The organism is uncultured Merdimmobilis sp. (genome assembly GCF_902471145.1).
Lineage (GTDB): Bacteria > Bacillota > Clostridia > Oscillospirales > Ruminococcaceae > Merdimmobilis > Merdimmobilis hominis.
Genome location: NZ_CABRJC010000018.1, coordinates 1 through 44,392 on the forward strand (window position 1 = coordinate 1; position 44,392 = coordinate 44,392).

Genomic DNA, 44,392 nt, shown 5'->3' on the forward strand with positions numbered 1-44,392 from the left:
GTGACATCCACAATGGAACTGGCCGGTTTGCCGGTGAGCTCGCTGGAGCTGGGCTGGCCGAACAGCTGGCAGAAGGCGTCGTTGACCTGTAGGATGGCCAGGTTGGTATCCATGGCCAAGATGGCGTGGGGGGTGCAGCGGATGATGATCTCCGCGATGGATTCCATATCAGTTCAGCGCCTCCAGCACGTGCTTGTCAAAGATGCCCTGGAAGTTGGCGGCGGTGACGCCGGTGAGCACCTGGTCGCCGACCTTCATCGAGACGCCGTCGGCGCTGCAGCAGCCCAGGCAGAAGGAGGCGCTCAGGACCACTTTGTCCTCCAGATGGTGCTTGGCGATCTGTTCTTTGAGCAGGTTGATGATGTCGTAAGAGCCTTTGAGATGGCAGGAGCTGCCGATGCAAACAGAAATTTCCATGGTGTACTTCCTTCCTCTGCATAAAATGCTTTTATTGTTATAAATTTAACATGAAATCCTTCTTCTAGTATACCGGGAATCCTCTTTGGTTGCAAGATTATTTGTGCAACTTTTTGAGAGAAAGGGCCGTTTTTTCGCAGATAACCGGTATTGGCAGGGACAGCAAAGGCGGCCCCGCCACAAAAGCGAAAGCCGCCTGGAGTTTTTCCCCGTTTCCCGCGCAGAAGCCCACAGGAGAAAAGGGGCTATTCCTTGTCTTTTGCGAGGGCGGCTAAAAACTGCTGAACCTCTTCCATCCGGCGGGGGTCCATCCGGTAGTAGACCCAGGGACCCTCCTTGCGGCTGGTGACCAGGCCGCTTTCCATCAGGATGCGCATGTGGTAGGAGAGGGTGGGCTGGCTGATGTGGAAGGGCGCCAAAATCTTGCAGGCGCACATCTCCTTGCTGGACAGCATGTCCAAAATTTGCAGCCGGGTCTCGTCAGACAGCGCCTTAAAGACCGGTACATACTTCAAATACTGTTCTTCCATCAAAATTCTCCTTTGGTCAAATCCAAGCCGCCGCCCATGTGGACGGGGCTGACATTCGAATAATCGCTTTGGGGGCTTTTTTGTGGGGGCCGGAAAAAGCCCGGCGCCGCCTTCCAAGGGCAAGCCCGAAGAATCACAACCTTGTGGTGCGGCAGGTGGGCTTTCCCCCTCGATAGAATTATCACGCCGCGATTTGTTCCAGCATAGAGTTCACACAAACTGGAAAAAATCAGGTGCCGCTTAGCGGCGGGAAGTGTTTTTCACCAATAATCGCTCTGCGACCATTATAGCATAAAATCCTCCCGCGGAAAAATCCCCTGGATGTGAAAAAAGAGGGGTTTTTATGAATTTGTTGGAAATTTTCCTCTTGAAGTGGAAAATCTGGAAAAATACGCCCCAAAAATTGACGCTCCCCAGCCTTTGGTGGTATACTGGTAGCAGAAATCCGGATGATCCGGAACAATACAAACGGGGAGCTCGCGCCTGCGGGCTGAGAGGAGGCCAACTGCGGCCTCGACCCGGAACCTGATTTGGATAATGCCAACGTAGGAATCGCCAACGCCAGTCTAGGGGATGCACCTGCGCATCCCCTTTTTGTTTGGCCGTTTTCCGGGGACAACACAAGGAGGAATCGCCGTGAAGATGATGGAACAAGCCATAGCGGGCAGTAGAGACCTGTGGGAGGGCTACCTTGTCCACCCCTTTGTCAAGGGGGCGGAGGAGGGGACGCTGACCCCCAAGCAGTTTGAGACCTATATGGTTCAGGACAGTATCTATTTAAAGGAATACGCCCGGGTGTTCGCCCTGGCCATGTACCGCGCCGAAACCCTGCGGGAGATGCAGCTGTTTTACGACGTGCTCTCGGTGGTGATCAACGACGAGTCGTTCACCCGGGTCAAATACCTGCGGCGCTACGGCATCGACCCCGACCGTGTGGACGAGATAGCGCCCCTGCCGGAGAACAAAGCCTACACCGACTTTATGCTGGAGATGGCGAGCCGGGGCCTGGCCGAGGCGCTGATGGCGGTGCTGCCCTGCATGCTCAGCTACCTTTACATCGCAAAGGAGGTGGTGAAGCGCAGCCCGGACGTCCTCACACAGAGCCCATATGGGGATTGGCTGGCAGATTACGCCTCGGAACGGTACGCGGAAAAATGCAGCCGCTGGGCCGCCTTTGCCGACCAGCTATGCGACGGGTACTCCCGGGAGCGCAAAGAGGAACTGGCCGGCATCTTCCGGGTGTCCAGCCAGCATGAGATGCGGTTTTGGGACATGTCCTATGCCGCGCAATAGGGGGGAGAGACCAATGGAAGCACTGATTCACAGGGTGCGGGGGAAAAATCCCCTGGTGCACTGCATCACCAACTATGTCACCGCGGGGGATTGCGCCAACATGCTGCTGGCTTGCGGGGGTTCCCCCATCATGGCCGATGACCTGGCCGAGGCCGCGGCCATCACCGCCGGGTGCGATGCCTTGGTCCTCAACCTGGGCACCCCCCACGCCGGGACTCTACCAGCTATGGCTGCCGCCGGGAAACAGGCCAATCAACTGGGCCATCCGGTGGTGCTGGACCCGGTGGGGGTGGGGGCTTCCCCCTTCCGCCGGGGGGCAGCGGAACAGCTTTTTCGGGAGGTGCAGTTCTCCCTCATCCGGGGGAATATCTCGGAGGTCAAGGCCCTTTTGAACATCCGCTCCCAGGGCAAAGGGGTGGATGCCGGGGCACTGGACGCCGTCACCGAGGAGACCATCCCGGAGGGGATTGCCCTGGCCCAGCAGCTCTGGGCCCAGACCGGGGCGGCAGTGGCCATCACCGGGGTCATCGACCTGGTGGCCGACGGGGAAGGGGCCTATGTGATCCGGGGTGGGCACCCCATGCTCTCCCGCATCACCGGTTCTGGCTGCATGCTTTCGGCGGTGTGCGGGGCATTTTTGGCAGCCTGCCCGGACAAGCCTGCCATGGCGGCGGCCGGTGCAGTTTCATCCATGGGGCTGTGTGGAGAGATTGCCGCTGCCCGCCTCCGGGAGGGGGAAGGCACCGGGAGCTTCCGCACCTACCTCATGGACGCCATGAGTTTGCTCGATGATCAACAGTGGATGGGAGGAACCAACATTGAATACCACCAAATACGCTATGCGGCTGTACGCCGTGACCGATAGCAGCTGGCTGCGCGGCCGCTCCCTTGTCCAAATGGTGGAGGAGGCCATTCTGGGCGGGGCGACCTTTGTCCAGCTGCGGGAAAAAGAATTGGACCAGGAGGCGTTTATCGCCCTGGCCAAAGAGGTGAAGCAGGTCACCAGCCGGTACCATGTGCCCTTTGTCATCAACGACAATGTGGAGGTTGCCCTTGCGGTAAACGCCGACGGTGTCCATGTGGGCCAGGAGGACATGGCCGCGGCGAAAGCCCGGCAGCTGCTGGGCCCGGATAAGATTATAGGCGTCTCCTGCAAGACCCCGGAACAGGCGAAAAAAGCCCAGGCTGACGGGGCGGACTACATCGGCACCGGGGCGGCCTTTGCCACCACCACCAAAAAGGACACCCGGGCTTTGAGCCGGGAGGAGCTACAGGCGGTGGCCGAGGCGGTTGACATCCCGGTGGTGGCCATCGGCGGCATAAACGCCGGAAACCTGCTGGAGCTCTCCGGATGCGGGGTGGACGGCGTGGCGGTGGTCTCGGCCATCTTTGCCCAGGACGATCCCCGGGCCGCCGCAGAAGAGCTTCGGGCCCTTTCCGACCAGATGGTGGCCCGATGATTCAGGGGCTGCTCTTCGATCTGGACGGCACCTTGGTGGATTCCAACTGGGTGTGGAAGAACATCGGCCGGGATTTTCTCATCGCCCAGGGCAAGACCCCGGAAGAGGGGCTGGTGGGGAAGTTTGAGGAGATGAGCTTCACCCAGTCCGCCGAATATATGATCCGGGAATACGGTCTCTCCATGACGGTGGGGGAGGTCATCGCCGCCGTGACCCAGATGGCAGAGGACACCTACCTCACTCGGGTGGATCTCAAGCCCGGTGCATCAGAACTGCTGCGGCGGTGCAAGGCGGCGGGATATCCCATGGCTGTGGGCACCGCATTGGATGAGGGCCTGGCCCGGCGCTTGCTGGAAAGGCTGGGGATTTTGGACTTCTTCCGAGGGGTGTACACCTGTGAGACATTGGGCTTCCCCAAAACCGACCCGGCCTTCTACCGCCGGGCAGTGGAGCTGTTGGGCTGCCTCCCCGGGGAGACGGCGGTGTTTGAAGACGCTCCCCACGCCTTGAAAACCGCAAAAGAGGCCGGCTGCCGCACCGTCGGCGTCGCCGACCCTTGGGGCGCCCCCCGCCGGGCGGAGGCAGAAGAATACAGCGACCGTTTCCTCCAAAGCCTGGAGGAGCTTCTGGATTTGCAGCATGGGGGAGAACAGCTCCCCCCAGAATAGAAAAGAGGTTGTAGCAGTATGTATAAAGTGCTTTCCATCGCAGGGTCGGATTGCAGCGGCGGCGCAGGCATCCAGGCCGACATCAAAACCATCGCCGCCCACGGCATGTACGCCATGACAGCTATCACCGCCCTGACAGCCCAGAACACCACCGGGGTGTATGGGGTGCTGGAGGCGGACAAAGACTTTGTGGCCCAGCAGATCGACTGCGTGTTCCAAGATATCCGCCCGGACGCGGTGAAGGTCGGCATGGTGGCAAACGCCCAGATCATCGCCGCCATCGCCGACAAGCTGGAGGAATATGAGGCAAAGAACATCGTGGTGGACCCGGTGATGGTCTCCACCAGCGGGGGGCGCCTCCTCAATGAGGATGCGGTGGAGGCCCTCAAGACCCGCCTTCTGCCCCTGGCGGATGTGATCACCCCCAACATCCCCGAGGCGGAATGCCTTTCCGGGATACCGATTCAATCCAATGGGGATATGGAGCGGGCGGCGGAACAGATCGCCCTCTTCTGCCGGGGGGCCATCCTCATCAAGGGAGGCCACCAGGAATACCGGGCCGACGACCTCCTCTATTATGAGGACTGCCCCATTTGGTTCCCCGGCCGCAAAGTGGACAACCCCAACACCCATGGAACCGGCTGCACCCTCTCCTCGGCCATTGCCTGCAACCTGGCCAAGGGGCTGATTTTGGAGGAGGCGGTGTTCCGGGCGAAGAAGTACCTCACCGGCGCGCTGCTGGCAGGGCTCAATTTGGGCAAGGGGAGCGGCCCCCTGGACCACGGCTACCGGATGCGGTAAGCGAAAATCCCCTAGAACGGCGCCAGTTTTGGGGTGAGGGGGTTGTTTTCTCCCCCTTTGCACGGAGATAAGGAAGCGGTGCGGCCCATATTTTGGGAAATACGGGGAATTTCACAAAATTTCCTCTGTTTTTTCCCCCTATGGGCCGCAATTTTTTGTTGACATTCTGCAAAAGATGGGGTATAGTGGACTAAGAAGAAACACCATAATGATTCGGATGAATGATCCGGGAGAGACCCATAAGGGCGCCGAAGGGGAAATCGCAAGAAACTCTCAGGCAAAAGGACCGGATCATGACGAAACTCTGGAAAGCCGTTAGGCGCCGAAGAAGCAATCCCCCTAGGGGAGAATCTTTCAGGTTTAGGAACAGAGGCGTACAATTTCTGTGCGCCTCTTTTTTGTTGCAATAAAGTGGATGCACAGGCCATACAGATAGAATCGGATGAATGATCCGGGAGAGACCCACAGGGCGCCGAAGGGGAAATCGCAAGAAACTCTCAGGCAAAAGGACCGGATCATGACGAAACTCTGGAAAGCCGCAAGGCGCCGAAGAAGCAATCCCGTTTGTGGAGAATCTTTCAGGTCAAGGACAGAGGCGTGCTGGGAACCTCCCCGCGCGCCTTTTTGCGTGTGGGGGCCTTTGAAACACAGGGGCTGCCAAGCCCCGGACTGGAGGAAGAGCCATGATTACCACCATCAAATACCTGATCGCCGACAGCACCAGCCCTTACCGGAATCTGGCGATGGAAGAATACCTGATGACCCAGGTGGGCAAAAACACCTGCATCCTGTACTTGTGGCAGGACCGCAACACGGTGGAGATCGGCCGCAACCAGAATGCCCGCAAGGAGCTGCGCCTCAACGAAATACAGAAAAACGGCGCCCGCATCTCCCGGCGGCTGGCTGGGGGAGGCGCTTGTTTCCACGACCTGGGCAACCTCAACTTCTCCTTCCTCACCTTGCAGGAGGAGATGGACGACAAACGGTTGAGCGGGGTGATCCTGCGGGCGGTCCGCGGCCTTGGCATCGACGCCGGCCGGTCGGAGAGCGGCATCCTCATGGCCGACGGCCGCAAATTCTGCAACAGCGTCACCTATACAAAAGACGGACACTCCTGTTACCGGGGCAGTATTATGGTCAATTCCAACCTGACCCGGGTGTGCAAATACATCAATCCCGCCTCCTCCCGGGTCAAATCCAAAGGGGCGGATTCCATCCGCTCCAAGGTGGTCAACCTCCAGGAGTGCCTTTCCTCCTTGACGGTGGAGGCCCTGCGGGAACAGATCATCGACTCCATGGGCCATGAATTTGGCCAGATCGCCCGCCGTTTGAACGCAGCGGAGATCGACGAGGACCGCATCCGCGCCTTGGAGGAGAAAAACGCCTCCCAGGAATGGACTATGGGCGGGTTCATCCCCTACACTTACGAACTGGCCGAGCGGCTGCCCTGGGGCAGCCTGCAAATCCAGCTGGAGATGGAACAGGGCTGGATTAAAGAAGCTGCTGTCTATTCCGACTCCACCGAGGTGGACGTGATCCAGAAGATCCCCCAGGTGCTGGTGGGCAGCTGCTTTACCTCCCCGTCGATGATCCGGGCCATGGAACGGCTCAAATCCGCCTGCTCGGGCAGCGAAAGGGAACTCTCCATGGTCAGTGACATCCAGAGCCTGATCGCCCAGCAGGATATTTAACTTCACTTTCTTTTTGTTTCTCCTGAAATTTTGGATTTTTGTTTGACGAGGCAAAGGCCGGCGGGAAACCGCCGGCCTTTGCCTCGTCTTTTGGTTTTTCTATTTTTGAAGGGGGACGGGGATGGGTTTACGGCAAAAGGAAGGACTGGGTGGCGAAGTCAAAGACCCCCAGGTCGGTGATGCGGATTTCCGGGATGCAGGTCAGCGACACAAAGGAGAGGGTGATGAAGGGCTCCACCTCCGGCCTCACCCCCATGGCGCGGACCTTTGCGATCAGCTCCCCCAGTTTGCCCTGGATATCGGCAGTGCGGTCGTCGGTGAACAGACCGGCGATGGGCAAGGGCAGGGTGCCGGCCACCCGGCCGTTTTCCACCACGGTGTACCCGCCGTGGCAGCGGGCCAGTTCCTCCATGGCCAGGAGCATGTCCCGGTCGTTGTCCCCCACTACAATCATGTTGTGGGCGTCGTGGGCGATGGTGGAGGCGATGGCCCCGTTTTTGACGCCAAAGCCTTTGACAACCCCCACCCCGATATTGCCGGTGGCGTGGTGGCGCTCGGCCACTGCGATTTTATAAAACTCCCCTTGGGGCTGGAAACAGCCGCCCGCAGTGGGCACGGCAGAGATTTCTTTCTTGGTGACGATGCTCCCCGGCAGAAGGGTGATCACCGGGATCTCCCCCTGGACGGGGAGGGCTAAGCTTTCTGGAGTGAGGCGCCCCAGGTGGACGGTGTCCAAGCAGGCAGGGTCGATGGGCCGGGGGTTGGGCGGCAGGGTGGGGGAGCTGCCCTTTCGGGAGACCAGAACCCCATCTTTATACACGCTGTGGACGGCCATCTCTTCCAGACTGTCCAGCACCACCAGATCGGCCCGGAATCCAGGGGCAATGGCCCCCAAATCTGAAAGGCCATAGAGGTGGGCAGGGTAGAGGGTGGCCATCTTTACTGCCTCCCCAGGCGGGACCCCCAGCTGAATGGCCCGCAGCACATTCCAGCGGATATGGCCCTCCCGGGCGATGTCGTCCAGGTGCTTGTCGTCGGTACAGAAGACAAACCGGTCCAGGGGCAGGCCCATTTTTACAGCACCGGTGAGGATGGCATCCAGGTTCCGGGCGGCAGAGCCTTCCCGCACCTGGATGGTCATGCCGCAGCGAAGTTTTTCCAGCGCCTCCTGGAAGGTAGTGCATTCGTGATCGCTAGAAACCCCCAAGAGGCGGTAAGCGGCCAGTTCCTTGCCGGTGAGGCCAGGGGCGTGGCCGTCGATGGGCTTTCCAGCGAAGAGGCGGAGCTTCTCCAGCTTGTCCGGATCTCCGGCGAGGACTGCGGGGCAGTCCATTACCTCTCCCAGGCCCAGCACCCGGGGATGGTGGAGGAACTGGGCCATCTCCTGGGCAGAAAGGGGCGCGCCGTTGTGTTCAAACCGGGTGGCGGGCACGCAGGAGGGCAGCATGAGGTAGACGTTGAGTGGGAGGCCCTTCGTCTCCTCCAAGAGATAGGAGATCCCCTTGGCCCCCAGCACATTGGCGATTTCATGGGGGTCGGCAATGAGGGTGGTGGTGCCCCAGGGAAGGATTTTTTCGGCGAACAGCCGAGGGGATACCATGGTGGATTCCAGGTGCATGTGGGCGTCGATCAAGCCGGGGATCACTACCCGTTCACCCAGATCCACCTCCCGCTCCCCGCGGTAAGACCCCACCCCGACGATGACCCCATTCTGCACGGCGATGTCACCGGGGAGGAGTTCCCCGGTGAACACATTGAAAACCAAACCATTTCGAAACACCAGCTGTGGGGTTTTCTCTCCCAGGGAATGGAGCCGAAGCGCCTGCCGGTCGTCCATAAAATGCCCTCCTTTTTGGGATGGCGCGGCGGGGAAAGAGGCCCCGGACCCGCGCGTTCCATCAAACGTATGTGAAGATAAGTATACCACATTCCGGGGAAAAATCTAGGTCAGTCCACAGGGCTTAAGTGGGGGAAAGTGAGGACAACATAGACGGCTTTTAAGTATTAGGAACAGTTCTCTGTAAAATGCAGGTAATTCTATGTGTGCTTTGTGGAGGCTCTTCCAACTATTTTGTAAATTACACACAAAAAAATTTACAAAATTGTATTAAATAGTAAATGTCAATTGTTTTTTCAGAAAATGATGCTATAATGGCACAAGTATGGAAAAACAATGTTTTGCCTAGAATTGACGGCAAAACCGCTTTGGAGGGAAAAATCTTGTTATCCTTTATTCAAACGTTTAACCTCGCCATCTTTTTGTTATTTACCTTTTCTTATGCATACCAGATCTTTTACGCCCTGGTGGCCCTGGTCCGCAAAACCCCGGACCTGACCCCCAAGGACCTGCACAAGTTCGCGGTAGTTATTGCGGCCCGCAATGAAAGCGCGGTCATCGGCCAGCTGATCAACAGCATCAAGAAACAGAAATACCCCGCCGAGCTGGTGGACATTTATGTGGTGGCCGACAATTGCACCGACAACACCGCCGAGGTGGCCCGCCAGGCAGGCGCCCAGGTGTATGTCCGCAACAACCGCCAGATGGTGGGCAAGGGTTACGCCCTGGACTTTATCTTTAAAATTTTGCAGCGCACCAACGACAAAACCCAGTACGAGGGCTATTTTGTCTTTGATGCGGACAACCTGCTGGATGAAAACTACATCGCCGAAATGAACAAGGTGTTTGACGCCGGCTACCGGGTGGTTACCAGCTACCGCAATTCCAAAAACTACGACACCAACTGGCTCTCCGCCGGATACTCTTTGTGGTTCCTGCGGGAGGCTAAGTACCTCAACAACCCCCGCATGATTCTGGGCACCAGCTGCGCCATCTCCGGCACCGGCTTTTTGGTCCACAACGACATCATCAAAAAGAACAACGGCTGGAAGCACCACCTGCTCACCGAAGACATTGAATTCTCGATAGACAGCGCCATCGCCGGCGAATGCATCGGCTACGCGGGCAAGGCCAAGCTTTACGACGAGCAGCCCACCACGTGGGAACAGTCCTGGAACCAGCGGCTGCGCTGGGCTAAGGGTTTTTACCAGGTGTTCTACAATTACGGCGGCAAACTGGTCACCACCATGTTCCCCGACCGCAACTTCTCCTGCTTTGATATGCTCATGACCATTTCGCCGGCCATGATCGCATCGCTGCTCACCGTTTTCATCAACGCATTTTTCCTGCTGTGCGGCCTACTGAACATCACGACCATCCCCGGGATCATTCCTGCGACCACCAGCGCGCTGATGGCCTCTTTGTGCAACTTCTACCTGGTGCTGTATGCCTTCGGCCTTCTGACCACTATCACCGAGTGGAAAGAGATCAATACCACCCCTTGGAAGAAGATCTGGTACACCTTTACTTTCCCCGTCTTTATCTTCACCTATGTGCCCATCTCCATTGTGGCCCTGTTCCGCAAGGTGGAGTGGAGCCCCATCACCCACAACGTCTGCAAATCCATTGAGGAAGTGCAGCAGTAATCGGATTCTGTTATACAAGGCATAGAGGCAGACCTGCTTCTATGCCTTGTTTTTTTCTGGAAAAGAGTTATGGCGGGTCCGGTTTTTTGCGACTTCTGTGGAAGGAAAGGAGACGTCCTTTCAAGTTCGGGCTGTGGCGGTGCAGTTAAACTTGCCCCAGGGAAGAAGGTCAAAAAAATCCCCCTCAGGGGGGAAGCCGGGAATACCCGGCCCCTTCCACAAGGGGGCAAAAGCGATTAGGGGCGGCTACGCTCCGCCAAAAAAACCTTGAGAATTCCGATGACATACCGCTTTTCTTGGGGTGTGCACTGGGCTAACAGCTGCTGGATGTCGTCGTTCATATACTGTTTCCCATCGGTGACGGTGCCCATCAGCACAGTGTCTGGGGTGACCTCCATGGCCTCACACAGGCGCACCAGGGTCTCCAGGCTGGGGATGGAGCGGCCGTTTTCAATGTTGGACAGGTAATTATTGGAAATTTCCGCTTTTTCTGAGAGTTTGTCTTGGGTCAGGCGCCGCTCTTTGCGCAGGCGGGCAATCCGCCGACCTAAAAGATTGTAATCGATTTTCATACGATCCCCCCTCTAGATAAAGGGTAATGAATCTTGGACAAAATATACACCATTTAATAGTGTAATCCAACTTGAAGTATTTGTTTTTATCGGTTATAATAGGATTACACTACAACGATTAGAACAGGGGGATACATGTGAAAGGATGGCTGGCACTCGTCTTGTGTCTCTGCCTCGGCTTATCGGGTTGCGGCGGCTGGGCGGCAAACCAGCAGATTGACCGCCTTCAATCCCAGGTGGAGGAATTGCAGCGGGAGCTGGAAACCATCCAAGGGGCTTCCGCCCCGGGGATAGAGCAGCCGGTCCCCTGGTGGGAGGAGTGGCTGCCTTGGAAGGTGGCCTGGAGGATGCTTGCGCAGGAGAGCAAAAGGGATACCAAGTCCGAAGGCCAGTATTGGTGCATGGGCAAGGGGGATAGCTGTCAAAATCCCACCTCCGGCCCCTTGGATTTGTACTGCGACAGCTGCGACCCCGATGGGGACAACCGGGAGGGCTAAAAGCCCGGCCCCTCGGCCTGTTTGCCCACAGGGCGATATTTCTTCATGTCTCATACGGCGGCAAAAGGGCAAGGATTTTGTCCACAGCATATACAAAAACTCCCCCAAGCGCAATGCCTGGGGGAGTTTCTTATGTATCGGTTGCAAGCTTGGAGGAACTAGCAAACTTGGAAGCCCTTGGAAGAAAGGGCGGTTTTGATCTCCTCGATGTGCTCGAAGTTCTTGGTTTCCATGGTCAGCTCCACAGCGCAGGAGGTGACATCGCCTTGGGTTCTGGCGCGGTCGAAAGTGACACCGATGATGTTGGCGCCGGTAGCGGCTACAGCGGCCAGGATTTCGGGCAGCTGGGAGGATTTATCCGCCATCTCCACAGTGACCTTGGCCATGCGGCCGGTGTAGGTGAGTCCTCTGGTCAGCACCTTGGTGTAGGTGTTGATGTCCACGTTGCCGCCGGAGACCACGCAGACCACTTTTTTGCCTTGGACAGGCAGTTTGTTGAAGAGGACAGCAGCCACAGGGGTGGCGCCGGCGCCTTCGGCCACGATCTTGGATTTCTCGGCCAGGGCAAGCATAGCAGAGGCGATTTCATTCTCGGAAACGGTAACTACATCGTCCACGTATTTGGAAACCATCTCAAAGGTCAGGTCGCCGGGCATTTTTACCTGGATGCCGTCGGCAATGGTTTTGGCGTCGCACTCGGTGATCTTCTTGTTTTTAAAGGAGACCGCCATGCCAGGGGCGCCTTCGGACTGCACGCCGTAAACTTTGCAGTTGGGGTTGATGGTCTTGACGGCAAAGGAGATGCCAGAGATCAGGCCGCCGCCGCCGATGGGCACAACCACAGCATCCACGTCTTTCAGCTGCTCCATGATTTCCAGGCCGATAGTGCCCTGGCCAGCCATGACATCCACGTCGTTGAAGGGATGGGCAAAGGTGTAGCCTTTTTCCTTCTGGAGCTCAGTGGCCCGTCTGGCGGCGTCATCGTAAACGCCCTCTACCAGGACAACCTCAGCGCCGTAGCTTCTGGTTGCCTCCACTTTAGCCACAGGGGCGGAAGCAGGCATGCAGATGACGGCTTTGGTGCCGCTTCTCTGTGCGGCCAGTGCGATGCCCTGGGCGTGGTTGCCGGCGGAGCAGGCGATAACGCCGTGGGATTTTTCCTCCTCAGACAGCTGGGAGATCTTGTAGTAGCCGCCGCGCAGCTTGAAGGAACCGGTCAGCTGCAGGTCTTCGCATTTCAGATACAGGTCACAGCTGTTGGTCAGGGTGGGGGCGGAGATCAAAGGGGTTTTGCGGGCAACGCCATCCAGGACGGATGCCGCATGTTTTACTTTTTCCAGAGTAAGCATAATGATCCTCCAATCCTGCATTTTACAATGCAAAAAGCGATTTTATTTACACCATTATCTTACACCATCCCCAGCGGAAAAGCAACATTACAGAAACAAATTCGGATATTTTGTATGTGATGGGCATACAAATCTGGTAACTTTACCATGGGTAACAGGAGGGGATCCCCCGTAGGCGGCCAGCCTTTGCCGCCCTGGAGGCGTGCCGGAAAGCAGCCTGCTTTCGGGGAGCTTATCAGTGGTGGGAAAAACGGATATCCCGGGCCGGCATATGGCTCCACTCCGGATGCTGGGGAAGCCACTTCTGGGCATAGGGGCAGGTGAGGATCACCTGCCGGCCCTGGGATTCCAGCTGGGCGAGGGCAAGCTCCATCAGCTGGGAAGCGACCCCTTTCCCCCGGTGGGCAGGCTCCACAAATATATGGTCGATGTTAGAGACCTTGCTGTTGACCGACGGGAAGGTGACAAAACCCGCCCGGGTCCCGTCTTCACAGAAGAGAAGGATCCGCTCTTTTTCCACAATGGATTTCATAATCAAATCTCCTTTCAGGGGATGGAGGTATCAGGGGAGGTGGTTGGATTGATCAAGCGGCTTAGGGTGCTGGCCTTGGGGGAAGAATCCCTTCCATAGTATAACGAGCCAACCTGTGAAAAAACCGGCCGGGATCATTGTCTCCGGCCGGTTTTGTGGGTTTTGTTGCCGCGGGAGGGGTCTTAGAACTCCAGCGGGGTTTTGTCGAAGTGGAAGTGGACCGGCATGCCGGCTTGGACAGGGCAGCTGCGCTCCCCGGCGATGAGGGGGAGGAGGTAGTCGTAGGCCTCCTGGGAGAGGTCTTTGTTGCCAGGCAGGATCCATTCGGCAGGGACTTTACGCTCCTTGTTGGCCGCCTCTTCCAAGGGGAAGGTGCCCAGCTCTACCGCATAGGAGTCGTTGCTGGTGCGCACCAAGGCGATCATCCGGCCGGTCTCCCCGGCGAGGGCGCGCTGGACAGCCCCGGCACCCAGCAGGCGGGCTTCCTCGATGTCGCAGGCGGACTGGATGTGGGCGGCGCAGCGCTGCAATACGCTCAGCTCCACTGAGCGGACCTTACAGCCCAGCTTTTCCAGGACATACCGCTCCAGGTACTTGCCGATGCCGGAAAGATACTTGTGGCCGAAGGCGTCCACCGTCTCATCCTGCACCGATTCGGCCACATAGCGGCCTTCGGCGGTTTTCACCCCTTCGGAGACTGCCACCAGCACAGCTTTGTGTTCCAGCTGGGCGGCTTTGATGTCCTCGATGAACTGGTCTGGATCAAAGGGTACCTCGGGCAGGTAGACCAGGTGAGGGGCCTTTTCCCCTACCACATGGGGCAGGACCGAAGCGGCGGTCAGCCAGCCGGCGTTGCGACCCATGATCTCCACAATGGTGACACTGGGCAGGTTGTAGACCTGGGTGTCCCGGATGATCTCCAGGATGGAGGTGGCGATGTATTTGGCCGCCGAACCGAAGCCGGGGGTGTGATCGGTGCAGGGCAGGTCGTTGTCGATGGTTTTGGGGATGCCCATGACTTTGATGTCAATCCCCTCCTCGGCGAAGAACACCCCCAGCTTGTGGGCGGTATCCATAGAATCGTTGCCGCCGATATAGAAAAAGTACCCGATTTCCAGGTCCTGCATCACCCCGGCGATCAGTTTGTACACGTCGGGGGCGACACTGTACTCCGGCAGGCGGTACCGGCAAGAGCCCAAGGCCATGGCCGGGGTGGATTCCAGCAGTTGGAAATCCCCTTCGCTGTGCATCTGGCTGTCCAGGCGGATAATCCTCCGGTCCATAATGCCTTGGATGCCGTTGAGGGCGCCATACACCGCGCCGATTTTCTCCTGGCGCATAGCCTCTTGAATCACGCCGGAAAGGGATGCGTTGATCGCGCAGGTGGATCCGCCGGATTGGGCGACCAAAATGTTGTTTGCCATAGATGAAGCTCCTCCCAGATTTAAAATATCCGCCTCCCCGCCTGGGCGGGAAGGGATGAACCCCCTGACAAAGGGTTTTTTACGAATCTTGCAGCGGTTATAGCCTAGAGGTTTTACGAATCACCGCTTTGCGGTTTGTCCTAGCTTGGAATTCACACAAACCGGAAAAAGCCAGGCGCCGCTTTTGCGGCGGGAAAGGCTTTTTCACGAATAGCCGCTTTGCGATTATTATAGCATAAGGAATATTGCCGATACAATTTGCGAAAGCCCCCACAGTTTCGGTTTATTTTACAAATAATTGTGTAGAATCCATAAATGGAAGGGCGCGTTGTTGACAAGGCTGGGCTGGAACGGTATAATCAAACCAGCAACCAAATAAAGAGGATGCAGCGATGGGAAAAACCGCCGCCTGCACCTGCGGGTAGAGAGAGGAAGGCCGCGGCTGAAAGCCTTCCAAAGCAGGTGGGAGCAGCGGGAGCCGCCCCGGAGCACCCCGGTGAGGAATCGGGGCGTGTACAGCGCGTTATGCTGTGTAAAGTGGCGCCGGTTTCCGGCGCAATTTGGGTGGTACCACGGAATGCACAGGTTGGCTTTCGTCCCTTTTAGCGGGGGATGGAAGCCTTTTTTGTTATTCCACAGCACATGATAAAATGAGAATAGGAAGTGACTTACTATGGAATGGACCGGTTTAAACGACCTGCGTGAAAAATTCCTCAAATTCTACGAGAGCAAAGGCCACGTCATCCTGCAAAGCGCCCCCCTGGTGCCCAAGGATGACGCCAGCCTCCTGCTGATCAACTCCGGCATGGCACCGCTGAAAAAGTACTTTTTGGGTGTGGAGACCCCCCCTGCCCGCCGCGCCACCTCCTGCCAAAAGTGCATCCGCACCCCCGACATCGAGCGGGTGGGCAAAACCGCCCGCCACGGCACCTACTTTGAGATGCTGGGCAACTTCTCCTTTGGCGATTACTTTAAGCACGAGGCCACCAAATGGGCCTGGGAGTTCATCACCCAGGAACTGAAGCTCCCAGTGGACCGCATCTGGGTCTCGGTCTATGAGGACGACGACGAGACGGTGGACATCTGGGTCAACGAAGTGGGGGTAGACCCCAGCCACATCGTCCGCCTGGGCAAGGAGGACAACTTTTGGGAGATCGGTTCCGGCCCCTGCGGCCCTTGCTCCGAGCTCTACTTTGACCGCGGCGAGGAATACGGCTGCGGCAAACCCACCTGTGGCGTAGGCTGCGACTGCGACCGGTATGTGGAGTTCTGGAACCTGGTGTTCTCCCAGTTCGATTCCGACGGGGAAGGCCACTACACCCCTATGGAACATCCCAACATCGACACCGGCATGGGTCTGGAGCGGATCGCCTGTATCATGCAGGGGGTCAACAACCTGTTTGAGGTGGACACCGTCCAGCGGATCATGAAGCACATCGCCGGCATCGCCGGGGTGGAGTACGGCCAGGATGAAAAAACCGACGTCTCCCTGCGGGTCATCACCGACCACATCCGCAGCACCACCTTTATGATCGGGGACGGCGTTGTCCCCACCAACGAGGGCCGGGGCTATGTGCTGCGCCGCCTGCTGCGCCGGGCCGCCCGCCACGGCCGCCTGCTGGGCATCCACGAGCCCTTCCTGTACAAGGTCTGCGAGACGGTCATCGCCGAAAATGAAAAGGCCTACCCCGAGCTGCGGGAGAACCAGGACTACATCGTCAAGGTCATCCACAACGAGGAGGAACGGTTTGCCAAGACCATTGACCAGGGCATGGAGCTGCTGGGCGACCTCATCGACCGGATCGAGGCAGAGAGCCTCAGTGAGGAGGAGAAAATCCTCTCCGGCGAACAGGCCTTTAAACTGTATGACACCTTCGGCTTCCCCATCGACCTGACCCGGGAGATTTTGGAGGAGCGGCACATCGGCCTTAACGAAGAGGAATTCACCCGCTATATGAACGAACAGAAAGAGCGAGCCCGGGCTGCGCGAGCCGCCATGGGCGACGTGTCCTGGGAAGAGGACATTCTCGCCCCATTTAAAGACAACAAAACCGAGTTTGTCGGCTATACCGAGAGCGAGAGCGACGCTAAAATCCTGGCCATGGTGATGGATGGGCAGCTGGTGGATTCCATCAGCGAAGGGGACAGCGCCACCATCCTGCTGAACCGCACCCCCTTCTATGCCGAAAGCGGCGGCCAGGTGGGGGACATGGGCCTCATTCTGGGGGGCAAATGCGTCTTTAAGGTGATGGACTGCAAAAAGTCCGCCTCCGGCCTGTATATGCACATCGGCGTCATGGCTTCGGGCATGTTCACCACAGGGGATGAGGTCCACGCCTCGGTCTCCATGGCCCGCCGCCGCGCCATCATGCGCAACCACACCGCTGCCCACCTGCTACAGGAGGCCCTGCGGGAGGTCCTGGGCAACCACGTCCACCAGGCGGGTTCCTATGTGGATGAAGCGGTCTGCCGGTTCGACTTCTCCCACTTCAGCGCTATGACCCCTGAGGAGCTGGACCGGGTGGAATACCTGGTTAACGACATGATCCTTTCCTCCATGGACGTCAAGGTCGCGGAGATGAGCATTGAGGAAGCCAAAGCCACCGGCGCTATGGCCCTCTTTGGGGAGAAGTACGGCAGCGTGGTGCGGGTGGTCAACATGGGCGGCCGCTCTATCGAGCTGTGCGGCGGCACCCATGTGGCCAACACCGGCAACGTGGGCCTCTTCAAGATCGTCAAGGAGTCCTCGGTGGCAGCGGGCGTCCGCCGGATCGAGGCGGTCACCGGCCGCGGGGTGCTGCGGCTGATCGACACCGCCAACGCCACCCTCCTGGAGGCCAGCAGTAACCTGAAGCTCTCCAATCCCGCGGAGCTGGTGGCCAAAACTGCGGCTATCACCGCCGAGCTGAAGGCCAAGGACAAGGAGATTGAGCGGCTGACCCAAAAACTGGCCGATGTCCAGGTGGACGGCCTGTTCGGCTCCGCCCAGGAAATCGGCGGGGTGAAGTTCGCCATGGCTGGCTTCACCGGCACCAAACCGGACGCCCTCAAGACGATGGCCGACCGCATCAAGGAGCAGGCCCCCAACATGGTGGCTCTGCTGTACACCGTGGTGGGGGAGAAAGCCTCCATTGTGGCGGTCTGCGGCAAAGAGGCCCAGGGCAAGGGTCTGCACGCCGGCAAGCTGATCAAGGAATTCACCGCTCTGGTGGGTGGCAGCGGCGGCGGCCGTCCCGATGTGGCCATGGGTGGCGCCAGCGAGATCCTCAAATTGGATGAAGCTGCGGCCAAAGTTCCGCAAATCATTGAAAAAATGGTAAAAACCAAGTAAAATAAAAGGGAAGAAGCCTTCGCCCGGCGGAAAAATCCCCGGGCGGGCACCCCGATATACCCATGGGAAAGGAGGAAATTGGATATGGATTGTCTATTTTGCAAGATCATCGCCGGGGAAATCCCCTCCAAAAAGCTGTATGAGGACGAGAAGGTCCTGGCCTTTTACGACATCGACCCCCAGGCGCCGGTGCATTTTCTGGTGGTCCCCAAGGAGCACATCCCCTCTCCTGCCGCTATCGACGGGGAGAACTGCGCTGTAGTGGCCCACATCTATGCGGTTATTGCCCAGCTCGCCAAGGAATTGAAGCTGGAAAAGGGCTACCGGGTGGTGGCCAACTGCGGGGAGGACGGCGGCCAGACGGTGGGCCACCTCCACTTCCATGTGCTGGCGGGCCGTTTGCTGGCCTGGCCTCCCGGTTAACCGCACCTTTCTTTGCTCTCTTCCCCCAAAATTTGATTTGGAGATGAATGTTGTATGGACCATTACACCCTGCATGTGGCCGGCTTGACCCGGGAACTCCCCATCTGCCCGGTCAACGAGCATCTTTCCATCGCGGCGTTTATCATGTTCTCCGACGTGGAGCTGACCATCGCCTGCGCCAAAGAGCTCCTGGGCAAAGTCCCGGAGTTCGACGTGTTGATCACCGCGGAATCCAAGGGCATCCCCCTGGCGTATGAGATGTCCCGCCAGTCGGGGAAAAAATACCTGCTGGCCCGCAAGAGCGTCAAGCTCTATATGAAAAAGCCGGTGGCGGTGGATGTCAAATCCATCACCACTGCCAAACTTCAGACCCTGTACATCGACAGCGACGATATCGCCTCGATGGAGGGCAAGCGGGTGCTGATTGTGGACGATGTGGTCAGCACCGGGGAATCCATGGCCGCGTTGGAGCAGCTGGTGCACAAAGCCGGCGGCAAGATTGTGGGCAAAGCTGCCGTCCTGGCAGAGGGCGACGCCATGGAGCGCAAAGATTTGATCGTGCTGGCCCCCCTGCCGGTGTTTGAAAAGTAGCCCAAATAGGTGATTGAGATGAAGAGACCGTTTTTTCCAGTGGGAATTTCCTTCCTAACTGCGATGGCGGTCTCTTTTTCCTTTGGCGTCTTTGGCGGGGTGGGGATGCTCCTACTTCTTCTGCCCCTCGCCTTGGTGCTCCGCGGGGAGTCCCGGCGGGTACTGGGGCTTGTCCTGGCGGCGGTGGCCATAGCGGGGCTGCTGTTTCAAGGGCATTTGTGGCTGCGGTTTGAGCCGGCAGCCCGGCTGGATGGGCAGACCCTTCTCTTCACCGGCACCGTTCTGGAGCGGGAAAAGGCGGGCCGGGGAGAGCGGTACCAGCTCAAAGGGAGGTTCCCCCAGGTGGAAGGGGTGGGGGGGACTGCCATCCAGCTGACCAGTTTTTCCGGCTGGAATCTCCTCCCGGGGGAGGAAGTAGAAGCCCTGGTGGAGCTTTCTGCCCTCTCCTTTGACACGGCCTGGGGGCGAAGCGCCATCTCCCGGGGTGTTTATCTGGCTGCGGAACCGGTGGGGGAGCCGAAGATTGTCCCCATCCCCAGCCACCCAGTGGAGGGGAGGCTCGCTCGGTACCGCTGGGAGCTTGGGCAGAGGATTTCATCCGCTGTGGGCGGCCGGGAAGGCGCTCTTTGCACCGGCATGGCCTTGGGAGATGGAGGTCTCCTCTCCAGAGAGGACAGCAGGGCTATGCGGGGTGCGGGCCTTTCCCATCTTCTGGCAGTGTCCGGCTTCCACTTGGTGGTGCTCACCGGCCTTTTGCGGCAGCTGCTGAACAAATTCCGGGTCAAAAAGCGGTGGAAAATCCCCCTTTTACTGGCTCTCACCTGGGGGTATGCCGCCCTTTTAGGATTCCCCGTCTCCATCCGGCGGGCGGCGGTGGTCTTTACCCTCTCCTTGTTGGCGGAGGCGGTGGACCGCCAGGCCGACGGCCTCACCTCCCTGGGGGTGGCGGCCTTACTCATCGGGATGATTGACCCCTTCTCGGCAGGAAGCCTTTCGGTGCAGATGACCTTCCTCTCCTCCCTGGGCATTCTCCTATGGACCGGGCCGGTGGTTCGTTTCCTGGAGGGGCGGGTGCTCTTCTTCCTGGGGCCGCGGCTTCCCCGGGTGCGCTGGGCGGTGGAGGCGTTTGCACTCTCCCTGTGTGCGGGGTTGGCCCTTTCGCCCTTGCTGGCCTACCATTTTGGGGTGGTGGCCCTCTATGGGCCCCTTGCCGCAGTGTTCACCGCCCTATTGGTGCCTCTGGCATTGGGAGCAACGGCGGTTTTGGCCTTGCTGCCTATGGCGGAGCCGTTGGCCGCGCCTTTGGCCCGCTTTGCCGCTGCCGGGATTTTACAGGTGGCCCACGGGGTATCCTCCTTGCCCGGGGCGGTTTGGCCGGCGGGGGATGGGGCTGTTCCCTTGGTTTTCGCCTTCGCTGTGGCGCTGCTGATGTTCTTAGCCCTAGCGGAAGCGGAGGGGAAAACCGTCCGACTGGCGGCTTTGGGGTTGGCGGCGCTGCTCTTCGGGGTGCTGTCAGTGGAGCAGATTCTTTCCGCCGGAACCATCCGCCAGGTGGGGATGGAGGGCTGGGATGGATTGGTCCTTCTGCGCCAAGGCCGGGCAGTTGTGGTGGGAAGCCCTGGGGGCGCCTCCTCCGGGGAACGGCTCTGCGACCTGCTTGACCGCTATGGGGTGGAGGGCCTGGATCTGTTGGTCCTTCCCCGCAAGGCGGAAGGCACAGGACTTGACCTCCTGCTGGAGGAACACCCCGCGGCCTGCATCGTGGCGGCGGGGTCAGAGGAATACCGGGAGGGGCTGGCCGGGGAGGCCCAGGTGATCCCCTACGGCCCCATGGAGATCCGCCTTTTGGGGGAGGGGAGGCTGTTCCTCCTGCCGGGCGGGGAGGTCCGGGTGGAACGGGAAAAATAAGCGGTTAAAAAGTCCCCAAAAGTGTGCTATAATAATCGTTGATTGAGAAACACGAGAGGAAAGGGGGCGCCGCTGTGGCTGCCTACGGTTCCAAATCCGCCTATGAAGGGGAGGAACGGCTGCTGGCCGATTTGAAATCCGGCCAGTTCAAGCGGGTGTACCTCCTATTTGGGGAAGAGGACTATCTGAAAGAATACTACTTCAACAAGCTGGTGGGGAAGATTGTAGACCCTGCCTTCGCCAGCTTCAATTTGACCCGGCTGGACGGCAAAAAATTTTCAGCGGACGCCCTCTTTGAAGCGGCGGAGGCCCTGCCCTTGATGGCGCCCCTGCGCTGTGTGGCGGTGGATGACCTGGAGCCGGAGAAATTCTCCCCCACCGAGGCCAAAAAGATGGAACAGCTCCTCTCCGACCCGCCGGAGAGCTGTGTCATCCTTCTGCGGCTGGCGGCCAAAAAGCCCGACCCCAAAAAATCTGCCCGGGTGAAGAACCTCATTGCCCAGGTGTCCAAAGTGGGGGCGGTGGTGGAACTCGCCCCCCGGGACCGCACCAAGGTGATCCGGTTTGCCGTGGCCCGCTGTGACAAGGAGGGGTGTATCCTCTCCCCTCAGCTGGCGGGGTATCTGGTGGACCGCTGTTCCCAGGATATGTGGCTCCTGTCAGGGGAGATCGCCAAGCTCTGCGCCTATGTGGGAGGGGGGGAGATCACCAAAGAGGCCATCGACAAGGTGACTACCCAAGCGGTGGACGCGGGGATCTACGACCTCTCCCGGATGATTTTAAAAGGGGATTACGCCGGGTCCCTCGCCATCCTTTCCGACCTGTTTTACCTGCGGGAGGAGCCCACGGTGATCTTAGCCACCCTGTCCTACACCTTTGTGGATCTCTACCGGGCTAAGATTGCACGGGAGGCAGGGGTGGATTCCGGCCGCATCGCCGAGGATTTCGGCTACCGGGGCCGGGAGTTCCGGGTGAAAAACGCCCTGCGGGATTCTGCCCGCTATTCGGTGGAGTTTCTGCGCAAAGCCCTCTCCCTCCTGGAAGAGGCGGACTACCGGCTGAAAAGCTCCCGGGCGGACAGCCGGCTCATTGTGGAGCAGGCGGTCACCGAGCTGTTTTACACATTGCAAAAAGAGGGAAGCCATTGATCAAGATAAAAGAAGCCATTGTGGTGGAAGGCAAATACGACAAGATCCGGCTCTCCAGCCTGGTGGATGCCACCATTGTGGAGGCCGGGGGATTTCACATCTATAAAGACAAAGAAAAGCTGGAACTGCTGCGCCTGCTGGCCCAGCGGACCGGCCTTGTGGTGCTCACCGACTCGGACGCCTCTGGGTTTAAGATCCGGAGGTTTTTAAACGGGGCCATCGGCCCCCAGCACCTCAAACATGTATACATCCCCGATGTCTACGGCAAGGAGCGGCGCAAGGCCCAGCCCTCTGCCGAAGGGAAATTGGGGGTGGAGGGGATGACCACCCAGGTGCTGCTGGAGGCTTTCCGCCAGGCGGGCCTCCTCTGTGAGGAAGGGGCTCCCCGCACCGGGCGGCCCATCACCAAACAGGATTTTTATGAGGACGGCCTCACCGGCGGGGCTGGCAGCGCCCAAAAAAGGCAAGAGCTTTTGAAGCGGCTGGGCCTGCCGGAGCACCTGACCACCAACGCCATGGTCACCCTCTGCAACACCATGCTCACCTATGAGGAATACCGGGAGGCCGTGTCCTCCCTTTGACAGGCAATTGGGGGGGCAGAAGCCCTTTCTATGGGTTTTCCGCTTTCCGGCTGGCCGTGCGGCTTCATAAATTGGGAAAAAAGCGGCGGGGAGCACTCCTCCCCACATTTTAAAATACGTGAGAAAGGGGGCGGCGGCGTGCCCATCGATTCCTTGGGGTTTGTCTATCTGTTTTTGCCGGCATCTATGGCGGCGTACTATCTCACCTCCAACCGGTACAAGAATTTTGTGCTGTTGGTGGTCTCCCTGGTGTTTTATGGGATGCTGTTCCCCACCATGCTGCCCATGGCGCTGGGCTCGCTGCTGTTTGATTACCTTGTGGTGCAGCTGCTGGCCCTTTGGGAAGGGAATCCAGCTTGGAGAAGCTTGGCCGCCGGCGCCTCGGTGGTGAAAAACATGGGGATGCTGCTGGCCTTGGGCATGTTGGCCCGGCCACAGGCGTTGATGGCCCCCGCCGGCCTCTCGGTGATCAACCTGACCTCCATGGGCTATGTGCTGGATGTCTACGACCACGAGGCCCCGGCGGATTCCAGCTTTGTGCGCTACGGCATCCTCTGCCTGTTTTTTGGCAAGGTGTTTGTGGGCCCGCTGGTCACCTACAACCAGCTGGCGCCCCAGCTGAAAAAAATCCGGCCCTCCCTGTCTGGCATCGCCTCCGGTGTGGTGGCCTTCACCATCGGCCTGGGCAAAAAGGTGATCTTGGCAGACAGTGTCACCGCCCTTTATGAGAGCCTGCGGGCCACCCCCCTTTACGAGATGACCTCCATGGCCGCCTGGGTGATGGTGCTGGCCTTTGCCTTTGCGCTGTATTTCACCCTTTCGGCTTACAGCGATATGGCCCGGGGGTTGGGCAAGATCTTCGGCCTGGATCTGCCCCAAAACTTCTATTACCCCTACCAGGCCCGGACGGTCACCGAGTTTTTTGGCCGGTTCAACATGACGGTCAGCGAGTACTGGAAGCGGTACATCCGCCTGGGCCGTCCCGATGGCAGCCACGCCCGGCTCACCGCCGCCTTTGAGGCCTTGTTTGTCACCGCCTTGTGGGGGGTGTGGTTTGGTTTTTCCCCCAACTGCCTGGCCTTTGGCCTGTTGATCGGCGCCTTGGTATTGGTGGAGCGGCATCTGACCGGAAAGCTTCTCAGGGCCATCCCGCCGGTTTTTTCCCGGATGATCACCTTCTTGGTGGTCATCCTGTCCCTGGTGTTTCTGCTGGGCGGGGAGTGGAGCCAAATTGCGGCCTATCTGCGGATGATGTTCGGCCTTGGGAGCCGTCCCGCCACCGACGAGACCTTTTTATACCTCATCAGTTCCAATTACCTGGTGCTGCTGGGCTGCCTGTTCCTCTCCACCAGTTCAGCAGACATGCTGGGCCGCTGGATCAAGAAAAACTATCCCCAGCTGGACGATGGGCTGACCGTTGTATTCAATATCGGGCTGTTGGTGATCACCACCGCCCTGCTTTTGTGAGGTGAGGCCATGTTATCCAAACGAATTTCCGCCCTGCTTCTCCTCTCGGCCATCTGCCTCTCCTCGGTGTATATTGTGATGCGGGGGGGCTTCTTCCAGCGCCGTCCAGCAGAGGAAGGGGTAACCCTTTCCCAGGCGGCGGATGACTTTGTGGGAAACAACTTCCCCTTTGGGGAGCAGCTGAAACAGCTGGCCACCCGTTTCCGCCTCCTCTCCGGACAGTGGGAACAGAACGGGGTGTATATCACCGACGGCCACCTTCTGGACAATATCCAGGAGAAGGACCCCACCATCGGCGATGAAAACATCCATGCCATCACCTCCTTTGTGGAGACCAACAAGGTGCCCAGTTACCTGATGCTGATTCCCACTTCGGCAGCTATCCACCAGGAGGAAAAGCCCATGTATGCCCCCTTGACCAACCAGCGCCGGTATATCGAGGATGTGTACCGCAGTATGACCGGCCGGGTTTCCACCGTGGACGTCTACCAAACCCTGCTCAACCACCGGGAGGAAGGGATTTACTACAAAACCCAGTCCAACCTGACCGGCCTAGGGGGGTATTATGTCTATTCGGTGTTGGCCCGGCGGCTGGGGTTTGAGGTCAACCCTCTGGACTGGTATGAAATCCAGTACAGCCCCGGAACCTATTATGGGGATTTATACCAGCGGGCTCCCTATAAAAAGGTGGCCCCGGATTTGGTCTCATTCTTCCATTTTTCCAAGTACCGGCGGGAGTACCGGGTGGTCCACATCTACCCCAATGAGGTAAAGACCTATTACACCCTGTACCCCTCCCATCTCCTATCAGGGGGCCAGCCTTTTGACAGCTTTTTGGGGGGGATTTCCCCCATTGTCAAAATCACCTCCACCGCGCCTTATGACCAGCGGCTCCTCCTCTTTGGGGACCGGACGGCGGCCAGCTTCCTGCCCTTTTTGTGCAACCGGTACCGTGAGATCACGGTGGTAAATCTGTCCGGCACCACTCCCCAGATGATCGCGGACCTGGACATCCGCCAGTACGACCAGATCGTCTTCACCTATTCGGTGGACACCTTTATGAACGACCCCTCCATCACCAATGTGCTGGACGCCAAATAGCCCTTTTGGGAATTCCCTGTAAGAAATTGCAAAGAAAGCCCCCGCTTTTGAAAGCGGGGGCTTTTTATTTCTACAAAAGGTGAGATCACTTAGTTGTCATATAGACTATGCAACACTTTTTTTGTGGTATATTGATATTGTCACAAAAACAAGGAGGTAGATGGTATGGCTGCTAAGCAAGAGAACAAAGCATTCTATATGGAGGTCGGCAACCGCGTGCGGACGGTGAGGGAAAACCTGGGATTGACAAGGAAAGAGTTGGCGGGCCGAATCGGTCTATCGGAATACTTCTTGGTTTCAATAGAAAATGGCAGAAAAGGAATTTCTATTGCGACGCTGTGCAAATTGTCCAATACCCTTTGCACGCCAGCCGAATTCCTTTTGACAGGGCGGGAGAGTCCCTCAGATGTGACAAGTATTACGGCTATGTTATCAACAATGGAGCCCCGCGTTGTAAAGGGCGCAGAGAGAATTTTGAAAGCCTATCTGCTTGCCATCCGCGGTATTTGACCGTTGCGGTGCCAGGCCAAAAGAGAAACTCCCCCGGGGTACATCTGCCCAGAGGGAGTTTCCTTGTCTTTTGGGTATTAGCGGGTCAGGTCAAAGCTCAAATCCAGTAAGCTGCGGATGGTCTCTGGAGGGAAGGGGCTGTCCAGCAGAATGGTGATCCAATGTTCCTTGTTCATGTGGTAGGCGGGCAGCACCCCAGGTTCGTGGCGCAGGGGGCCGATCATCAGGGGTTCACACTTCAGGTTGAGGACATCCACCGTACCCTCCCCCTCCAAATGGAGCTTGCATCGGGGCACCTCCATCACCACAGCGAACCACTTCCGGTTGTGCCGGTGGCGCAGCACCCCGTAGGTGGGGTGCTTCTCCCAGGGGTATTCCGGCTGGGCGCCGTAGGTTTCGGCGGCGTAGGCGAGGATTTCCTCCCGGCTCATCATAGGGCTTCGCCTCCAGCATTACAGGATGGACTTAAAAGTGAGGCCCTGGGCCTGATGGGCTTCCAAGATGGAAAGCCGCTCCCGGAACCGCTCGGCCGCCATGGCGATGTCCACCGGGGTGGGGTGGAGGGCGGACACTTTCCAGCGGATTTCATTCTCCGGGGTGGCAGCTACCTTGCCATCCGGGCCGGGGGTGCGCCACTTTTTCAGCATGGCCGGAGAGAGGGCCCCGTTGCAGACAAAGCTGCCCAGGATGGCGTTGTCCTCCTTTACCAGGTCGATGCCCTTTTGCACCAACCCCCAACCGTGGTTGGTATCCGGGTGGTAAGCCAAGGTGGCGAACACCCCTACCGCCTTTCCGTGGATGGTCTTTAAGAATTGCTGGACATCCTGGCCGGGGGCGCCTTGGTTGGCCCAATAGCCCACCAGGATGGCGTCGTAGCCCTCCAGGCTGGGGGCTTCCTGGATGGTGGCCAAGGTCTTTTCCTCGTAGGGCAGGGAGGTGAAAATCCCCTCGGCCAGCCGCTTTGTCCCGCCGGATAAACTGGAATAGGCAACCAATACACGCATGTAAGACAACTCCTTTTCGGTCAATTTCGCTTTCTTTCAGCGTACCGGGAAAAGGCGTGTTTGTCAAGCGCTCTTTCGGAAGCAAAAAATTCCCCCGGCCAAACAGCCAGGGGAGAAGGAAGGCTTTTGTTTAGTTGGTGCCGCCGGTGGGAACTTCCGCCACGGAAGGCTCCAGGATTTCTGGCGCGCGCTGGAACTTTTTCTTAAAGACCATGCTGCCCAGAAGGCCAGCGATGGTGCCGCCCAAAATGGCCAGGGCCAAGGCCGCAACCACTGTCACCGGCGCATTGAAGGCAAAGGGGGCCAAAAGGCCGGGGATGGGGGAAGCAGTGCCCGGGGCGTTGTTGACGATGTTGAGGCAGGCGGCTGCAACGCCGGCCAAACCTCCGCCCAGGAAGTTGGAGCAGTAGATGGGGATGGGGTTTTGGGTGATGATGTCCGCCTGGGTCAGGGGCTCCAGCATGACAGCGATCACATTGCTGCGGTTGCCCAGTTTCAGGCGGTGGAAGATGATGCCGTTGGTGAAGGAGCCGCCTACGCAGGCGATGGCGGCGATGCCCATTGCCAAACCTTTGAGGCCCAGCATGGCGGTGAGGGCCATAGAGCTCAAGGGGGAAGTGCAGATCATCTTCATGATGCCGCCCAGGAGGAAGCCCATGACAATGGGGGACTGGCTGGCGGCAGCAGTGATGGTGTCGCCGATGGCCATCAAAGTGGAGTTGACAAAGGGGTCCACGGCGATAGCGATGATTCGGGCCAGGGGGGCGATGGCCAGAGCCCCGGCAATGGTGTCAAGGCCGGCGGGGAGGTGCTTTTCCAGCCAAGGGGCGGCAAAACCCACCACATATCCGGCGATGAATCCAGGCAGGATGCCATAGCCGCCCACGGCCACACCGGCCACTACCGCGAGGACCGGATTAGCCCCCATGCTGATGGGCACCATGATGGCAGCGGCTACACCGCCCATGCTGCCGGAAACCGAACCCACCTCCTGGAAAAAGGAGAGGTGGAGCAGGTCGCCGGTAATGTATTTGTGTACAGCTTCAATCAAAAAGGTGGCGATGGCCGCGTTGGCCATGCCGCTCATCGCCTGCTGGCCCTTGGGCATCTTCAGGCTGAAGAGGGAGAATGCGGCCAGGGTTAGAAGAAGCAGCCCTATGCCAGAAAGAATGGTAAACATATTTTGCAGTACCTCCTGTTGGGTTTTTGTTGACGATTCCAAAATACCCGATTGGTTACAGGAGGTTTCAGCCCGTGACAAAAAATCCGACAAGATTTTTCGGCAAAAATGAAATTTTGTACAAGAAATCAAAAATACCGGTCTTAAATTTGTCACTAATTTTGACAGTAGGCCACCAGCGCACTGAGAAAACTTTTGATAAACACCTTGCCGTGCTGGTCGGTGCGGCCGCGGATACAGTCCATCTCCCGGCGGACCTGTTCAAAGTTGTACAAGGTGCTGGCGTATTCGGTAAAAATCTCGTTGGTGTAATCCTCCAGCCCCAAGTTGGCCAGGTTGATAAGGCCGGTGCTGGCCGCCCGGCGGATGCGCTGCTCCACCGATTTGGGGTTCTGGCTGAACTTCCCGCACAATTCCCCTAAAGTGGAAGAGCCCAGGTCTTCGCCATGGGTGATGAGGTAATCCACCAGTTGCTGGATGTCCCGGCTGCCCAGATCCCCGATGATACCCAACCGCTGGAGCACCGTCTTCAGCTTGGCCAGGTGGGGGGCCTCCTGGGGCTTGGGGGCCGCCGGCTGGGGGGCCAGCTGCACCTCCTGTTGGAAGAGGTTCTGCATCTTGAGAAAAGCCCGGTTCATGGAAAGGCTGGCTGAAACCTTTTTGATCACCGTCTCCAGCTCCACGCTGTTGACCGGTTTTTGGACAAAAAATTCAATGCCTTTTTCATAGGCGTCGGCGATCATATCCTTGGAGGACACCTGGGAGAGCATGATAAACGCCAGCTGTGGGTGGCTTTTCCGCGCCTCCTCCACAAAGGTGAGGCCGTCCATCACCGGCATCAAAAGGTCGGCGATGACAATGTCCGGGGTAAGGTCCCGCAGGTCCTCCAGGGCGTCGGCCCCGTTGGAGGCGGAACCGATCACCCGCCCCAGGCCCCGCTTTTCGACGATCATTCCCACGATAGCCAGCACATTGCGGTCATCATCAACGAGATAAAAATTCATTCCGTCACCTCCATGGATTGTTTGGGTATTTCTAAGGAAAAGACAGCTCCCTCCCCGGCGTTTTCCACTGTCAGGCGGCCCCCCAGCTCGTGCTCCACCAGGTCGAGGACCAAAGGGAGGCCCAGGCCGCGGCTCACCGCCCCGGTTTCAAAGTTGATTTTGGTGGAGAAGCCGGGGGAGAAGATCTCAGAGAGATATTCCTTTGGCACCCCGCCGCAGTTGTCCGACACGGTGACAAGCCACCGCCCGCCTTCTTCCTTGGCCTTGAGGGAGAGCTCCACCGGCCCATCCTCTTTGGCCTCCAAGGCGTTGGTAAACAGGTTGCGCAGGATGCTCATGGTGTAGTAGGGCTTGTTGACCAAAAAATCCCGAGAGAGCTCCACCGTGAGGCGCACCTCCTTGCCCGCGGCCTTGGCCTCCCGTTGGAGGCTCTCCTCCAATATGCCGCAGATCTCCCTAAGGCCCATCCGCTCCTTGTCCAGGTCGGCGTCCAGGGCCTCAGAAATCCCCCGCAGGATCATCCCATATTCCTTCTTTACCTCGTGGATGTCCTTGGCCACCGTCAAGGCGGCGTCGGCCAGGGCAGGGTCGTGCCCCTCTTTTTTCAGCCGGTCATACAGCCGGTAGGAGGTGTTCATCGTCTCTTCAATGAGGGAGGCGTTTTTCTGCATCCAGACCATCTCCCCCCGCAACTTGGAGGTGAGCAGGAGGAGTTTGCGGTACCGCTGGGCGTGTTCCTTTTTCAAGAGGGAGAAGCCGTACAGCTCAAAGGCGGCCAGCAGCGCGGCAGTGAGGAGGCTGCGCCCCAGGGCCACCAGGATGAGGCGGGGCTGGATCTCCATGGCGAAGACCCCGGTCCCCAGCCGGAAGGAAAGCTCAGTCAGGTTGGCCAGGTAGTCGATGCCGGTCAGCACCGGCAGGAGGAGGGCGTAATCCTTGTGCAGGCTCCTCCTGCGCAGGTACCCGTACAGGGAAAAGCCGTAGACCAGGTAGAAGAACATCTCCGGCCCATAGGCGGTGAGGACGCCCTGCCAGCTGTCGGTGGTCAGCCAGTGGTAAGCCGACCGGAAGAGGAACACCCCCGGCGCACAGAGCAGGGTGACCACCGGCAGGTTGAAACCGGACAGCAGGTAGGAAAACACCGGCAGCAGCACCACTGCCACCGAGATTTTAAAATCGCTGACAAACAGGTTGATGTTGAGCTGGGCCGCCAGGATGATGGCCAGCGCCGGAATCAAATTGAACGAAACCGAATCGGGAAGCCGCTTGCTTTGCCCCATGCCGGTTCACCGCCTTTCCCATTCCATTGTGGGGATTTCCAGATTTAGGATTCCCTTTTATTATAGCGAACAAACGCGGGAGCTTGTCAAGATGCAGGAAAAAATCTTTTCCAGCCGCAGAAAACTCCTTTTTCACCAATGTTTTTGGGGGAAAAGCCGACATGAAATGGGAGAAAAAGAGATTTTTTGCCATTTCCTCAAGAAATTATTGCAAAAGGGATTTCAAAACCTGCTAAAAAATGCTATGATAAAGCGTATTCATTGTTCTAAGTTGAAACTTTGCAATATGAACAGGAGGATTTTTGGATGAAACAGGTATACCAGGGCAAAACCAAAGACGTGTTCGAGTTGGACAACGGCAACTACATGCTGAAATTCAAGGATGACGTTACCGGGGAAAACGGCGTGTTTGATCCCGGTGCCAACACTGTGGGCTTAAGCATTGACGGTATCGGAAAAGCCAACTTGAAGACCTCTGTTTATTTCTTTGAGATTTTGAAGGCTGCTGGCATCAAAACCCACTATGTGAGCGCTGATGTAGAGAACGCCACCATGGAAGTCCTCCCCGCCAAAGTGTTCGGCAAGGGATTGGAGGTCATCTGCCGCTACCGCGCGGTTGGCAGCTTCCTGCGCCGCTATGGCGCTTATGCCAACGAGGGCGACAAGCTGGATGCCTATGTGGAAGCAACCCTGAAAGACGACGACCGGGGCGACCCCCTGATCACCTGTGAAGGGCTGGAAGCTCTTGGCATCATGACCCGGGCCCAGTTTGATTCGATGAAAGAGCTGACCCAGAAAATCTCCGGCATCGTCCGCGACACCCTGGCCAAGAAGGGTCTGGAGCTGTACGACATCAAATTTGAGTTTGGCTACCACAACGGCGAGGTCATCTTGATCGATGAGATCGCCTCCGGCAACATGCGGGTTTACAAGGACGGCGTCATTGTCGATCCCATGGACCTGACTGCCATGATCCTCAAATAAATCCTTCTCTTGAAAAAAGCCCCCGGAAGCAGGTCCTGCTTCCGGGGGTGTTTTTGTTTTGCTGAGGGTCTAACGCGGCGCCGGGTTAAGCTGTTTTCTGCCGGGAGAGGCGGATGGTGCGGAAAAGCCGCACGCTGGAGGAGACAAACAGCACCCCCATGGCCAGGGAGCCGGCGATGCCGAAGGTGTGCATCCCGGTGCTGATGAACTGGTCCACCTGGCCGGAGATGCAGTATTCCATGGTGTAGTAGATGCCGTTCCCTGGCACCAGCGGCAGGATGGAGAGGATGAGGAAACCGGTAACTGGCGCTTTAAATACCCGGGCCATGCACTCCGAATAGGCGGAGATGACGCAGGAGGCGATGAAGAACTGCAACAGGTCGCTGTTGAGGCCGGAGGCCAGCAGGTAGACCAGCCATCCTAAGGAACCTCCCAGGGAGGCGACCACCATGTGTTTGGGGGAGCGGATGTCAAAGACAATGCAGAAGCCCATACAGGCCATAAAGATGTACAAACAGGAAAGATAACGCATCGGTGGGCCCCCTTTACAATAAAATCTGGGAGAGGGTGATGGCCATGCCCGCTCCCAAAGCGATGGCGGTGGCCACCAGCAGCGCCTCGGTCAGCTTGATCAGCCCGGCGATCAGATCCCCGGCGATGATGTCCCGCATCACGTTGGTGATGGCAATGCCGGGCACCAGGTTCATCAAGGTGCCGATGATCATCTTGTCCGAGTTGTGGGCAAGGCCGATCCGAACAAAAAAGAGGGCGATTACTGCCGCCGTCCCGCTGGCGATGATGTTGGTAAAAAAGCTGTTGGCTTCAAATCGGGACATGTTGTGGAGCACCAGCTTCACCCCGATGCCGCAGAAGATGGCGAAGCAGGCGTCGGTCAGATCCCCGCCGAAAAACAGGGTGAAGGAGAAAGAGATGAGGGCAAAGGCAAACAGCTGCTGCCAAAAGGTGTAGCCGGTGCACTGGTCGATGCGGCGGATTTCCCGGTGGACCTCCTGGAACTCCGGCCGTTCCCGGCAGATGCGGCGGCACAGGGCGTTGAACTGGACTACCTTTTCCAGATCCATCCCCAGGCCGCGGATCCGCCGGATCTTGGTCAGGGAGTGGCCGTCTTCATCGCAGACGGTGACAATGATGCAGCTGGGGATGACAAATACCTCGGCGGTGAAGATGCCGTAGGCTTCAAAGATGCGCTGGATGGATTCCTCCACCCGGTAGATCTCGCCGCCGCTTTCCAGAAGGCGGTACCCGATCTCGGTGGAGATGTTGAGCAGCTCGTCGTAGTTCATGGTTCTCTCCCATACAAAAAGAATTGGCGCCGCAATGGTTCGGCGCCAGAGAAAGGGGAAGGCCCTGCCATTGCCACAAACAAGGATTATAACAATGGAATGAGGGCTCCTTCCCCAATGGTTGTTGTGCTACAATAATCGCTTTGCGGTTGTTGTAGCCTGGGGTGGGCAGGGACTGGAAAAATTTCGGTACGGCTTTGCCGCAGGAGGGCGCACCGCCCGAAAGAAATTTCTTCCCCAATAATCGCTTTGCGATTATTGTAGCACAGCCTCCCCCTGCAAAACAATGGATATTCTGTAGGATTGCTTTCCCCTGTGGCGAAAAGAATCGGCAAAAGAGCACAAAGCACAGAAAAAATCCGCTGGGGTGAAAGTCCCAGCGGATTTTTGCCGCCCCGGTGCAGAGGCGGAATTATGCTTTGGTGTAGATGGGTTCGCCCTCCTTGATGGTGGACAGAACTTGGATGGAGCGCAAGTCTTTGGGGTCGATTTCCAAGGGGTTTTGGTCCAGGATGACCAGATCGGCCAGTTTCCCCTCCTTGAGGGAACCCTTTCGGTCCTCTTCAAAGTATTGGTAGGCGGCGTTGCAGGTAATGCCTTTGAGGGCGTCATACACCGAGACTTTTTCCTCCTCGGCCAAGGGAACTCCCGCCCGGGTGACCCGGTTGACGGCGCACCACAAGGTGGTGATCATGTCCGGCAGGAGAACCGGGGTGTCCTGGTGGAAGGTGTACACCACATGGTTGCGGATGGCGCTTCCCGCCGGGCTCACATGGCCGCCCCGCTCCTCGCCGAAGTTTTTCAGGTGGACATCCCCCCAATAATAGGTGTGGGCCACATAGATGGAGGCCACCATCCCCAGTTTGGCCATCTCGGCCAACTGATCGCCCCGGGTCAGCTGGCAGTGGATCATCACCGGCCGGCCGTCGGCGGGCTCTCCCAGCTTTTGTGCTGCCGCCTTGTAGGCGTGGATCATCTGGTCGCTGGCGGCGTCGCCGTTGCAGTGGGCTAGAATCTGCCGGCCCTCCTTCAGGGCAGTTTCCATAAAGCCTTCCACAGTGGCGTCATCGTAGATGGGATACCCTTTATAATCCGCGTCTCCGCCCAGATAGGGTTTGGTCATCCAAGCGGTGCGGCCTTGGGGAGAGCCGTCCAAAAAGATTTTATACCCGCCGATTTTCAGGTGGTTATGGTACTGCTCGATGTAAGAGGGATTTCCCTCCATCACCTCTTTGGCGTTTTTCAAATCCACATAGGCGATGGTGTCCAGCTTAAGCCGCCCTTGCTGGGCCAGGGATTCCAATAGCTTCCATTCGGCGGCACGGGTGGCGCCGTCCTGGGCGGTGGTGATGCCGAAACTGGCATAGATGTTCTGGGCTTCCTCCATCTGGTCCATCAGCTGTTCCAGGGAAGGGCGGGGCATGCGGCTGGAGGCCAAGACGATAAAGGCATTCTCCTCCAGATAGCCGCTCGGCTCTTTGGAACCCTCCACCCGGCCGATCATCCCGCCGGAAGGGTTTTCGGTAGAGGCGTCGATGCCCAGCTTCTGGAGTCCCAGGCTGTTGGCAACCCCCATGTGGCCGGAGCGGTGGGCGATGAGCACCGGGTTTTGTGGGGCGGCTTTGTCCAGGGAGAATTTATCGGGGTGGCGGCCTTCCTCCAGGGTGTTGTGGTCATACCCCCGGCCGATGATCCACTGGCCGGGCTGGATATTCCGCTCTTTGCGGTAGGCGTCGATCCGCTGGGCAATTTCATCAAAGCTGCCCACATCATCCAAATCCACTAAGCCAAGGGTATTGGCGAAAGAGGTGATGTGGCTGTGTGGGTCGATGAAGGCGGGGAGGAGGGTGTGTCCCTTCAGGTCGTAAAGCTGCGCATCGGGGCAGAGGGCCAAAAGCTCCTCTTTTTCGCCAAGTTTGCGGATTTTGCCGCCCTCAACCAGCAGGGCGGATGGGGTGCTGTCCGGCTCCATGGTGATGATGGGGCCGCCGAAATAAATGGTTTTGTTCATGGGGTCCTCCTTACAATCCATATAAAAACTGAATATATCCAGTTTGGTACAAAGTCAGTATGGTCATCCTACCGCGAAATTATGGCACCGGTGTGGACATGGCTGGGAAAATTTGTGAATATACTAGGGGGAGACATCCATTCCCTTGGCTCCCTAGGGCCTGTAGCCCCGCGAGGGCATCCGCGCCAGCGGAAAAATCCTTCGCTTGAGGTGTGGAAACCGCTAAGAAGGATTTTCCGAGCGTACCCATTGTGGCACACAAAAATAGGGGGATCGGGGTCTCCCCGGCGGGTTTTGCTTCCTTTTATCCGCATAAAAGGAAGTGCCGGGGGTGTGAGGGGCTGGCAGGAGGGCCCCTCATCCCTGCGGGGTGCAGGGGCGCTAGGCGCCCTGCATATCCACTGCTTGTGCTTAGTATAGCACAGAAATAGGGGGAATTTGGAAAAAAATTTGTAAAATTCGGCGGGTGTTTTGGCACAATACACACAAAAGGGAAGTGGCCGGCAGAATTTGGCAGTTTGCCAGCGAAAAAACCGCGAATACTGTTAGGGTGATTCCAGCAAAATTGGGAGGCGCAGTATGAACAGCAATACCCCAGAAAAAAGTTTAACCTTTTTGGAGGCGTTGTCCCTGGTTGTGGGGATGATCGTCGGGTCCGGTATCTTTTTGAAGAGCGGCGTGGTGCTGGCCGAAGCTGGCTCCATCCCCATGAGCATCGCCGCCTGGATCACCGGCGGTGTGATCACCCTGGCTTCCGCCCTTACAGTGGCGGAGATCGCCGCAGCCATCCCCAAAACTGGCGGCCTCTATATCTATTTGGAGGAACTGTACGGCGAGCCGGTGGGATTCCTCCTGGGCTGGGTGCAGACGATGATCTCCTATCCCGCCTCCATCGCTGCCCAGGCTATTGCCTTTGCCACCTATTTTACTATTTTTGTCCCTATGACCGCCGCCCAAAGGCAGATTTTAGCGGTGGGGGTCCTGTTGTTTCTGCTTGCGATGAACATCATCTCCACCCAGTTCGGCGGCCGGATCCAGCTGGCGGCCACGGTGGGGAAACTGCTGCCCATCGCGTTGATTGTGGCCTTTGGCTTAGTGCTGGGCTGGGGAGGGACATCTTCCATCCAGCAGCCCCTTCCGGCAGGGACGGGGTTTGGCGCTGCGGTGCTCAGCACCCTCTGGGCTTATGATGGGTGGATCAGCGTCACCAATGTGGCTGGGGAGTTGAAAAACCCGGCTAAGGATCTGCCGCGGGCCATCGGTACAGGGGTGTTTTTTGTCATCGCCACCTATCTGCTGTTTAATCTGGCCATCTTCCGGGTGCTGCCTATGGCGGATATTGTGGCATCCTCTACCCCTGCCGCCGACGCCGCAGTGCGGATTTTTGGCAGGATCGGCTCCACCATTGTGGCCTTAGGGATCATGGTGTCGGTGTTTGGTTCCATCAACGGCCTGCTGATGACCGGTTCCCGGGTGCCGTACTCCATGGGTTCCCAGGGGCTGTTCCCTTTCGGCAGGCTGTGGGGCTGGGTGAGCCCCCGGTTTGATACCCCTTTCTTTTCCCTGCTGCTCATGGGGGCAGTGGCCCTCTTTTACCTCTTTTCCGGCACCTTTGACACCTTGACCAACTTATTGGTCTTTGTGTTGTGGATCTTCTTCACCATGGGGGTGGCGGCCATCTTCCGGCTGCGCCGTGTCCACAAGCCCAGACCCGGTGGTTACCGGGTGCCCTTCTACCCCTTGACCCCCATTGTGGGCCTTTTGGGCGGCGTCTACATTTTGGGGAGCACCATCTGGAACCAGCCCCTTCAATCCCTGGCGGGGCTGGGCATCACCTTGGCGGGGCTGCCGGTTTACTACCTGACCCGCTGGAAATCCGCCCGATAAAGAAAAAGCGCCCGCTGTATAGGCGGGCGTTTCTTTACCCCTTAGGGGATTGGGAGCCACTCGGGGGAGGCTGTGGGGGGAAGGACAATTTCATCAGCGCAGGGCGCTGCGGGCGGCGAGCAGGTTTTCCAAAGCCGCAGTCAGGCTTTCGGAGGTGGGCTCCTCGGCGGATAGGGCGCCTTTGGCGGCGAAAATTGCCTGGTTGAGGGAGTTCCACAACACTGGATCCTGATTTTCCTCCGGCAGGGATTCCGCTTCCCGGATCAGTGGCACCAACCGGGAGTAAACCTCCATCACCTCGTGTTCCCGGCGCAGCTCCACCAATAACTGGAGGATGGGCCAACCTTGGTTGGATTCGGTGAGGACGGCTTTCAGGTCGATTTTGGGCACCCCCGCCTTGCGCAGCTGTTCCAAGAGGGCATTGACCTGAGGGGAGGTGAAGTGGCACATCCCCAGGAATTCACAGTCCGGGGCCTGTCCTTCATAGGGTGGGATCGCCGGGTCGGGGGAAGCGGCCAGCGCTCCAAAGGTCTGGTTCAGCTGGCTGGGGGAAATCTCCCGGTAGGGGAGTCCGGCGGCGTCCAACGTCCGGCGGAGCAGCTGCCCCTTGGGGGTGGAACCGCCCAAGCGGTACAGGAGCACCAGCGGGCTCTTAGCGGGAATTCTGGCTTTCATAATTGGGTTGACCCTCCCATCGCCCCAGGGGGGGAAGCCCCCATAAAAAGGCGAAATTTTTGATAGGCAGTTTTTGCCAACAGGACTATTGTACTACAGAAAGGGGGAGATCACAACCGGGAAACCGTCGAGTCCGGGAATTTTCATCGATCGATCCGGCGGGGAAAAACAGAAGAGAATATAGATGAAATTCATAGATTGTTTCCATGTATCAGGAAAAATCTACTTGATTTTGCACAACAAAAGGCGCATAATAAAACCATAGATTTTGGCAAGCAATTCATTGACATACAACAAGGAGGTATTTTGCTATGGATTATGTAGTTTCCCCCAAGGTGAAAGAAATCGTCGACAAAATGGTTTCTCTGGACGCGGTGAAAAAGGGGTTGGAGTTCATTAAAGAGGACAACGACCAGACCGTGCAGAACCAGCTTGACCTGGCAATGATCCCCTCTCCCACCTTCCATGAGCAGGAGAAAGCCAAAGCCTTTATGAAATATTTTGAGGATTTGGGCCTTTCCGATGTACATATGGACCGGTTTGGCAACGTAGTCGGCACCCGCAAGGGCAAGGGCAAAGGCCCCACCGTCCTGATGGAAGGCCATATGGACACCGTGTTCCCCATGGATACCAAGCTGGAGCCCAAGATTGAAAACGGCGTCATCCATCTGCCCGGCATCGGCGACGACACCCGCGGCATGGTGGTCTGTCTGACCGTTGCCCGGGCTTTGGACGCTGCGGGCATTGAAACCGACGGCGACATTGTCTTTGTGGGCACTGTGGAAGAAGAGGGCATGGGCTCTTTGGGCGGCATGAAGAAATTCCTGTCGGAGAATAAGATCGATGCAAGCATCAGCGTAGACGGCCCCAGCCCCATCGGCATCACCTATGAGGCCACCGGTTTCAAGACCTATGAGGCCACCTTCTACGGCATCGGCGGCCATGCCTACGGCGCTTTCGGCAAGGTTGCCAATCCGCTGCACGCCGCAGCCAGAGCGGTCGCTAAGATCGCGGATTTCCAGGTCCCTGAGGACCCGAGAACCACCTTCTGCGTGTCCAACTTCCACGCGGGCAGCGACGCCAGCATCCATGCCATCGTGCCCAGTGCCACCATCAAATTCAACTTCCGCTCCAACTCCGCTGAGGAACTGGAGAAACTGAACACCCGCATTATGAACGCCCTCCAGGAGGCCGCCGACGAGGAGACCGCCAGATGGGGCAAAGACACCATCACCTGGGATTACAAACAGTACTGCGACGTTCCCGCCGCTTCCCAGGACCCCCACACCCCCATCGTAGAGGCGCTGTACACCATCATCAAACACCTTGGCTATGAGCCCAAGTTTGAACAGGGCGGCTCCACCAACTGCAACATGGCCTTGGATGCCGGTATCCCCGCCGTTTGCCTTGGCTCCGGCGGCCCCAGCACCGATGCCCATATGCTCTCTGAGTTCTTTGTCATCGATAAAGCTTATGAGGGTGCCCAGCAGGCATTCCTGCTGGCTTTGGCCCTGGCTGGCGTCAGCGGCAGTTCCCCCAGCGTCATGGAATAAATCCCTAGTTATAAAAAAACTCCCCCAGGTTTTATAAAGCCCGGGGGAGTTTTTGGTGTAGGATTCGGGCGCCGCTGCACCCGCTTTTGAAGCAATTCGGATATCCGCCGGCTTTCTGTGCTCAGCGGGGGAGGGGCTGTTCAGTAGGCGGGCAACTTATTTTCTGGCCCGGTCTGTGGAAGGCTTGCCGGCCCGATATTTGGCGTATCGCGCCTTCTGTCCCCTCCATTCTATAAAGAACGCCGCCCGTACTTTTTTAGAGCCGACTTATTCCCTGGAAAGCAAGACAACCGTCTCCACATGGCAGGTGCGGGGGAAGAGATCCACAGCCTGGGCTTTGACCGCCCGGTAGCCCAGTTTGGCAAATTCGGCACAGTCCCGGGCGGCGGTGGCGCTGTTGCAGGAGATGTACACCACCCGGCTGGGGGCCATCCGGGCGATGGCTTCCAGCACCGGGAGATCGCAGCCTTTGCGGGGCGGATCCACCACCACTACATCCGGCCGGATCCCCTCGTCGGCCAAGGCCGTGGCTGCCTGGGAGGCGTCGGCACAGAGGAACCGGGCGTTTTTCACCCCGTTTTTGCGGGCGTTTGATCGGGCGTTTTCCACCGCTTCTGGGATGATCTCCACCCCGATCAGCTCCTTTACCTGCCCGGCCATCGAGAGGCCGATGGTTCCCGCCCCACAGTAGAGATCCACCAAGGTCTCCTCTCCGGTGAGGGCGGCGAACTCTGCGGCCTTGCGGTATAAATTCTCCGCCGACGAGCGGTTCACCTGGTAAAAAGCCAGAGGGGAGATGTCCACTTTTACACCGCACAGAACATCGGTGATATGGTCTTTCCCATAGAGGGTGCGGCACCCTTTGCCCAAAATCACATTGGTATTTTTGGTGTTGGTGTTGAGGATGACCGAAGTTATAGCCGGCTCCACCTTCAATAGGCGCTCGACCAACTGCTGCTCTTTGGGCATGCTCCTGCCGTTTGCCACCAGGCAGACCATGATCTCCCCCGTCACCTCCCCATAGCGCAGATAGATATGGCGCACAAGGCCCTTGCCGGTGGTTTCATCGTAGATGGAGATGTTTTCCCTTTCTAAAAAGCCCTGGATCTCGGTCAAGATTCGGGCGAAGGAGGGGGGCTGGAGCCGGCAGTCCACACAGGGGATCACCTCATGGCTGCGGGGGGCATAAAAGCCGATAGCCACCTTGCCGTCCTTTTTCTGCACCGGGAATTGGGCTTTGTTGCGGTAGCCCTCTTCTTTTGGGGAGGGGAGAAGGGGTACCTGAGGCAGGTCCACCCCGCCGATCCGCCGGAAGTTCTCAAACACCCAGTTGTTTTTAAACCGCTGTTCCTCCTCGTAGGAGAGGTGGCGGAAACTGCATCCGCCGCAGCGGCGGTAAACAGGACAGTCGTTTTCCACCCGGTTGGGAGAGGGGGAGAGGATCTCTTCCACCTTGCCAAAGCAGTAGTTTTTTAAAACCTTGACCACCCGGACTTTCAACTGGTCCCCCACGGCGGTCATGGGGACAAAGACGGCGATCCCCTCGTGATGGCCCACCCCTTGGCCTTCGTGGGTGATGTCGGTGATGGTCAGGGGGATGATCTGATTTTTTTGCAGCATAGTTGCCTCCAGGAAAAAGGGGCAGCCCCCTTCTTTTGATGTAAATGGTAATATGGCCGAGAAAACTCCCGGTGAAACGTGCCGCAAGCTCTGTTTGTAACATTGGGCGGCAAATTTCTTCCCAATAATCACGTTGCGATTATTGCAGCATGAAGTCTGCACAAACAGGAAAAATTTCGGTGGGGCTTTGCCCCAGGAGGGCGCTCCGCCCGAAAGAAATTTCTTCCCCAATAATCGCGTTGCGATTATTGTAGCACAGTTAGACCCCAAACGCCAGGGAAGAACGACAATATCTTTGCTTTGCACCGCCGGATACAAGGGAAAATCCGGGCTCCCAAGCGCCAGGGGAGTGGACTTTTTGCCCGGAACAGGCTACAATAAAAAGGACAGGCTCTTTTTCCATTCTGGGGGAAGCTGGCCCCCATCGCCTGCCAGTGCCGGAAAATCCTAATCGGTCCGGCCGTATCGGTTTGTCCAGGGGCTGAGGAGCCCCGCCCGCGGCAAACCCTCTTTCATCCGCTTTAATCTGACATTTGCTATAGGAGAATACCAATGCTGTTATCCCTGGAAAACGTGACAAAATACTATGGCGGGACCTTGATTCTCGACCATGTGAATTTAAAATTGGAGGACGCCGACCGGGTTGGTCTCATCGGCGTCAATGGGGCGGGAAAATCCACCCTGCTCAATATCATCGTGGGCGACCTGGATGCAGACGAAGGGGTCATCGCCCGGACCGGCGGCAAGACCTTTGGCTTTCTGCGGCAGAACAGCGGCCTCTCCCTGGGCAACACCATAGGGCAGGAGCTGCGAAGCGTCTTTTCCCATCTGCTCGCCTTGGAGGAGGAGATGCGCCGGGTGGAGGGGGAGATGGCCTCCCTTTCTGACCACAGCACCGGTGCCTACCATGACCTCGCCCAGCGGTATGCCGCCATGCAGGCGGAGTTTGAGGCGGGGGATGGGTACCAGATCGACGTGAAGATCAACACCATCCTCAACGGTATGGGGTTTGCCGGCCGGGACCGGGACACTTTGATCGACAACCTCTCCGGCGGGGAAAAAACCCGCCTGGCTCTGTGCAAGCTGCTGCTGGAGGCCCCGGACCTGCTGATCCTGGACGAGCCCACCAACCATCTGGATTTTAAAACCCTCATCTGGCTGGAGGAATACCTGAAAACCTACAAAGGCGGCCTTTTGATCGTCTCCCACGACCGGTACTTCCTGGATAGCCTGGTGACCAGCGTCTGTGAGATCGAATACCACAAGCTGGTTCGCTACCCGGGCAACTACACCAAGTACGTGGCCCTCAAGGACGAGCGGCTGGAGCGCCAGCAGAAGGAATACGACCAGCAGCAGGCGGAGATCGCCCGTTTGCAGGAGTATGTGGACAAGAACATCGTCCGGGCCACCACCGCAAAAAGCGCCAAAAGCAAGCGCAAGGCCATTGAGCACATGGAGCTGGTGGAGAAGCCCAATCCCCCGGTGAAATCGGCTAAAATGCGGTTCACCTATGAGCTGGAGCCGGTGAAGGATGTGCTCCATGTTTCCGACCTCTCCATCGGCGTGGGCTGGGGGGAGAGTGCCAAGGTGCTGTTTGAAAGCCTCAGCCTAGATGTGATGCGGGGGGAGAAAATCGCCCTCATCGGCGCCAACGGGGTAGGCAAATCCTCCCTGCTCAAAGCGGTGCAGGGGCTGATCCCCGTCCGCCACGGCCGGGTGGAGTGGGGCAAAAACACCAAAATCGCCTACTATGAGCAGGAGGACATCCTCCTCAACAGCCAAAAAACGGTGCTGGATGAGCTGTGGGACCGTTACCCCCACATGCTGGAGGTGGAGGTCCGCACCGTGCTGGGGAATGTGCTCATCCGGGGGGAGGACTGCTACAAACTGGTCTCTGACCTCTCCGGCGGGGAGAAGGCCAAGCTGAAATTCGCCATCATGATGCTCCAGCACGCCAATGTGCTGATCCTGGACGAGCCCACCAACCACCTGGATCTGATGAGCAAAGAGGTGCTGGACAAGGCCTTGGGGGAGTACACAGGCACGGTGATATTGGTCTCCCACGACCGGTACCTCCTCAACAAATTCCCCACAAAGATCATTGAGATGTTCCCCGACCGGCTGGTGTCCTACAGCGGCAGGTACGAGGAGTATGTGGAGAAAAAGCGGGAACAGGCAGCTTTTGCAGCAGCTTCCCGCCCGGTGGAGAAGAAAGAAGAAAAACCGGAGACTTCTTATCACCGCACCAAGCGCCAGCGCAGCGAGGACGCCGCCCGCAAGCGGAAGATCGCCCAGCTGGAGGAGCGGATCGCCGCGGCGGAGGAGGAGATTGCCGCCCTGGAGGCGGGCCTTGCCGACCCGGAGATCGCAGGGGATTACCAAAAGCTCCAGGAGCACTGCGCCCTGCTGGAGGAGAAGCGGGTCCAGTTGGCGGCGGATACCGACGCCTGGTGCGAACTGGTGGAAGGCTAAGCAGCTGCATCCGATGTGCACTAAGGCAGAGGCGGCGGTGTTTGTAAAGGAATAGCAAATTTTTTCCAATCCATCTGGCTTTTTTTCCCCAGATCGAGTATACTAAGACCGTACCGGCAATCTGTTGGGAAGGAGTCGTGAAGTTGAAAATTGAATGGAACCGGAAATACAACACCATAGCGGTCTACGCCTTTTTGGTGGTGGTTGCCTCCATTGTCTTTTTGGCAGGGGTGTTGAATTTCCAATGGCTGATGGGGATGACGATGAAAATCATCAACCTGTTGATGCCGTTTATCTATGGCTTTGTTATGGCCTATATCCTGAACCCGGTGCTGCACTTCATTGAATCGAAGATCTTTCCCCCATTGTTTGGGGATCGAGGCAGTTATAAACTGCGGCGGGCACTGTCCATTTTTTTAACCTATTTGTTTGCCTTTTTTACCATCGGCGTGTTCTTCAGCAGCGTGATCCCCCAGATTGTGGAGAGCGTCTACAACCTGGCCTCCCGCATTCCCTCCTATTTGGGTTCCATAGAGGGGATTATCCGTCAGATTGTGGCGGAAACCAACTCGGTGGATCTCCCCTCCGATGTGGTGGACAGCTTGGTAATCAGCTTTGAAGATGCCCTCAATTCCCTGTATGCCGTCCTGCGGGCAACCCTGCCAGTGCTGATGGACTTCACCGTAAAATTCTCAGCTGGGGTGCTCAACTGGGTGCTTGGCCTCATCATCTCGGTGTATATGTTTATGGGCAAGGAGCGGTTTTTCGCCCAGGCCAAAAAACTGCTGTACGCTTTGTTTGAAAAGGATACGGTGGATGAAATCCTCCGCCAGACCAGGGACAGCCACGCGATTTTCAGTGGGTTTATCACCGGCAAAATCCTGGATTCCCTGATCATCGGGCTGATCTGTTTTGCCTGCCTGAGCGTTTTCCGCATGCCCTATGCCATGCTGATCAGCGTCATCGTCGGGGTCACCAACGTGATCCCCTATTTCGGCCCGTTTATCGGGGCGATCCCCTCGGTGTTTATCATGCTGACGGTCAGCCCTATCAAGGCGCTGTTTTTGGCTTTGTTCATCCTGGTGCTGCAGCAGTTTGACGGCAACATCCTGGGCCCCAAAATCCTGGGACAGTCCACTGGGCTTTCCGCCTTTTGGGTGGTGTTTTCCATCATGCTGTTCGGCGGCTTGTTCGGGTTTGTAGGGATGTTTATCGGGGTGCCCACCTTCGCGGTGATTTACTCCAACATCCGTGCCTTTGCCGAGCGGCGGCTGCGCCGGAAGAACCTCCCCTTGGCTACCAGGGATTACGCCGTAGATGCCCACGACCTTGTGGATTGATACTGGAAAATAATAAAAAGAATCCCCTTCCTGACCTGGGTCAGGAAGGGGATTCTTTTGTGGAAGCAGGCCCCTGCGCACCCACACGTCCTGTGAAAACAAGGGGCGCTGCCCGCCCCCAAACCCCCGTGGTCCCTTTCTGACGAGAGAAAGGGACAAAAGCTCGCCGGGGAGACCCCGGCCCCCCACATCGCCGCAATGGGTGCGCTCGGAAAATCTTTCTTAGAGGTTTCCCCACCTCGAGCGAAAGATTTTTCCGCTGCCGCGGATTCCCTCGCGGGGCTGCAAGAAGCCCACTTTT

The 44,392-nt window shown here is 57.8% G+C and carries 40 protein-coding genes and 3 riboswitches; of the genes, 22 read left to right on the forward strand and 18 right to left on the reverse strand.

The genetic code is table 11. From position 1 onward, the window contains the following. The 3 genes from RDQ42_RS10005 to RDQ42_RS08420 form a co-directional block, all read right to left on the reverse strand. On the reverse strand, positions 1-167 hold a 167-nt coding region (locus RDQ42_RS10005; RefSeq protein WP_374044699.1), incomplete at its 3' end, for a PAS domain-containing protein. Between the two features lies 1 nt (position 168). Beyond that, positions 169-417 carry a (2Fe-2S) ferredoxin domain-containing protein gene (locus RDQ42_RS08415; protein ID WP_054332162.1) on the reverse strand — a complete coding sequence of 83 codons (249 nt, stop codon included), beginning with the start codon at positions 415-417 and terminating at the stop codon, positions 169-171. A gap of 245 nt (positions 418-662) precedes the next feature. Further along, the gene (locus tag RDQ42_RS08420; protein ID WP_054332163.1) at positions 663-947 is read right to left on the reverse strand and encodes a helix-turn-helix transcriptional regulator; all 285 of its coding nucleotides are present in this window, start codon (positions 945-947) and stop codon (positions 663-665) included. Between the two features lie 459 nt (positions 948-1,406). Next, a riboswitch (TPP riboswitch) is annotated at positions 1,407-1,515 on the forward strand. 74 nt (positions 1,516-1,589) lie between these two features. Between RDQ42_RS08420 and tenA the strand changes: the two genes are divergently transcribed. The 6 genes from tenA to RDQ42_RS08450 all read left to right on the forward strand — a co-directional run bounded on the left by tenA (position 1,590) and on the right by RDQ42_RS08450 (position 6,860). Next, a complete protein-coding gene (gene tenA / locus RDQ42_RS08425; protein ID WP_231358634.1) occupies positions 1,590-2,240 on the forward strand; it encodes a thiaminase II in 651 nt (216 codons plus the stop codon). A gap of 13 nt (positions 2,241-2,253) precedes the next feature. Then, on the forward strand, positions 2,254-3,105 hold the full coding sequence (gene thiM, locus RDQ42_RS08430) for a hydroxyethylthiazole kinase (protein ID WP_231358312.1): 852 nt from the start codon (positions 2,254-2,256) through the stop codon (positions 3,103-3,105). Beyond that, a complete protein-coding gene (thiE, locus tag RDQ42_RS08435; protein WP_231358313.1) occupies positions 3,059-3,700 on the forward strand; it encodes a thiamine phosphate synthase in 642 nt (213 codons plus the stop codon). Before thiM ends, thiE begins: the two co-directional genes overlap by 47 nt. Beyond that, positions 3,697-4,368 (forward strand): HAD family phosphatase, encoded by a 672-nt coding sequence (locus tag RDQ42_RS08440; RefSeq protein WP_231358314.1) that lies wholly within the window; start codon positions 3,697-3,699, stop codon positions 4,366-4,368. Before thiE ends, RDQ42_RS08440 begins: the two co-directional genes overlap by 4 nt. Before the next feature lie 18 nt (positions 4,369-4,386). Beyond that, the gene (gene thiD, locus RDQ42_RS08445) at positions 4,387-5,169 is read left to right on the forward strand and encodes a bifunctional hydroxymethylpyrimidine kinase/phosphomethylpyrimidine kinase (protein ID WP_054332168.1); all 783 of its coding nucleotides are present in this window, start codon (positions 4,387-4,389) and stop codon (positions 5,167-5,169) included. Between the two features lie 217 nt (positions 5,170-5,386). Beyond that, positions 5,387-5,468, forward strand: a riboswitch (glycine riboswitch). A gap of 143 nt (positions 5,469-5,611) precedes the next feature. Continuing rightward, positions 5,612-5,692: riboswitch (glycine riboswitch) on the forward strand. A gap of 160 nt (positions 5,693-5,852) precedes the next feature. Then, complete coding sequence (locus RDQ42_RS08450) at positions 5,853-6,860, forward strand: lipoate--protein ligase (protein ID WP_054332169.1); 1,008 nt, start codon at positions 5,853-5,855, stop codon at positions 6,858-6,860. 127 nt (positions 6,861-6,987) lie between these two features. On the opposite strand, the gene ade is transcribed toward RDQ42_RS08450, so the two are convergent. Further along, complete coding sequence (ade, locus tag RDQ42_RS08455; protein WP_231358315.1) at positions 6,988-8,697, reverse strand: adenine deaminase; 1,710 nt, start codon at positions 8,695-8,697, stop codon at positions 6,988-6,990. Between the two features lie 383 nt (positions 8,698-9,080). Between ade and RDQ42_RS08460 the strand changes: the two genes are divergently transcribed. Then, on the forward strand, positions 9,081-10,343 hold the full coding sequence (locus tag RDQ42_RS08460; protein WP_231358316.1) for a glycosyltransferase family 2 protein: 1,263 nt from the start codon (positions 9,081-9,083) through the stop codon (positions 10,341-10,343). Positions 10,344-10,579: 236 nt separating this feature from the next. Here RDQ42_RS08460 and RDQ42_RS08465 read toward each other — a convergent pair whose 3' ends face one another. Continuing rightward, on the reverse strand, positions 10,580-10,915 hold the full coding sequence (locus RDQ42_RS08465; RefSeq protein ID WP_071428291.1) for a helix-turn-helix domain-containing protein: 336 nt from the start codon (positions 10,913-10,915) through the stop codon (positions 10,580-10,582). A gap of 137 nt (positions 10,916-11,052) precedes the next feature. Between RDQ42_RS08465 and RDQ42_RS08470 the strand changes: the two genes are divergently transcribed. Continuing rightward, positions 11,053-11,412, forward strand: a complete 360-nt coding sequence (locus RDQ42_RS08470; RefSeq protein WP_231358317.1) for a hypothetical protein — start codon at positions 11,053-11,055, stop codon at positions 11,410-11,412. A gap of 158 nt (positions 11,413-11,570) precedes the next feature. Here RDQ42_RS08470 and ilvA read toward each other — a convergent pair whose 3' ends face one another. The 3 genes from ilvA to RDQ42_RS08485 form a co-directional block, all read right to left on the reverse strand. Further along, positions 11,571-12,761: a threonine ammonia-lyase gene (ilvA, locus tag RDQ42_RS08475; protein WP_195254531.1), complete on the reverse strand. Its 1,191-nt coding sequence runs from the start codon at positions 12,759-12,761 to the stop codon at positions 11,571-11,573. 235 nt (positions 12,762-12,996) lie between these two features. Next, a complete protein-coding gene (locus tag RDQ42_RS08480; protein ID WP_071428293.1) occupies positions 12,997-13,293 on the reverse strand; it encodes a GNAT family N-acetyltransferase in 297 nt (98 codons plus the stop codon). A 182-nt stretch (positions 13,294-13,475) separates the two neighbouring features. Next, positions 13,476-14,717 carry a 6-phosphofructokinase gene (locus tag RDQ42_RS08485; protein WP_308588543.1) on the reverse strand — a complete coding sequence of 414 codons (1,242 nt, stop codon included), beginning with the start codon at positions 14,715-14,717 and terminating at the stop codon, positions 13,476-13,478. Positions 14,718-15,390: 673 nt separating this feature from the next. Between RDQ42_RS08485 and alaS the strand changes: the two genes are divergently transcribed. The 9 genes from alaS to RDQ42_RS08530 all read left to right on the forward strand — a co-directional run bounded on the left by alaS (position 15,391) and on the right by RDQ42_RS08530 (position 25,777). Further along, positions 15,391-18,048 (forward strand): alanine--tRNA ligase, encoded by a 2,658-nt coding sequence (gene alaS / locus RDQ42_RS08490; protein WP_231358319.1) that lies wholly within the window; start codon positions 15,391-15,393, stop codon positions 18,046-18,048. An 84-nt stretch (positions 18,049-18,132) separates the two neighbouring features. Beyond that, positions 18,133-18,471 (forward strand): histidine triad nucleotide-binding protein, encoded by a 339-nt coding sequence (locus tag RDQ42_RS08495; protein ID WP_054332174.1) that lies wholly within the window; start codon positions 18,133-18,135, stop codon positions 18,469-18,471. 54 nt (positions 18,472-18,525) lie between these two features. Continuing rightward, positions 18,526-19,062, forward strand: a complete 537-nt coding sequence (locus RDQ42_RS08500; RefSeq protein WP_054332175.1) for a phosphoribosyltransferase family protein — start codon at positions 18,526-18,528, stop codon at positions 19,060-19,062. An 18-nt stretch (positions 19,063-19,080) separates the two neighbouring features. Beyond that, positions 19,081-20,970: a ComEC/Rec2 family competence protein gene (locus tag RDQ42_RS08505; RefSeq protein WP_269215264.1), complete on the forward strand. Its 1,890-nt coding sequence runs from the start codon at positions 19,081-19,083 to the stop codon at positions 20,968-20,970. A 74-nt stretch (positions 20,971-21,044) separates the two neighbouring features. After that, entirely contained in the window at positions 21,045-22,118 is a 1,074-nt protein-coding gene (gene holA, locus RDQ42_RS08510) for a DNA polymerase III subunit delta (protein WP_231358320.1), read from the forward strand. Then, the gene (locus RDQ42_RS08515; protein WP_054332179.1) at positions 22,115-22,699 is read left to right on the forward strand and encodes a toprim domain-containing protein; all 585 of its coding nucleotides are present in this window, start codon (positions 22,115-22,117) and stop codon (positions 22,697-22,699) included. Before holA ends, RDQ42_RS08515 begins: the two co-directional genes overlap by 4 nt. Before the next feature lie 138 nt (positions 22,700-22,837). Then, positions 22,838-24,166 carry an MBOAT family O-acyltransferase gene (locus RDQ42_RS08520; RefSeq protein WP_071428298.1) on the forward strand — a complete coding sequence of 443 codons (1,329 nt, stop codon included), beginning with the start codon at positions 22,838-22,840 and terminating at the stop codon, positions 24,164-24,166. A 9-nt stretch (positions 24,167-24,175) separates the two neighbouring features. Then, entirely contained in the window at positions 24,176-25,267 is a 1,092-nt protein-coding gene (locus tag RDQ42_RS08525; protein WP_054332184.1) for a DHHW family protein, read from the forward strand. Positions 25,268-25,432: 165 nt separating this feature from the next. Continuing rightward, positions 25,433-25,777, forward strand: coding sequence for a helix-turn-helix transcriptional regulator (locus RDQ42_RS08530; RefSeq protein ID WP_308588544.1), 345 nt, complete (start codon positions 25,433-25,435; stop codon positions 25,775-25,777). A gap of 77 nt (positions 25,778-25,854) precedes the next feature. On the opposite strand, the gene RDQ42_RS08535 is transcribed toward RDQ42_RS08530, so the two are convergent. The 5 genes from RDQ42_RS08535 to RDQ42_RS08555 form a co-directional block, all read right to left on the reverse strand. Next, on the reverse strand, positions 25,855-26,211 hold the full coding sequence (locus RDQ42_RS08535) for an MmcQ/YjbR family DNA-binding protein (protein ID WP_054332186.1): 357 nt from the start codon (positions 26,209-26,211) through the stop codon (positions 25,855-25,857). A gap of 18 nt (positions 26,212-26,229) precedes the next feature. Continuing rightward, entirely contained in the window at positions 26,230-26,781 is a 552-nt protein-coding gene (locus tag RDQ42_RS08540) for a flavodoxin family protein (RefSeq protein ID WP_071428300.1), read from the reverse strand. Between the two features lie 130 nt (positions 26,782-26,911). Next, entirely contained in the window at positions 26,912-27,961 is a 1,050-nt protein-coding gene (locus RDQ42_RS08545) for a PTS sugar transporter subunit IIC (RefSeq protein WP_231358322.1), read from the reverse strand. Between the two features lie 155 nt (positions 27,962-28,116). Further along, positions 28,117-28,965 (reverse strand): response regulator, encoded by an 849-nt coding sequence (locus tag RDQ42_RS08550; RefSeq protein ID WP_231358323.1) that lies wholly within the window; start codon positions 28,963-28,965, stop codon positions 28,117-28,119. Then, entirely contained in the window at positions 28,962-30,245 is a 1,284-nt protein-coding gene (locus RDQ42_RS08555; protein ID WP_231358324.1) for a sensor histidine kinase, read from the reverse strand. Before RDQ42_RS08555 ends, RDQ42_RS08550 begins: the two co-directional genes overlap by 4 nt. A 306-nt stretch (positions 30,246-30,551) precedes the next feature. Between RDQ42_RS08555 and RDQ42_RS08560 the strand changes: the two genes are divergently transcribed. After that, a complete protein-coding gene (locus RDQ42_RS08560; protein ID WP_071428303.1) occupies positions 30,552-31,229 on the forward strand; it encodes a phosphoribosylaminoimidazolesuccinocarboxamide synthase in 678 nt (225 codons plus the stop codon). Positions 31,230-31,314: 85 nt separating this feature from the next. Here RDQ42_RS08560 and RDQ42_RS08565 read toward each other — a convergent pair whose 3' ends face one another. From RDQ42_RS08565 to RDQ42_RS08575, 3 genes are all read right to left on the reverse strand, one after another. Then, positions 31,315-31,761: a threonine/serine exporter family protein gene (locus RDQ42_RS08565; protein ID WP_071428304.1), complete on the reverse strand. Its 447-nt coding sequence runs from the start codon at positions 31,759-31,761 to the stop codon at positions 31,315-31,317. 13 nt (positions 31,762-31,774) lie between these two features. Continuing rightward, positions 31,775-32,533 (reverse strand): threonine/serine exporter family protein, encoded by a 759-nt coding sequence (locus RDQ42_RS08570; RefSeq protein ID WP_071428305.1) that lies wholly within the window; start codon positions 32,531-32,533, stop codon positions 31,775-31,777. A 412-nt stretch (positions 32,534-32,945) separates the two neighbouring features. After that, positions 32,946-34,544 carry an amidohydrolase gene (locus tag RDQ42_RS08575; RefSeq protein WP_308588545.1) on the reverse strand — a complete coding sequence of 533 codons (1,599 nt, stop codon included), beginning with the start codon at positions 34,542-34,544 and terminating at the stop codon, positions 32,946-32,948. A gap of 579 nt (positions 34,545-35,123) precedes the next feature. Here RDQ42_RS08575 and RDQ42_RS08580 point away from each other — a divergent pair. Then, positions 35,124-36,431 carry an APC family permease gene (locus RDQ42_RS08580; RefSeq protein WP_231358326.1) on the forward strand — a complete coding sequence of 436 codons (1,308 nt, stop codon included), beginning with the start codon at positions 35,124-35,126 and terminating at the stop codon, positions 36,429-36,431. Between the two features lie 93 nt (positions 36,432-36,524). Here the strand turns inward: RDQ42_RS08580 and RDQ42_RS08585 are convergent, their stop codons facing one another. Then, the gene (locus RDQ42_RS08585) at positions 36,525-37,106 is read right to left on the reverse strand and encodes a DUF3783 domain-containing protein (RefSeq protein WP_054332194.1); all 582 of its coding nucleotides are present in this window, start codon (positions 37,104-37,106) and stop codon (positions 36,525-36,527) included. A gap of 311 nt (positions 37,107-37,417) precedes the next feature. Between RDQ42_RS08585 and RDQ42_RS08590 the strand changes: the two genes are divergently transcribed. After that, positions 37,418-38,659, forward strand: a complete 1,242-nt coding sequence (locus tag RDQ42_RS08590; protein WP_054332195.1) for a M20/M25/M40 family metallo-hydrolase — start codon at positions 37,418-37,420, stop codon at positions 38,657-38,659. 267 nt (positions 38,660-38,926) lie between these two features. Here RDQ42_RS08590 and rlmD read toward each other — a convergent pair whose 3' ends face one another. After that, complete coding sequence (gene rlmD, locus RDQ42_RS08595) at positions 38,927-40,279, reverse strand: 23S rRNA (uracil(1939)-C(5))-methyltransferase RlmD (protein ID WP_308588546.1); 1,353 nt, start codon at positions 40,277-40,279, stop codon at positions 38,927-38,929. 552 nt (positions 40,280-40,831) lie between these two features. On the opposite strand from rlmD, the gene RDQ42_RS08600 reads away from it, so the two are divergent. Continuing rightward, positions 40,832-42,751: an ABC-F family ATP-binding cassette domain-containing protein gene (locus tag RDQ42_RS08600; protein ID WP_308588547.1), complete on the forward strand. Its 1,920-nt coding sequence runs from the start codon at positions 40,832-40,834 to the stop codon at positions 42,749-42,751. A 143-nt stretch (positions 42,752-42,894) separates the two neighbouring features. Next, the gene (locus RDQ42_RS08605) at positions 42,895-44,091 is read left to right on the forward strand and encodes an AI-2E family transporter (protein ID WP_054332196.1); all 1,197 of its coding nucleotides are present in this window, start codon (positions 42,895-42,897) and stop codon (positions 44,089-44,091) included. Positions 44,092-44,392: the final 301 nt, after the last annotated feature.

Excerpts from the sequence above, each read along its gene's own strand:
- RDQ42_RS08555 (WP_231358324.1), bottom strand. The coding sequence starts at position 30,245 with ATGGGGCAAAGCAAGCGGCTTCCCGATTCGGTTTCGTTCAATTTGATT.
- RDQ42_RS08465 (WP_071428291.1), bottom strand. The coding sequence starts at position 10,915 with ATGAAAATCGATTACAATCTTTTAGGTCGGCGGATTGCCCGCCTGCGC.
- alaS (WP_231358319.1), top strand. The coding sequence starts at position 15,391 with ATGGAATGGACCGGTTTAAACGACCTGCGTGAAAAATTCCTCAAATTC.
- RDQ42_RS08550 (WP_231358323.1), bottom strand. The coding sequence starts at position 28,965 with ATGAATTTTTATCTCGTTGATGATGACCGCAATGTGCTGGCTATCGTG.
- RDQ42_RS08500 (WP_054332175.1), top strand. The coding sequence starts at position 18,526 with ATGGACCATTACACCCTGCATGTGGCCGGCTTGACCCGGGAACTCCCC.
- RDQ42_RS08580 (WP_231358326.1), top strand. The coding sequence starts at position 35,124 with ATGAACAGCAATACCCCAGAAAAAAGTTTAACCTTTTTGGAGGCGTTG.
- RDQ42_RS08450 (WP_054332169.1), top strand. The coding sequence starts at position 5,853 with ATGATTACCACCATCAAATACCTGATCGCCGACAGCACCAGCCCTTAC.
- ade (WP_231358315.1), bottom strand. The coding sequence starts at position 8,697 with ATGGACGACCGGCAGGCGCTTCGGCTCCATTCCCTGGGAGAGAAAACC.
- RDQ42_RS08485 (WP_308588543.1), bottom strand. The coding sequence starts at position 14,717 with ATGGCAAACAACATTTTGGTCGCCCAATCCGGCGGATCCACCTGCGCG.
- RDQ42_RS08540 (WP_071428300.1), bottom strand. The coding sequence starts at position 26,781 with ATGCGTGTATTGGTTGCCTATTCCAGTTTATCCGGCGGGACAAAGCGG.
- RDQ42_RS08440 (WP_231358314.1), top strand. The coding sequence starts at position 3,697 with ATGATTCAGGGGCTGCTCTTCGATCTGGACGGCACCTTGGTGGATTCC.
- RDQ42_RS08505 (WP_269215264.1), top strand. The coding sequence starts at position 19,081 with ATGAAGAGACCGTTTTTTCCAGTGGGAATTTCCTTCCTAACTGCGATG.
- RDQ42_RS08535 (WP_054332186.1), bottom strand. The coding sequence starts at position 26,211 with ATGATGAGCCGGGAGGAAATCCTCGCCTACGCCGCCGAAACCTACGGC.
- RDQ42_RS08570 (WP_071428305.1), bottom strand. The coding sequence starts at position 32,533 with ATGAACTACGACGAGCTGCTCAACATCTCCACCGAGATCGGGTACCGC.
- tenA (WP_231358634.1), top strand. The coding sequence starts at position 1,590 with ATGATGGAACAAGCCATAGCGGGCAGTAGAGACCTGTGGGAGGGCTAC.
- thiM (WP_231358312.1), top strand. The coding sequence starts at position 2,254 with ATGGAAGCACTGATTCACAGGGTGCGGGGGAAAAATCCCCTGGTGCAC.
- RDQ42_RS08590 (WP_054332195.1), top strand. The coding sequence starts at position 37,418 with ATGGATTATGTAGTTTCCCCCAAGGTGAAAGAAATCGTCGACAAAATG.
- thiD (WP_054332168.1), top strand. The coding sequence starts at position 4,387 with ATGTATAAAGTGCTTTCCATCGCAGGGTCGGATTGCAGCGGCGGCGCA.
- RDQ42_RS08530 (WP_308588544.1), top strand. The coding sequence starts at position 25,433 with ATGGCTGCTAAGCAAGAGAACAAAGCATTCTATATGGAGGTCGGCAAC.
- ilvA (WP_195254531.1), bottom strand. The coding sequence starts at position 12,761 with ATGCTTACTCTGGAAAAAGTAAAACATGCGGCATCCGTCCTGGATGGC.
- RDQ42_RS08415 (WP_054332162.1), bottom strand. The coding sequence starts at position 417 with ATGGAAATTTCTGTTTGCATCGGCAGCTCCTGCCATCTCAAAGGCTCT.
- RDQ42_RS08420 (WP_054332163.1), bottom strand. The coding sequence starts at position 947 with ATGGAAGAACAGTATTTGAAGTATGTACCGGTCTTTAAGGCGCTGTCT.
- RDQ42_RS08575 (WP_308588545.1), bottom strand. The coding sequence starts at position 34,544 with ATGAACAAAACCATTTATTTCGGCGGCCCCATCATCACCATGGAGCCG.
- RDQ42_RS08585 (WP_054332194.1), bottom strand. The coding sequence starts at position 37,106 with ATGAAAGCCAGAATTCCCGCTAAGAGCCCGCTGGTGCTCCTGTACCGC.
- rlmD (WP_308588546.1), bottom strand. The coding sequence starts at position 40,279 with ATGCTGCAAAAAAATCAGATCATCCCCCTGACCATCACCGACATCACC.
- RDQ42_RS08495 (WP_054332174.1), top strand. The coding sequence starts at position 18,133 with ATGGATTGTCTATTTTGCAAGATCATCGCCGGGGAAATCCCCTCCAAA.
- RDQ42_RS08480 (WP_071428293.1), bottom strand. The coding sequence starts at position 13,293 with ATGAAATCCATTGTGGAAAAAGAGCGGATCCTTCTCTTCTGTGAAGAC.
- RDQ42_RS08525 (WP_054332184.1), top strand. The coding sequence starts at position 24,176 with ATGTTATCCAAACGAATTTCCGCCCTGCTTCTCCTCTCGGCCATCTGC.
- RDQ42_RS08560 (WP_071428303.1), top strand. The coding sequence starts at position 30,552 with ATGAAACAGGTATACCAGGGCAAAACCAAAGACGTGTTCGAGTTGGAC.
- RDQ42_RS08545 (WP_231358322.1), bottom strand. The coding sequence starts at position 27,961 with ATGTTTACCATTCTTTCTGGCATAGGGCTGCTTCTTCTAACCCTGGCC.
- RDQ42_RS08565 (WP_071428304.1), bottom strand. The coding sequence starts at position 31,761 with ATGCGTTATCTTTCCTGTTTGTACATCTTTATGGCCTGTATGGGCTTC.
- RDQ42_RS08600 (WP_308588547.1), top strand. The coding sequence starts at position 40,832 with ATGCTGTTATCCCTGGAAAACGTGACAAAATACTATGGCGGGACCTTG.